We start from the raw sequence: 55,007 nt of genomic DNA on the forward strand, positions 1-55,007 counted from the left end.
CAGGCTGTTGTAGGCCTCCAGCGCGCCGGGCAGGCCCAGGTCCGGACCGACGCGCGGATAACGCGCGCTGGCCTGCAGCCGGTCGCGCTCGGACGCGTCGGCGCGGTTGAGCACCGCGTAGCGCCATTCCTCCACCGAGCTCATGATCACCACGCCCTGGTCGTCGGAGACCAGGATGCGCTCCCCCTGCGAGCGCAGGCCCAGGTCGACCCAGGTCGATTCCAGCGGCGCCAGGTTGAGCTTGACGACGATCACGCCCTGCAGCTGCTGGTGGCGGCGCAGCGGATGCAGCAGGAAGAAGTTGGTCGAGCCGCTCAGCCCCGCCTGGCCGGCGTCGGAGGCGAAGAAGTGATGGCGGTCCTGCTCGATGGCCTGCTGCAGGCGCAGCGGCGGGGTCAGCGGCTCGCTGGAGGCGAGCACGCGGCCCTCGGGGTCGGCGACGAAGATCTGCGTCGTGCCCGCGCGCACGTTGACCCGCGCCAGCGCCAGGCTGGCCGACTTGCGCAGGGCCTCGTCGTCGGGATGCTCGACCAGCCGGGTGACGTCGCCATCGATGGCCAGCAGGCTGGGCAGGTAGGCGTGGCGGCCCAGCTCGGTCTGCAGGTTGGAGGCGTAGAGCTCGAGCCGCTCGGTGGCCAGGGCGCTGAGCTGGTCGAGGCTGGCGCGCTCGCTGAGGCGGTGGCCCAGCAGCAGCCCCAGCAGCATCAGCACGCCGGTCAGGTAGAGGTAGAAGGTCGGCCGGCCCAGGAAGTACGCCAGCCGCTGGCGGGCGGAGGAGGTGGCGAAGGAGGAGGTGACGACCGGTTCCATGGGAGACGAAAAATCGCCGTCCAGTGTGCCCAAGTTGGCGCGCGCCTTGCACCCGGCGCACCGGCTTTTTTGCGACTGGCGAGGATTCGCCCGGCTGGCTAGGCGGTTTGTGCGGATTTCCGCACTTCGTTGCGTCGCCGAGACTGGGGAGACATGCCCGGCGGGTGCGCATGGTGGCGCCCGCGTCGGTGAATACCCTTGAAACGGACGGATTGGCACGCGGGTTGCACCCGCAAGCGCCGTCACGCGGCGCGAGCCGTGTCCAACAACATGCTGGGGCCTTATGGAGATACTTTTTCAGCAGATCATCAACGGGCTGGTGCTCGGGAGCATGTATGCCCTCGTCGCGCTGGGCTACACGATGGTTTACGGGATCATCAACCTCATCAACTTCGCGCACGGCGAGGTGCTGATGGCAGGCGCCCTGGTGAGCTGGACCGTCGTCACGGCGCTGGCTGGCCTGGGCCTGCCGGGCTGGCTGCTGATGATCATCGCGCTGGCCTGCGCGATCGTCGTCTGCACGCTGCTCAACTTCGCGATCGAGAAGATCGCCTACCGGCCGCTGCGCAACGCCCCCAGACTCGCGCCGCTGATCACCGCCATGGGCATGTCGCTGCTGCTGCAGACGCTGGCCATGATCATCTGGAAGCCGAACCCCAAGCCCTTCCCGCAACTGCTGCCCACCGATCCGATCCAGATCGGCGGCGCGGTCATCACGGTGACGCAGGTGCTGATCCTGGTCACCACGGTTGTGATCCTGGGCGGCCTGCTGTTCCTGGTGAACCACACCAAGATGGGCCGCGCGATGCGCGCCACCGCCGAGAATCCGCGCGTGGCCGCGCTGATGGGCGTCAAGCCTGACGCGGTCATCTCGCTGACCTTCATCATCGGCGCCGCGCTGGCCGCGGTGGCCGGCCTCATGTGGGCCGCCAACTACGGCACCGTGCAGCACTCGATGGGCTTCATGCCCGGTCTGAAGGCCTTCACCGCCGCGGTGCTGGGCGGCATCGGCAACCTCGCCGGCGCGATGGTCGGCGGCGTGCTGCTGGGCCTGATCGAAGCCATCGGCGCCGGTTACCTCGGCGACCTGACCGGCGGCGTGCTGGGCAGCCATTACGCCGACATCTTCGCCTTCATCGCGCTGATCCTGGTGCTGACGCTGCGTCCGTCGGGCCTGCTGGGCGAACGCGTCGCCGATCGCGCCTGAGGAGCCTCACATGCACAACAAATCCAAGCTGATCACCTTCCTGATCGCCGGCGTGCTGCTGCTGGTGCTGCCGCTGTTCGCGCAGTCCTTCGGCAACGGCCCGGTGCGCATCATCGACCTGGCGCTGCTGTACGTGCTGCTGGCGCTGGGCCTGAACATCGTCGTCGGCTACGCCGGCCTGCTGGACCTGGGCTACGTCGCGTTCTACGCGGTGGGCGCGTATCTCTTCGCGCTGCTCAACAGTCCGCACCTGGCGGAGAACTTCGAGCACATCGCCGCCGCCTTCCCCAACGGGCTGCACCTGCCGCTGCTGCTGGCCATCGCGCTGGCGGCGCTGCTGGCGGGGCTGTTCGGCGTGCTGCTGGGCGCGCCGACGCTGAAGCTGCGCGGCGACTACCTGGCCATCGTGACGCTGGGCTTCGGCGAGATCATCCGCGTGTTCCTGAACAACATGGAATACCCGCTGAACATCACCAACGGCCCGCGCGGCATCGGCCAGATCGACGGCGTCCACTTCCTGGGCTTCGAGTTCAGCCAGAACCACACCTTCTTCGGGATCGAGGTCAACTCGGTGTCGATGTACTACTACCTGTTCCTGGCGCTGGTGATCGCGTCGGTGGTGATCTGCTACCGGCTCGAGAACTCCCGCATCGGCCGCGCCTGGATGGCCATCCGCGAGGACGAGATCGCCGCCAAGGCCATGGGCATCAACACCCGCAACATGAAGCTGCTGGCCTTCGGCATGGGCGCGACCTTCGGCGGCGTGGCCGGCTCGATGTTCGGCGCCTTCCAGGGCTTCGTCTCGCCGGAGTCGTTCAGCCTGCAGGAGTCGGTGATGATCGTGGCCATGGTCGTGCTGGGCGGCATCGGCCACATCCCGGGCGTGATCCTGGGCGCGCTGCTGCTGGCCGCGCTGCCGGAAGTGCTGCGCTACGTCGCCGGTCCGCTGCAGGAGATGACCGACGGCCGCCTGGACGCGGCCATCCTGCGCCAGCTGCTGATCGCGCTGGCGATGATCGTGATCATGCTCATGCGTCCGCGTGGCCTGTGGCCGTCGCCCGAGCACGGCAAGTCGCGGCCGCTGCCCCCCGGGGCACAGCCGCCCGCGAACGCCGGCAGCGCCATCAACGCCTGATCCGTGCCAGGAGCCAGAAAGAATGACTGAAACCGTACTGAAAGTGGCCGGCGCGTCCAAGCGCTTCGGCGGCCTGCAGGCGCTGTCGGATGTGGGCATCGAGATCAAGAAGGGCCAGGTCTATGGCCTGATCGGTCCCAACGGCGCCGGCAAGACGACCTTCTTCAATGTGATCACCGGCCTGTACGTGCCCGATGGCGGCACCTTCGAGCTGGGCGGCCAGGCCTACAAGCCGCAGGCCGTGCACCAGGTGGCCAAGACCGGCATCGCGCGCACCTTCCAGAACATCCGGCTGTTCGCCGAGATGACCGCGCTGGAGAACGTGATGGTGGGCCGCCATGTGCGCACCCATTCGGGCCTGATGGGCGCGGTGTTCCGCACGCCCGGCTTCAAGAAGGAAGAGGCCGAGATCACCGCCCGCGCCCGCGAGCTGCTGGCCTATGTCGGCATCGAGCGGCATGCTGATTTCAAGGCCCGCACGCTGTCCTACGGCGACCAGCGCCGGCTCGAGATCGCGCGCGCGCTGGCGACCGATCCCAAGCTGATCGCGCTGGACGAGCCCGCCGCCGGCATGAACGCGACCGAGAAGGTGGTGCTGCGCGAGCTGATCGACCGCATCCGCAACGACGGCCGCACCATCCTGCTGATCGAGCACGACGTGAAGCTGGTGATGGGCCTGTGCGACCACGTGTCGGTGCTGGACTACGGCAAGCTCATCGCCTCCGGCACGCCGGCGGAGGTGCAGCGCAACCCCAAGGTGATCGAGGCCTACCTCGGCGCGCACGCGGCGCAAGAAGCGCACGCGGCTCCCTGATCCCGACCCATGGAAACTGAAAAGATGGCAGACAACATCCTCCTCCAGGTCGAGGGCCTCAAGGTCGCCTACGGCGGCATCCAGGCAGTCAAGGGCGTGGACTTCGACGTGCGCGAGGGCGAGCTCGTCTCGCTGATCGGCGCCAACGGCGCAGGCAAGACGACGACGCTCAAGGCGGTCACCGGGCTGCAGCCGGTGGCCGTGGGCGACATCAAGTTCCTGGGCCGCTCGATCAAGGGCCAGGGCGCCTGGAACCTGGCCAAGCAGGGCCTGGTGATGGTGCCGGAAGGCCGTGGCACGTTCACGCGCATGACCATCACCGAGAACCTGCAGATGGGCGCGTTCATCCGCAAGGACAACGAGATCGCCGACGACATCGAGAAAGTCTTCGGCCTGTTCCCTCGCTTGAAGGAGCGCCGCGCGCAGCTTGCCGGCACGATGTCCGGCGGCGAGCAGCAGATGCTGGCGATGGGCCGCGCGCTGATGGCGCGCCCCAAGCTGCTGCTGCTGGACGAGCCGTCGATGGGCCTGTCGCCGATCATGGTCGACAAGATCTTCGAGGTCGTGAACGACATCCACCAGCAGGGCGTGACGGTGCTGCTGGTCGAGCAGAACGCCAGCCGCGCGCTGGAGCTGGCCACGCGTGGCTACGTGATGGAGTCGGGCGCGATCACGATGAAGGGCGACGGCAAGGCGCTGCTGAACGATCCGAAGGTACGCGCGGCCTACCTCGGCGAGTGAGCGACCTCGCGACGGGACCTTCCCGTCGCCGCCAACGACACAGGGCCCCGCTGGGGCCCTGATTCATTGGTGGTCAGCGCGCGCAACTCAGGCCTCGCCCGGGCGGTCGCGCGGCACCATCTCGAGGTAGTCCGCGATGCGGCCGCCGTCCAGCGGCTTGACCATCACCCGCAGCGAGTTGACGCGCTGGCCCATGCTGATGCCATCGCGCCGGCGCACCTCGGCAAAGCCCTGGCGCTCCCAGAAGCGTTCCGCGCGGTCGTTGCCGACGACCACCCCCAGCCGCACCCACGCGGCGNGCCGCGGCGCCGCATCCAGCGTTCGAGTTCGGCGTAGATCTCGCGCGCGGCCGGCGAGCCATGCAATTCGGTGGCGACGATGAACAGCCCCACCAGCCAGACCCGCGGCGCCATCAGGTCGGACACCAGCGAGGCCATCGCGACCAGTTCGCCTTGGTCGTCCGCATAACCCAGCAAGCGCTTGGCGCTGAAGCTCCATCCTTCGGGGGGAAGGTCGCGGATCTCCTCGCGGGCCTCGTCCGGACGGGGTGGGGCGCCGTTGACCTGCTCGAAGTAGAGGGGGTTCCGTTCATAGAACCGCTGCAGCAGGTCCTCGTCGCTGGCCTGCAGTTCGAGCACGTGAACGCGGGGCAGCGACAAGGAGGGGGGAAGGGGGATCGGCATCGGCGAGGTCCACGAGCCGGCGCCTCGCGGCGCCGTCCATCGGAAAGATCACCGAGCGTACCAAACGTCACGCCAGCCGAAATCCCGCGTGGCCCTTCCCCCGAAGGTGGGGGAAGGGCAGCGGCGGGTCACGCCGCGTCGACGATCACTGGCGGATGAAGGCCAGCAGATCGGCGTTGACGCGCTCCTTGTGCGTGTCGGTCAGGCCATGCGGCGCGCCCGGGTAGACGATCAGCTTCGCGCCCTTGATCAGCTTGGCCGACGCGCGGCCGGAGATGTCGATCGGCACGATCTGGTCGTCGTCGCCATGGATGACCAGCGTGGGCTTGTCGAACTTCTTCAGGTCCTCGGTGAAGTCGGTCTCGGAGAACGCCTTGATCGAGTCATAGGTGTTCTTGTGGCCGCCTTGCATGCCCTGGAACCACCAGTTGTCGATCAGGCCCTGCGAGACCTTGGCGCCCGGGCGGTTGAAGCCGTAGAACGGGCCGCTGGGGATGTCCTTGTAGAGCTGCGAGCGGTTGCCCAGCTGCGCGGCGCGGATGCCGTCGAAGACCTCCTTGGGCACGCCGTTGGGGTTCTTGTCGGACTTGACCATGATCGGCGGCACGGCCGAGACCAGCACCGCCTTGGCCACGCGCGCGGTGCCGTGGCGGCCGATGTAGCGGGCGACCTCGCCGCCGCCGGTGGAGAAGCCGACCAGCACCGCGTTCTTCAGGTCCAGGGTCTCGATCACGGTGGCCAGGTCGTCGGCGTAGTGGTCCATGTCGTTGCCGTCCCAGGGCTGGCTGGAGCGGCCGTGGCCGCGACGGTCATGGGCGATCACGCGATAGCCCTGGTCGGCCAGGAAGATCATCTGCGACTCCCAGCTGTCCGAGTTCAGCGGCCAGCCGTGGCTGAAGACGACGGGCTGGCCGTTCTTCGGACCCCAGTCCTTGTAATAGAGCTGCACGCCGTCCTTGGTCGTGATGTAGCTGCCGGACGGCTGCGCGCTCGCCACTTGTGCGGGCGCGGCCTTGGCGCCGGCGGCCAGCGCGGGCGTGGCGACCGCGCCGGCGGCGGCGATGGCCAGGGTCGAGAGCGCCAGCAACTGGCGGCGCGATTGACGGGCGAGGGTGGAGAGGGCGTTCATGGTGGTGGCTCCTTCAGGGGGATCGCGACGAGGCGCGGTGGTGGGATGCGGGGGGCAAGCGGATGGATGTCTGATTGCTTGCTAATAGTTTGTGTGCGAATTAAATGGCGGGCATGCGGGCGGTTGTTGGCGGTGAGAGGAGGGTGAGGAGGGGGTGAGAGGAGGACGGCTTCAGCCGGATTTGCGGGCCATCCGCTCGCGCAGGGCGAGCAAGCGGTCGCGCAGGTCGATGAGCTCGGCCAGTTCGGTGTCCGAGGCATCGACGATGCATTGGGGTAGATGGCTCGCGCGCTGGCGCAGGCCGCGACCGGCAGGGGTCAGCGTGATCAGCACCTGGCGCTCGTCCTGCGGCGAACGATCGCGGCTGACCAGGCCGGCGGCCTCCAGGCGCTTGAGGAGCGGCGTCACCGTCGGGGAGTCGAGGAAGACCCGTTCCGCGATCTCGCCGACAGTCAGGCCGTCGCGTTCCCACAGCACCAGCATCACGAGGTATTGCGGGTAGGTGATCTCGAGGTCCTTCAGCAGCTCGCGGTAGACCTTGTTCAGTCCCAGCATCGTCGAGTAGATCGCGAAGCAGAGCTGTTCATCGATCTGCTGCGGGACACAGACGGCAGGCGTGCCGGTCGTGGTCTGCTGCTTGGAGGAGGTGGTGCGTGCCATGGGGATGAAATTTACTTCGCATGCGAATGAATGGCAAGCGAAAAGATTTGCCGGGGTTCGCGGCAGGGGCTTCGGCTGGGCAGAATGCGCCGCGGGAGGAAATGAACGACGCAAGACCAACAGAATGAGCCGGCGCCCGGCGCCGGCGCGACGGCACTGGATGCGATCACGCGTCATCCCCGTACCTGGGGGCGCCGCGGCTGGGTGGCGGTGCTGGTGGGGGCGCTGTACGGGCTGCTGATGCGCGTGATGTTCGGGAAGGTCCAGGTCTGGGCGCCATGGCTGGGGCTTTCCCGGGACGACGGCTACGTGATGAGCCTGGGCTTCGTGCACCTGACGCCGATGGTGGCGGGCGCGATCACGATCTATGGCATGCGCGCGTCGCGGCCCACCTGGACGCAGGCGGCCTTCGCGCCCTGGGCGGCCACGGCGCTGATGATGATCGGCGCGATGGTGACGCTGCTGGAAGGCGCGATCTGCGTGGTGCTGATGACGCCGCTCTTTCTCGCGATGGCGTCGATCGGCGGCGTGGTGATGAACCTGGTCCTGCGCCACACGCGCCTGGGGACGCTGCAACTGGGCGTGCTGGCGGTCCTGCCCTTGCTGGTCGCCGCGTTCGACAGCCCCTTGACAGCGGAGCGCTGGCAGCGCATCGACCGGTCGGTGATCGTCGAGGCGCCGCCGGAGCGCCTCTGGGCGGAGATCGTCGCGGCGCGGGACATCCGGCGCGATGAGTTTCCCCGCACCTGGATCCATCTGATCGGTGTGCCGCGGCCCGTCGAGGGCATCCAGCGGATGACCCCGCACGGCGAGGTCCGCGTGTCGCGCTGGGAGCGCGGCGTGCATTTCCTCGGCCACGTGACCGAGCGCGTCGAGGGACGGCGGCTGGCGTGGCGCTACGAGTTCTCGCCGGACTCGTTCCCGCCGGGCACGATGGACGAGCATGTCGTCATCGGCGGACGTTACTTCGACCTCGGCGAGACACGCTTCACCCTGACGCCGCTGCCGGCCGGCCGCACGCGGCTGGACATCGAGTCCCACTTCCGCGTCACCTCCAGCTTCAACGGTTATGCGGTGGCCGTGGCGGAGTTCCTCGGGCGGGACTTCGTGGACGGCTTGCTCGCGCTCTACAAGCGCCGCGCCGAGACCCCGGCCTGAGCGCGGTCAGAGGGGCGGCCCGAGGCCCGGTCCGGCGCGCGGTCCGGCGTGGCGGGCGGGCCTTGCTTGAACCGCGCTCGGCCCCCCTCGCTTGCCCGATGGCGCGACGGTCCCGACGGGAGCAAGATCGCGCCCCGAGGAGACCTATCGATGAACGTCCGCCGCCCTGCCGGGTTGCGCCGCCGCACCCTGTCGGTCGCGGTGGTGGCCGGTCTCGCACTGGCCGCCGCGGCGCAGGCCTCGTCCGGCCCGACCGCCTCGCCGGGGGCGAGCAAGGAAGCGCCGCGCCGGGTGACCTTCATCGCGCAGGATTTCCGCAACGGCGGCATCGCCGCCGTCTTCCGCGGTTTCGAGGAGGCCTGCCGGGAACTGGGCTGGACGCTCACCGTCAGCAACGGCAACGGTGAACGCGCCAAGGTGCGCGCGCATTTCGAGCGCGCGGTCGCCAGCAGCGCCGAGGGCATCGTGCTGGGCGGCTTCAACGAGACCGACATCGCCGACCTGATGCCGACCGAGGCCGGCGCCGCCAAGCCCATGCTGGTGGGCTGGCACGCAGCCGCCCGCCCGGGCGCCACGCCGCTGCTGCAGGCCAACGTGACGACGGAGCCGGCCGCCGTCGCGGAGAAGGCGGTGGAACTGGTGGTCCAGTCCGAGCGGGCGCGCGTGGGGGTGGTGATCTTCAGCGACAGCCGCTTCGAGATCGCCAACGTCAAGACGCGGCGCATGGTCGAGGTGCTGCAGCGCTGCGCGCGCTGCGAGGTGCTTGGCGTCGAGGACATGCCGATCTCCGACGCCTCGCGCGCGATGCCGGCGGCGCTGACGCGGCTGCAGCAGCGCCACGGCGCGCGCTGGACCCATGTGCTGGCGATCAACGACGTCTACATGGATTCGCTGAGTTTTCCGCTGCGCGCGATGGGGCGGTCGGACATCGTCGGCATCGCGGCCGGGGACGGCTCGCGCACCGCGCTCAGCCGCATCCGGTCGGGCCGCTCGATGCAGTTCGCCACGATCGCCGAACCGACCGGCTTGCAAGGCTGGCAGTTGGCGGACGAGCTGCGGCGGGGCTTCGCCGGTCAGCCGCCGAGCGGTCGCGTCGCGCAGCCGGTCGCGGTGACGACCGCGCTGCTGCAGGGGCTGTCGGCGACGGCCGGCATCGACGACGCGTTGTCGTACCGCGAAACCTATCGGCTGGAGTGGTTCGGCGCGCCGGGGGGCTCACCGCGTCCCTGAGCGGCCACGCGCTCACGCATCGAGCGCGGACGAGGGCAGCGCATCCATCTCGCCGTGATCACGCTTGCGGCGGCAGAAGAACTCCCACACCGACTTCGGCCTGCCGTAGCGGCTCAGCGTGCGCTTGTCCAGGTGCTCGATCTCGAAGCAGGCCGTGAGCACCTCCTCGAGCTTCGCGCGAGTGAAGAACTGCTTGGCGACACCATCGACCGGCGTCAGCACCCAGCTCGAGGCATCGTCCGGCGCGCCGTAGTGCCAGTCATCCTCCGCGTTCACGCAGCCAATGAGCTTGCCCTCCGGCGCCAGCACGCGCGCAATCTCGCACAGCGCGCGGCGGGTGTCCTCGCGGTCGAAGTAATGCAGCGACAGCTGTGCAACGGCCAGGTCAAACTCACCGTCACGCAGCATCGGCATCGCCCTCACATCCGCCAGCAGGTGGCGCGCCCGCGGCGAATGCCGCCGGCAACGCGCCAGCGCCTCGGCGGAAATGTCGATGCCAGTGACGTCGACGCCCAGCTCCAACAAGGCAGCCGTCTCCCAACCATCGCCACAGCCGATGTCCAGCGCGCGTCGCACGCCCGGCAATCGATGCTGCCAGCCAGTGAGCCACGCATCCTGATGGCTCAGCGGGTGCGAGGCGTATCGGCGGTCCCAGACGGCGGAGGGAGACTCGTCGCTCGGCGGCTCGTCGGCTTCGGTTGGGGGCGGCTCCAAGGCCTCCTGCGGCGACCGAGCACCAGCGGAAGGCGCCGGGGCCCCTTTCCGCTCAATCGCCTCCTCACGCTCGGCATTCGCTTCAAGGGGCCCCGGCGCCTCCCGCTTCGAGGCAGCCAGCGGTTCGTCGTGAGCGCGCGCGGAGGGCGCGGTGGCTGTCGCGCTGGCGGCGGTGCGGTCGGGCGGCGGTGCAGTCATGCACCGCAGCCTACCAAGACCACGACCGCTTCGCCGTGCGCCAAACCACCTTCGCCCGATCCAGGCGACAGGGGCCGCACCCGGCGGCGCAGCCGCCCCCCGTGGGCTCAGAACTCCTTCGTCAGGCTGACGTAGACGGTGCGGCGCTGGCCGTACTGCGGCGCGCCGACGCCGATGCCGGAGCCGTCACGCAACTGGTAGACCTTGTCGAACAGGTTCACCACCGACAGCCGCGCCTCCACCGGACCGCCGCCGCCCAGGTCCAGGCGCTTGCTGAGGTCGGCATTGACCGTGGTGTAGGACGGCAGGTGCGTGGTGTTGGCGAAACCGTTGCGCAAGCCCGACCCGAACAACGCGCTGGCGCCGACCGCATAACCGTCGCCGACCCGGACATTGACCCCGGCCGAAGCGCTCAGCTTCTGCTCGTGGTCCAGGTGCACCCAGTTGCTGGCGATGAAGTCGAGCTCGTCCTGCTCGAAGTTGAACTGCCCCGTCTCGACCTGCTTCGCCCGCGCGTGCGTGGTGCCCAGGTTGGCGTAGGCGGACCAGTCCTTCTCCTTGTAGTTCGCCGTCAGGTCCACGCCGTAGACGCGGCCATGCGCGTAGTTGAAGGCGGAATAGATCAGCGCGTTGCCGAACTGGCCCTCGTCCTGCAGGTGCTGCACGGCGCGGTAGTAGCCGTCCACGCCGAGGGTGAGCTTGGGCGTGACCTGCCAGACCGCGCCGGCATCGTAGTAGTTCGAGCGCTCGGAGCGCACCGCGGTGTTGGCGTCCGACGGCAGCGCGTTGGTCGTGCCGGCGAAGGCGCTGACCGAGGTGGTGTCGATCTTCTCCGTCGGCGGCGGCGTGAAGTAGCGCGCGTAGCCGGCATGCAGGCGCAGCGCGGGCGTGGCGTCCCAGACCAGGCCCACGCGCGGGCTCAGCTGGTGTTCCTTGGTGACGGTGTCGACCTGGTCGTAGCGCGCGCCGTAGTTCAGCGTCAGCGTGCGGTCCAGCTTCCATTCGTCCTGCAGGTAGGCGCCCCAGAGGTGGCCGCCCAGGCGGCCGCTGTCGGCGATGCTGATCGGCGTGGCGCTGGTGGCGTTGCCGTCGTCGTCGGCGGGGAAGACCAGCGCGTCGTTGCGCGTGCTGGCGTGCTCGCGCTGGGCGAAGAGGCCGCTGCGCAGCGTGTGCGCGCTGTCCAGACGCCAGCTCATGTCGGCCTGCACGCCGTTGGCCTCGTTGCGGCGCAGGATGTCCGCCGCGACGCCCAGGTACTGCAGGTCGCCGACGGCGTCGGGCGAGTAATGCACGTCGGTGTAGCGGTGGAAGAGCGAGACCTGGTAGTCGACCGTGTCGCCGATCGCGGCCTGGTAGCTCACGACGGCGAAGCGGTTGCGCTCGCGCTGGTGCGCGTCGAGCGTGCTCGAGTCCTTGTCCGGCGTGCCGTCCAGCGCGAACGCGGTCGACTGCCCTGGCGAGTTGGGGATCTGGAACCGGTTGTTGGTGATGCCGGCCATGGCGGTGATGCGGCTGTCGTCGCCCAGCAGGTAGGACACGAGGCCGAAGGCCTTGCCCTGGTGCGTGCGGTCGTGGAGCGCGTCGCGCGAGGCTGTCGGGTTCTCGATGCCCAGGTCGTTGCCGAGGAAGGAGCCGCTGAACTCGTAGCTGAGGCGGCCCTGCGTGCCGTGGACCGAGAGGTCGAGCTCGCGCGAGCGCTGCGTGCCCAGCGTGATGCCGGCGCTGCCGGCGAAGGGCTTGTCGTCGTCGCCGACGCCCTGGGTGGTGATGTCGACGATGCCGGCGGTCCGGTAGCCGTATTGCGCCGGCAAGGCGCCGGTGAGCAGGCTGATGCGGTCGGCGAAGCGGGTCTCCAGCGTCTGGCCGAAGCCGCTGATCGCCTCCGGAATGACGACGCCGTTGATGCGGTACTGCAGGTTGGCATGGTCGCCGCGCACGTGCAGGCCGCCATAGGAGTCCTGCACCACGCCCGGGGCCTGCAGCAGGACCTGGTTCAGCGGCGTGTCGTCGCCTTGCGGGAGGCGGCCGATGTCGGCCTTGCTGAACTTGTAGATCGTGCTGCCGGTGTCGGGCGACAGGCCGTTGCGCGCGGCATCCAGGCGACTGCGCGCGCCCTGGACCTGGACCGTGGGCAGCGCCTGGTCGGCGGTGGGCGTCGCGTCGGCGCTGGCGGACGAGGAGGAGGGCGAGGGCGAGGCGGGGGCAGCGTCGTCGGCGCGCGCGGGCAGGGCGAGCAGCAGCGGATAGGCGAGCGACAGGGACAGCGCGAGGACGCGCAGCGGAGGATGAGTCATGGTGTTTCTCTGGAAATTTGGAATCGGTCGAGCGCGCGCCAGGTGTCCCGCCTGCGCTTCAAGAAAGCGTTCAGGCGCGGGCGGCAGGCGTCGCGGTCAGGCGGGGATTCAGATCGCCAGGGGCGGGCCGCGGCTGCGCGGCGGCGGCGCGGGGAGCGCGCGCGGGGCGAGCTCGGCGGGCGCCGTCTGGACGTGGGCGGCCTCGGCGAGCGCGAACACGGGCGCTTCGGCGCGCGCCGAGGCGGCCAGGTCGTCGAAGGCCAGGCAGGTTTCGCACAGCGGGTCGACGGGCAGCGGATCCGCGTCGGCATGGGGCTGGCCGTCCTGCGCGTCGGTGCCATGCGCGACGGTGGCGCCGGCCGGCGCATGCCCCCGCGCATCGGTCAGGTGACCGATGCCGTGCCACACCGCGCCCTGCTGCGACAGCAGCATGAGCAGCGGGAGCAACCAGTGCAGGAGGTGCTTGCGCATGGGGCGCGATTATGGGGCCGCCGCGATCCGCGCAATTCGTCACGCGCGCTGTCGCCTTGTCCCGTCAACCCCCCGCGAGGGCGATGGGGCGTCGCCTGGCCGGTGGATAGTGTGGCGCGTCGCTCGCGGACCACCGCGCGCACGGCGGCATGGCCCGCACCGATTTCCCGCTTGTCTCATCCTCGATCCATGACCGCCTCTGCGTTCGTCCCCGACCTCGTCGGCATTGACCTCGGTACCACCCACTCGCTGGTCGCCTACTGGCGCGACGGCGCCTCCCACCTGATCCCCAACGCGCTGGGCCAGACGCTCACGCCGTCGGTGGTGAGCCTGGACGAGGACGGCAGCGTGCTGGTCGGCGTCGCGGCGCGCGAGCGGTTGCAATCGCATCCGGACCGCACGGTGGCGAGCTTCAAGCGCGGCATGGGCACCGCGACCAGCTATGCGCTGGGCGACCGGAAGTTCCGCGCCGAGGAGCTGTCGGCGATGGTGCTGCGCGCGCTGCGCGCCGACGTGCGGGCCTGCTTCGGACAGGACGTCGACCGCGCCGTGATCACCGTGCCGGCCTACTTCTCCGACGCGCAGCGGGCGGCGACGCGCAATGCCGGCCTGATCGCCGGCTTCGTCGAGGTCAGCCTGCTCAACGAACCGACCGCCGCCGCGCTGGCCTACGGCCTCAACGAGCAGGAAGACAGCCAGTTCCTCGTGTTCGACTTCGGCGGCGGCACCTTCGACGTGTCCATCCTCGAGCTGTTCTCCGGCGTGATGGAGGTGCGCGCCACGGCGGGCGACAACCAGCTCGGCGGCGACGACGTGGACGCCTGCCTCGAGCGCTGGGTGATGAGCGCGGCCGGCCTGCCCGATGCGCTGCTGCGCGATGAGCGCTTCGTCTCCAGGCTCAAGGCGCGCTGCGAAGCGGCCAAGCGCGCGCTGGGGCCGTCCGGCGCGGTGCCGATCGCGTTCCAGCACGAGTCGCACACCGTCGACCTGACGCTGCACGCCGAGGAGTTCGAGCGGCTTATCCAGCCCGTGCTGGAGCGCCTGCGCCAGCCGGTGGAGACCGCGATCCGCGACGCCCGCATCGGCACCGCCGACCTGTCGGCGATCGTGCTGGCCGGCGGCAGCTCGCGCCTCCACGCAGTGCGGCAACTGGTGACGCGGATGTTCGGCAAGTTCCCGAACGCCAGCATCAACCCGGACGAGGTCGTCGCGCTGGGCGCGGCGGTGCAAGCCGGGCTGAAGGCCAATGCGGCGGAACTGGCCGAGCGGGTGATGACCGACGTCTGCCCCTATTCCCTGGGCATCGAGAGCGCCAGGCAGGTGAGCGCCGACCGGCTGACGGCCGGCTTCATGTCGCCGATCCTGCCGCGCAACACCGTCGTGCCGGCCAGCCGCGTCGAGTCGTTCTCGCCCATCCATCCGCAGCAGAAGTCCATCCAGGTCCGGGTGTACCAGGGCGAGGCGCGGCTGGTGAAGGACAACATCCTGCTCGGCCAGTTCGACGTGGACCTGCCGCGCTTCAGCGCCGAGCACCGGCCCCACATCGACGTGCGCTTCACCTACGACATCGACGGCCTGCTCGAGGTCGAAGCCACGCCGATGCTGGCCGATCGCTCCGCGGGCGAGCCGCAGCGCCTGGTGATCCAGAACTCCGACGAGCGGCTGTCGCCGCAGGAGGTGGCGCAGCGGCTGAAGGCGCTGTCAGAGCTGAAGCTGCATCCGCGCGAGCGCATGGAGGTGCGCGCGCTCGTCGCCCGCGCCGAGCGCCTGTTCATGCAGGTCGGCCGCGAGGACCGTGAGCAGCTGGGCACGGCGATCACGCGCTTCGAGCTCGACCTCGACTCGCAGGAGCCGCGTCGCATCGAGCAGGGCGGCGAGATGCTGCAGCGCCTGGTGCGCGCGATCGAGGCCGACTCGCCGCTGGGGGTCTGATGCCGGTATTCCTGCCCAGCTACTTCGTCGCGCTCGGCCTGGACGAGCGGGCCACGGAGGCGGACGTCAAGGCCGCCTACGCCGCCCGGCTCAAGCGCCTGGACCGCGCGCGCGACCCCCAGGGGTTCCAGGCCTTGCGGGGTCACTACGAGGCGGCGATCGCGCACCTGCGCGAAGGGCGCGGGTTCCACGAGATCGAGATCCAGGACGGCGATCCCACCGACGACGACGCGCCGGAGGAAGCGCCAGACGAGGCTTCGGACGAAGCGCCGGGTCATGCGCCGAGCGACGTGCCCGACGAAGCGTCGGCCTCCGCGCCATCGCCGTCGCCTGCGCCTGCGGCCCCGGCGGATCCCCGGCCACGACCGCCACCCCAACCCGACCTGGAGGTGGATCCGGAGCGGGTCGCCGGGGTCGCCTATGAGGACTTCCTTGCGGCGTTCTGGCGCGTCGACGCCCGCGCACTGGCCGCCGCGGTCGGCTTGCTGCGGAATGCGCTGGCGTCGCCGGCGCTGGCCTCGCTGGCGGTGCGCGAGGCGTTTGAACGCCGTGTCGTCGGCGCGCTGTTGAGCCGCAGCCTGCGCCGCCGCTCCGGCCTGCTGCTCTTCGCCGCCATCGAGGCCTTCCGCTGGTCGGAGCGCCAGCCGCTGCTGCCGGCGGACGGTGATGAGGCCGGCCTGCATCGATGGATCGACGCGGCCTTGCTGCTCGACGAGCGCACCCGCACGATCTGGCTGTGGCTGGCGGAGGAGCCGCGCCCGGCGCTGATCGACGCGGTGCCGCTGCATCGCGAGTTCGACTGGAACAGCGCCGTGCGCGAGATCTGCTGCCAGCCGGGCGAGCTCGGACGCTGGCACGCGCTGGCGGTCGGCGAGCCGGCCGCGCCGGCGCCGCGGGAAGCGCCGCCGCCCCGGCTCGGCGATCCACCGCCGCCGTCGCGCACCACCTGGCGCGAGTGGCTGCAATGGCTGAGGTCGCCAGCCTTCCTGCTGCTGATCGCGCCGCTGCTGACGGCGGGCCTGGTCATGTCGCTGCTGTGGATGCGCGGCGAGGATCCCAACGCGCCCAAGCCGCTGAGCTGCGCCGACCGTTTCGCCGCCGCGTCGCAGGCGCACTGGAAGGCGCTGAGCATCGGGCAGGTCGAGCTGCTGAACCGCTGCGCCCACGAGGCGCCGCCACCCAAGTGCCAGGACCGCGAGCACCTGAAGCGCCTGACCCGACTGGCGGTGGTGATCGTCAGCTCGCGTGACGGCGGCTCCGCCGACATGACGTATTTCTTCGGCAAGGACGAGGTGGTGCTCGACCCGGAGGATGGGCTGCTGGTCGCGACGCGCGGGGAGCCCTGCGACCGGGCGGCCTGGGAGCTCTATCGACAGGGCAGCTGGCTGCGGATGGGGCATGGGCCGACGGCGGAGGCGATCGTGCGCCGGGCTGCCGTCTGCACGCAGATGGCCGGGCCGACGCGGGGCGATGCCGCGCCGTCGATGCTCAGCCTGGCGAGCGAGTGGTCGGCCGACGACTGGGCCTTCAAGCTGCTGAGCCGGACCGATGCCTGGCAGGTGGCCACGCACCCGAACGGCTTGGCGGGCCTCCCGCCGGCGCCGATCAAGCTGGATTCGCTGGTCACCACCGACCCCAAGCTCACCGAGGCGCGGGTCGAAAGCTGGGAAGAGAAGGCACCGGCCTGCGTGGCCGGCGGCCGCTGACGCTGGCGGTCGAGCGCGTGCTGTCGAGCGCGTGCTGTCGATCGCGCGCTCACCGCCATCCGCCCGCGATTTCCCGCCATCCACCGCAGCGCGGGCGATGGCGGCGATCGGCGCGACCCACACTGGGCGCTCATCCACCCAGACCCGGAGCGTGTCGCATGTCGTCCCCGAAGCATCCCCCGATCGCCCGTCTGCGCGAGCTGCTGCGCGAGAACCGCGGCTTCCTGCTGTTCCTGGTCGGCTTCCTGTTCTTCCGCACCGCGATCGCGGACTGGAACCCGGTGCCCAGCGGCTCGATGCGGCCGACCATCCTCGAAGGCGACGTCGTCTTCGTCGAGCGCGTGGCCTACGACTGGAAGCTGCCGCTGACCGACATCTCGCTGCGGCGCACCGGCGAGCCGCGCCGCGGCGACGTGGTCACCTTCGGCTCGCCGCGCGACGGCACCCGGCTGATCAAGCGCATCGTCGCCGTGCCAGGCGACACGGTGGAGCTGCGCGGCGACCGGTTGATCCTCAACGGTCAGCCCGCGACCTACGCGCCGGTCGAGGAAGTGGACGAGACGCTGGTGCCCGGCGTGGCGGTGCGCGGCCTGCGCGAGATCGAGCAATGGGGCGACCAGCGCCGCATCGTGCAGTTCCTGCCCGAGGTCCGCGCGCGACGCGACTTCGGCCCGGTGGTCGTGCCCGCCGACCAGTTCTTCATGATGGGCGACAACCGCGACAACAGCGAGGACTCGCGCTTCATCGGCTTCGTGCCACGCCGGCTCATCATCGGACAGGCGCACCGCGTGCTGGTCTCGGCCGACATCACCGGCCGCTGGGCGCCGCGCTGGGACCGGTTCGCCGCGCCGCTGCGCTGAGGCGCGTCAACCACGTCGGCCCTGCAGCACGGTCCGCATTGACCTGTGTCGCGCAGGGTCTCTGAGGCCGCGCCGAGAATCGCCCGTCCCCTTCATCCAACGATCGACGGAACCCTCATGACGGACCTCTCCCGCTTTCCCATCACGAAGAAGTGGCCCGCGCAGCATCCCGAGCGGCTGCAGCTCTACTCGCTGCCCACGCCCAATGGCGTGAAGGTCTCGATCGCGCTCGAGGAACTGGGCCTGCCGTACGAGCCGCACCTGGTCAGCTTCCAGACCGACGACCAGCTCACGCCCGAGTTCCTGTCGCTCAACCCGAACAACAAGATCCCCGCGATCATCGATCCGGACGGCCCCGGCGGCGCGCCGCTGCCGCTGTTCGAGTCGGGCGCGATCCTGGTCTACCTGGCCGAGAAGACCGGCCGGCTGATCCCGCAAGACCCGGCACGCCGCTACGAGACGCTGCAGTGGGTGATGTTCCAGATGGGCGGGATCGGGCCGATGTTCGGCCAGGTCGGCTTCTTCCATAAATTCGCCGGCAAGGACTACGAGGACAAGCGCCCGCGCGATCGCTACCTCAACGAATCGAAGCGCCTGCTGGGCGTGCTCGAGCAGCGCGTGACCGGCCGCGGCTGGATCATGGGCGACGAGTACACGATCGCCGACATCGCGATCTGGCCCTGGGTCAACAACCTGGTGGGCTTCTACGGCGCCGGCGACCTGGTGGGCTTCAGCGAGTTCAAGGCAGTCCAGCGCGTGCTCGCGGCCTTCCTGGCGCGCGACGCGGTCAAGCGCGGGCTCAACATCCCCGCGCGCCCGACCGCCTGAGCGCGCTCTTCGACTCCCTCTCCCGCTTGCGGGAGAGGGCAGGGGTGAGGGCCAGCGGCCGTCGAAGGACTTCAGTAGTGCGGCGGCAGCTCATCGCGCAGCGAGCCCGCGCCGTCGCCTCGTCCCTCGGGCACCTGCTTGCGCAGCTGCGCGATCTCGCGCACCAGCGCGTCGATCTGCTCCTGCTGCCGCGCGACCTGCGCGTTGAGGTGATCGACCAGGTCCTCGGCGAAGCTGGCCTTGATCTCGAGCTCGGTGACCCGCGCCTCCAGGACCCGGACCTCCGCGGCCGCGTCCGCGCCTGCTCCGCTCGCGCTCATGGCTGTGCCTTGGGCGCCGCGGCGGCCGGCTGAGACATCAGTTCCGCGATCACCGACACCGGCGCGCTGCCGTAGCTCAGGAACTGCTCGTTGAAGGCCTTGACGCTGAAGTCCTTGCCCAGCGCCTGCCGGCGCCGCTCGCGCAGTTCCATGATGTCGCTGTAGCCGCTGAAGTAGCTCGTCAGCTGCACCGAGGTCAGCTGCACGCGACGCCACTTCTCGCGCGCCTCGCGCTCGGTCTGGAAGGCCTGGCGCTGCAGCAGGTCCAGCGCCTGTGCCTCGCTCATGCCCAGCACATGGACGCTGTAGTCCAGGATCGTGTTGGTGACGCTGCGCAGGTTCCACTTGCCCCACATCAGCCACATCTCCGGCGCGTTCCCGCCGTAGCCGGACTCCAGCATCATCCGCTCGCCGAAGACGGCCCAGCCCTCGACCATCGCGCCGTTGCCGAACAGGGTCTTGACCAGCGACGGCGACTTGTTGGCGTAGACCAGCTGCGTGTAATGGCCGGGCACGGCCTCGTGGATGTTGAGGATCTGCAGGATCCAGTGGTTGTATTCCCGCAGCGAGCTCTCGGCCTGCTCGGGCGTGAGGTCGTCCAGCGGCGTGACGTTGTAGTAGGTGCGGTCCTGCGGGCGATAGGGCCCGGGCGCCTCGATGCCGGCGCCGGCGACGCCGCGCTGGTACACCGGCGTCTCGCGCACGATCAGCGGCTTGCTCGCGTCCTGCGTCAACAGGTCGTGGTCGTTGATCCAGCGCTCCAGCTGCGGGATCTGCGCACGGATCTCCTTGACGAAGTCCTCGCGCTTGACGTGCCGCTCGCTGAGCTTGCCGATCACCGCGCCGATGCGCGCGAAGCGGTCCTCGGGCTTGGGCGCGTCGCCCATCGTCTGCGTCCAGAGCTGGTCCGACAGCTGCGCCATCTGCGTCAGCAGCGCCTCGCGCGCCTGCAGCGCCCGCTGGTACATCTGCTCGGCCGAATGCGTGGACTGGATGTCGTAGCCGAACTTCTTCTCGTACAGCGCCTGGCCGAGCCGGAAGCTGCGCGCCTTGCCGCTGGCCTTGCCCTCGGCCAGCCATTGCTTCAGCCGCGCGGTGTAGCCATTGACGGCCGCCTTCGCCGCGGCGATGCGGGCGGTGAGCTGCTTGCGCTCGGCCACGGTCAGCGACGCGGCGTCCGCGCCCTGCGCGGCCTTGGCCACTTCGTCGAGCACGCCCAGCACGCCCGGCGCCTGGTCGATCGCCAGCTGCGTGTGCTCCAGCGTCGGCTGCTTCAGCAGCGCTGCGCCGGCCCGGTAGTAGGCCGGCACCTGCGCCAGTCGCGCCGAGATCGTCTTCAGGCGTGCCGGCAACGGCGCGTAGTCCGTCGCCAGCATGTAGTCGATCGGCCCGGCGATGTTGAGGAAGGCTGGATTCCACTCGTACTCGCGCAGCTCGGTCAGCTGGAAGCGGTCGTTGCGCAGCTTGTTGAGCAGCTGGCCCAGGTCGGTGCGCGAGGCCGCGCTCAGCGTCGCCGCGTCGACGGCCTCGAAACGCCGGAGCCAGTCCGATGCGAAGGCCAGCGTGCGCGCGCGCATCGCGCGGTCCGGCGCGGGCAGGCGGTCGGCGTATTCATAACGGCCCGCGGCGATGGCGGCGTCCGGATCCAGGCGCCATAGCGCCTCGATGTAGTCGTTGGCCAGGCGCTGGAAGCGCGCGTCGGCGGTGGCCGACGCGTCGGGTTCGGGGCGCAGGACGTTGCGGGTCGGCTGGGCGGCGGGATCGGCCGCGAGCGCGGGCAGGGCGGTCCAGGCGCCGACGGTGGTCAGCGCGGCCACGGCCAGCGCGCGAAGGGTGGGGCGGTGCGTCATGGGGCGCGAGCATAGCCGGCCCGGGCCGGCGGGGCGCGCGCCGGTCGCCCTCAGGCCAGCAGCCAGCGGCTGATGTGGAAGGTCAGCCAGGACGCCAGGTAGGCCAGGCCGAACAGGTAGGCCAGCATGACGGCCGGGATCTTGTAGCCGCCGGTCTCGCGCTTGACCGCGGCCAGCGTCGAGATGCACTGCGGCGCGAAGATGAACCAGGCCAGCAGCGAGAACGCGGTCGGCAGGCCCCAGGTCGACGAGATCAGCGGCGTCAGCGCCTGCGCGGTGGCGTCGTCGCCGGTGGCCGACAGCGCGTACACCGTGCCCAGCGCGCTGACCGCGATCTCGCGCGCGGCCATGCCCGGCACCAGCGCCAGGCTGATCTGCCAGTTGAAGCCGATGGGCTCGAAGATCGTCGCCAGGCCGCGGCCCAGGTAGCCGGCGAAGCTGTACTCGATCGCCGGGCCGGTGGCGCCCTCGGGCGCGCCAGGGAAGGTCGACAGCACCCACAGCAGCAGCGTCAGCGCCAGGATGATGCCGCCCACGCGCTTGATGAAGATCTCCGCGCGCTGCCACAGTCCGATCGCGACGTTGCGCGCATGCGGCCAGTGGTAGCTGGGCAGTTCCATCATCAGCGGACGCACCTGGCGGCCCGCGTCGGTGAAGCGCTTGAGCACCCAGGCCACCGCCATCGCCGCGAGGATGCCGGCGAAGTACAGGACGAACAGCACCAGCCCTTGCAGCTCGATGCCGCCCCACAGCTCGCGCTGCGGGATGAAGGCGCCGATCAGCAGCGCATACACCGGCAGCCGCGCCGAGCAGGTCATCAGCGGCGCGATCAGGATGGTCACCAGCCGGTCGCGCGGATTGGCGATCGAGCGGGTGGCCATGATCCCGGGGATCGCGCAGGCGAAGCTCGACAGCAGCGGGATGAAGCTGCGGCCCGACAGCCCCACCGACCCCATCAGCCGGTCCAGCAGGAAGGCCGCGCGCGGCAGGTAGCCGGACTCCTCCAGGATGAGGATGAAGAAGAACAGGATCAGGATCTGCGGCAGGAACACCAGCACGCCGCCCACGCCCGCGATCAGGCCGTCCACGACCAGGCTGCGCAGGTGGCCTTCGGGCAGCAGCGCGCCGGCCTGCTCGCCGAGCCAGCCGGTGGCGGCCTCGATCCAGCCCATCGGCGCTTCCGCCCACGCGAACACCGCCTGGAACAGGAAGAACAGCAGCACCGCCAGCAGGATCGGCCCGAGGACCGGATGCAGCACGATGCGGTCGACCTTGTCGCTGGGCAGCTCGCCCTGCAGCGTGTCCAGGCCGAGTTCCTTGAGGATGTGGCCGATGCGGGCGTTGTCCTCGCCCTCGGGCACCGGGCTGGCGGTCTTCCACAGCTCGGGCTGGTCCAGCACCGCGCGCAGGTCGTCCAGGCCGTGGCCGTCGGTGGCGACCGTGCGGATCACCGGCACGCCCAGCAGCGCGGACAGCCTGGCCGTGTCGATCTCGATGCCGCGGCGCTGGGCCAGGTCGGCCATGTTCAGCGCGACCACGCAGGGCAGGCCCTGGCGCTGCACCGACAGGAACAGGCGCAGGTTGCGGCGCAGGTTGGTCGCGTCCAGCACGCAGACGATCAGGTCGGGCCGCTTCTCGCCCTGCGCGCGGCCGGCGAGGACGTCGACGGTGACGCGCTCGTCCGGCGAGCGCGGGTACAGCGAGTAGGTGCCCGGCAGGTCCAGTACCCGCAGCAGCTTGCCGGCGGCCGTCTTGAGCCGGCCTTCCTTGCGCTCGACCGTCACGCCGGCGTAGTTGGCGACCTTCTGGCGGCTGCCCGTCAGGCGGTTGAAGAGGGCGGTCTTGCCGCAGTTCGGATTGCCCACCAGCGCCAGCAGCGGCCCGGCCGGGTGGATGTGGACGACGGCCTCACGCATGGGCGGCCCCCGTCTGGCCGGTCGCGGCATCGGTCGCGGCATCGGTCGGGACGGCGAGCCCGCCGCTCGTGCCGCCCTCGAGCAGCACGCAGTCCGCCTCGGCCCGGCGCAGCGCGAAGGTCGACTGGCCGATGCGCACCACCAGCGGGTCGGCGCCGGGCATCGCGCGGGCCAGGACGGCGACGTGCTCGCCGGCGACGAAGCCGAGCTCCTCCAGCATCTGCTTCCATTCCGGCGCATGGGCCGGCGCCTGCAGCGACTTGACGCGGTGCGCCTGGCCGAGGACGGCCTGCGCGAGGGTGGGGACGGGAAGGACAGCGCTCATGTCGTGGGGATCTCGGAAGGAGCCTGCGGGCTTGCGAAGCGAAACATTCTAAATGATAGTAATTCTCAACTTGCTCGACCGAGCCGGGGTGATGTTTCGGTCAATCCGAGGGCGTTTGTCGATCCGCGCGAGCCGGCACGGGAACTGCTAGCCACTAGCCCGCATTCCAGCTGTGTGCAATGGCCTGATTTAGTGAGGCGGCCCCTGATTTGATGAGCCCGCAAACGTTTAGCGTTTTCCTTGACGTGGCTTACACTCGCGCCTTCTTAGAATGCCCGGCTGCTCCTCACCCCTTCGCATCGAGATCGCAATGATGAAGCCCTTCCTGTCGTTCGCCCCGACCGTCACCTCGATCGCCGCCGGCCTGGTGCTGGCCCTGGCGACCGGCGCCGCGGCCGCGCAGACCACCCCGGCGGTGATCTTCGACATGGGCGGCAAGTTCGACAAGTCGTTCAACGAGGCCGCCTACCGCGGCGTCGAGCAGTGGAAGAAGGACACCGGCGGCAAGTACCTCGAGTTCGAGATCAGCAACGAGACCCAGCGCGTGCAGGCGATCCGCCGCATGGCCGAGCGGGGCGCGAGCCCCATCATCTCGGTGGGCTTCGCCCAGGCCTCGGCGCTGAACCAGGTGGCCAAGGACTTCCCCAAGACCAAGTTCGTCATCATCGACGAGAAGGTCAACCAGCCCAACGTGCAGTCGGTGCTGTTCAAGGAGCAGGAAGGCAGCTTCCTCGTCGGCGCGCTGGCCGCGCTGACCAGCAAGACTGGCAAGGTCGGCTTCGTCGGCGGCATGGACATCCCGCTGATCCGCAAGTTCGAGTGCGGTTATGAGCAGGGCGCCAAGGCCGCCAACGGCAAGGTCGAGGTCTTCAAGAACATGACCGGCACGACCGCCTCGGCCTGGAACGACCCGACCCGCGGCGGCGAGCTGGCCAAGGCGCAGTTCGCCAAGGGCGTGGACGTGGTCTTCGCCGCGGCCGGCGGCACCGGCGTCGGTGTCTATCAAGCGGCCAAGGACGCCGGCAAGTTCGCCATCGGCGTGGACAGCAACCAGAACCACCTGCAGCCTGGCACCATGCTGAGCTCCATGGTCAAGCGCGTGGACGTGGCCGTCTACAACGTGCTCAAGGAATGGAAGCCCGGCATCAGCGTGCTGGGCCTGAAGGAAGGCGGCGTGGAGTACGCCGTCGACGCCAACAACGCCAAGCTGATCGCGCCCGCGGTCAAGGCCAAGCTCGACGGCTACAAGGCCGACATCATCGCCGGCAAGATCAAGGTCGCCGACTACATGGCCGACAACGCCTGCAAGAACTGACCCCTCGCGAGCGAGCGTCCCTGACATGACACAGTCCCCACGCGGCGCCGCCGCGCCCGCGGTCCGTCTGTGCGAGATCTCCAAGCGCTTCGGCGCGGTGCAGGCCAACCGGGCGGTGAGCCTGGCCGTCGAGCGCGGCACGGTGCATGGCCTGGTCGGCGAGAACGGCGCCGGCAAGAGCACGCTGATGGCGATCCTCTACGGCTACTACCACGCCGACGAGGGCCACATCGAGGTCGACGGCCAGCGCGTCTCGATCGCCAATTCGCATCAGGCGATCGCGCTGGGCATCGGCATGGTGCACCAGCACTTCATGCTGGTGGACACGCTGTCCGCGCTGGACAACGTCATGCTGGGCGCCGAGCCGGCCTTCTTCCTGGCGCGCGCCAAGCGGCAGGTGCGCCGCGAGCTCGAGACGCTGATGCGCGACACCGGCCTGACGGTGCGGCTGGACGCGACGGTGGCCGACCTGCCGGTGGGCGAGATGCAGCGGCTGGAGATCCTCAAGGCGCTGTACCGCGGCGCCCGGATCCTGATCCTGGACGAACCCACCGCGGTGCTGACGCCGCAGGAGACGGACCAGCTCTTCGAGGTGCTGAGACGCCTGCGCGAGCGCGGCACGACCATCCTGCTGATCACGCACAAGCTGCGCGAGGTGATGGCGCTGTGCGACGCGGTGACCGTGATGCGCGCCGGCACCGTGGTCAAGACCACCGCGATCGGCGACACGAGTCCCGAGGACCTGGCCGAGAGCATGGTCGGCCGCAAGGTCAACCTGGGCCGTGACGGCGGCGCGGCCAAGCCGCAGTCGGAGCAGCCGGTGCTCAAGGCCGAGGGCCTGACCGTGGCGAGCGACACCGGCTCCGGCGTGCATCTGCTGAGCAACGCCACGCTGGCGCTGCGCCCGGGCGAGATCGTCGGCGTGGCCGGCGTGTCGGGCAACGGCCAGAGCGAGCTGCTCGAGGTGCTGGCCGGCATGCGCGCGCCCGACGCGGGCGCGCTGCATGTGGCGGGGCGCGATTTCCAGGCGGCCGCGTGGATGGACCCGCGCACCGCGCGCGACCTCAAGCTGGCGCACGTTCCCGAGGACCGCCACGCGCTCGGCATGGTGCTGAGCTTCCCGGCCTGGGAGACGGCCGCGCTCGGTTACCACGAGCAGGACCAGTACTGTGCCGGCCCGCTGGGCCTGGGCATGGACCAGCGCCACCTGCGCGCGCAGACCGCCGAGATGATGGAGCGCTTCGACGTGCGGCCGCGCAATCCGGAGCTGGGCTCGTCCAAGTTCTCCGGTGGCAACCAGCAGAAGCTGATCCTGGCGCGCGAGATCGGCCAGCAGCCGGCGGTGCTGCTGGTGGGCCAGCCCACGCGCGGCGTGGATATCGGCGCGATCGAATTCATCCACAACCAGCTGCGCCGCCTGCGCGACGCGGGCTGCGCGATCCTGGTGGTGTCCAGCGAGCTCGACGAGATCCTGGCGCTGGCCGACCGCGTCATCGTCATGAACGCCGGCCGCATCACCGGCGAGCTCGCGATCGATGCCTGCACCGAGAAGAACCTGGGCCTGCTGATGTCCGCTTCCCCCTCCCACGAGAACGCCGCGGCCGCGGCGACCGCCGCATGAGCGCCCAAGCCTTGCAGATGCCGCGCTGGATGGACCTCGTCCTGCTGCCGCTGTGGAACCTGCTGATCGCGCTGGCGGTGGCCGGCGGCGTGGTGCTGCTGATCGGCGCCAGCCCGGTGCAGGCGCTGTCGGTGCTGCTCGAGGGCGCGCTGGGCAGCGCGCGCGGCCTGGGCTACACGCTCTACTACACGACCACCTTCGTCTTCACCGGCCTGGCCGTGGCGGTCGCCTTCCACGGCGGGCTGTTCAACATCGGCGGGGAAGGGCAGGCGACGCTGGGCGGCATCGGCGTGGCGCTGCTGTCGCTGTGGCTGGCGCCCAAGCTGCCGGGCTTCGTGATGATCCCGCTGGCGATCCTGGCGGCGGCGCTGTTCGGCATGGTCTGGGCCGCGGTGCCCGGCTACCTGCAGGCCTGGCGCGGCAGCCATGTGGTCATCACGACCATCATGTTCAACTTCCTCGCCGCCGGCCTGAACGGCTACCTGCTGGTGAACTGGCTGCGTCCGGCGGGTTCGATGTCGGTGGAGAGCGATGCCTTCGCCGACTCGGCGCGCATGCCGGCGGTCCATGAACTGCTCGCGAAGTTCGGCGTCGAATGGCCGTCCTCGCCGCTGAACCTGTCCATCCTGCTGGCGCTGGCCGCCAGCGTCTTCGTCTGGTGGTTCCTGTGGAAGAGCCGCGCCGGCTACGTGTTGCGCGCGGTCGGCTCCAACCCGAGCGCCGCGCATTACGCCGGCATCCGGCCGCGCTGGCAGGTGCTGGCGGCGATGGGTCTGTCGGGCGCGCTGGCCGGGCTGGTCGGCGTCAACGAGATCGCCGGCGTGCAAGGCAAGCTGACGCTGGACTTCGTCGCGGGCGCCGGCTTCACCGGCATCGCCGTGGCGCTGATGGGCCGCAACCACCCGGTGGGCATCGTGCTGGCCTCGCTGCTGTTCGGCACGCTGTACCAGGGCGGCGTCGAGGTCTCCTTCGAGGTGCCCGGCTTCAGCCGCGAGATGGTGGTGACGGTGCAGGGCCTGATCGTGCTGTTCGCCGGCGCGATGGCGATGGTGAGCGCGCCGATGTTCGCGAAGCTCTACGCGGCATTCGCGCGCAAGCAGCGCGCGGCGGAGGGGAAGTCCCATGGATGAGGTGCTGATCGGCTCGGTGCTGGCGTCGACGCTGCGCGTCACCACGCCGCTGCTGTTCGCCGCGCTCGCGGGCCTGCTGTCGGAGCGCTCCGGCGTGGTCGACATCGGCCTGGAAGGCAAGATGCTCTCGGCCGCCTTCGCCGCGGCCGCGGTGGCCAGCGTGTCGCACTCGACGACGCTGGGCCTGCTGGCCGCGATCGGCGTGGCGATCGCGATGTCGATGGTCCACGGCTTCGCCACGGTGACGCACCGGGGCGACCAGGTCGTGTCCGGCGTCGCGCTGAACATGGTGGCCGCCGGTCTGACGGTGGTGCTGGGCATCGCCTGGTTCGCGCAGGGCGGCCAGACGCCGCCGATCGCCGCCGAGCAGCGCATCACCGGCCTGCTGCCGCAGTGGGCCGAGCCCACCCCGGGGAGCTGGGCCGCATCGGTCATCGGCCACGGCCTGCTGAGCCACAACGCGCTGGTCTACCTGGCCTTCGCGCTGGTCGTCGTGGTGTGGTTCTTCCTGGAGCGCACCCGCCCTGGGCTGCGCCTGCGCGCGGTCGGCGAGAACCCCGCGATGGTCGATGCCGCCGGCGTGTCCGTGCCGCGGCTGCGCTACACCGCGCTGGCGCTCAACGGCATCCTGTGCGGCCTGGGCGGCGCCTACCTGACGCTGGCGCAGAACGCCTCGTTCTCGCCCAACATGACGGCGGGCCGCGGCTTCATCGCGCTGGCCGCGATGATCTTCGGCAAGTGGAAGCCGGTGCCGACGCTGTGCGCCTGCCTGCTGTTCGGCTTCCTGGACGCCGTCGCGATCCGCCTGCAGGGCGTGTCGCTGCCGGGCATCGGCGAGGTGCCGGTGCAGCTGATCCAGGCGCTGCCCTACCTCCTGACGGTGGTGCTGCTGGCCGGCTTCATCGGCCAGGCGATCGCGCCCAAGGCGCTGAGCAAGCCCTACGTGAAGGAGCGCTGAACATGAGCGCGCAGAACCTCATCGCCTCGATCCCGCTGCCCGCCGACGTCATCGAGCGCCTGCTGAAGGCCGCGCTCGACGCGCGCCAGCATGCGCATGCGCCGTACTCGAAGTACTTCGTCGGCGCCGCGGTGCTGGACGAGCACGGCCGCATCCATGCCGGCTGCAACATCGAGAACGCCGCTTATCCGCAAGGCTGGTGCGCGGAGACCAATGCGCTGGGCCACATGATCATGGGCGGCGGGCGCATCGCCCGCGCGGTGATGGTGACCGGCGCCGGCTCGGAAATCATCACGCCCTGCGGCGGCTGCCGCCAGAAGCTGCGCGAATTCGCGCGGCCCGAAGAGTTGATCGTGATCGCGGGCGACGCCAGCGGCGTGCGCGCGCACTGGACCCTGGAGCAGCTGCTGCCGGCGAGCTTCGGTCCCGACCATCTGAAGAACTGACATCGACGCGGTCACGACGGCCGCGACAGGAGAGAACCATGTCCATGCCCCTGCAAGGCGCCGAGCTCGACGCCGCCATCACCACGTCCATCGCCACGCTGAAGGCCACCTTCGGCGAGCAAGGCCCCGAAGTGGCCGTGGTGCTGGGCTCCGGCTGGGCCGGCGCCGTCGACCAGCTCCAGGACGCGAAGCACCTGCCGTATGCGCAGCTGCCGGCCTTCCCGCAGCCCAAGGTCGAGGGCCACGTGGCCGAGATCGCCGTCGGCCGTGTCGGCCAGCAGCGCGTGGCGATGCTGCGCGGCCGCGCCCACACCTACGAGAGCGGCGACTGCACCGGCATGGCCGGCGCGATCCGCAGCCTGAAGGCCTGGGGCGTGAAGGTGCTGGTGCTGACGAATGCCTCGGGCAGCCTGCGCTCGCACCAGCCGCCGGGCAGCCTGATGCTGATCTCGGACCACATCAATGCGCCGCAGCGCTCGCCGCTGACCGGCCTGCCGGGCAGCGACCGCTTCTGCGACATGAGCGTCGCCTACGACGCCGAGCTGCGCCAGCAGGGCTTCAAGGTCGCGCGCGACGTCAACATGGTGCTGACCGAGGGCGTGTACGTGTGGGCCGTCGGCCCGCACTTCGAGACGCCGGCCGAGATCCGCATGTTCGCCGCCTGGGGCGCCGACGCGGTGGGCATGAGCACCGTGCCGGAGACCATCCTGGCGCGTCATGCCGGGCTGCGCGTCGCGGGCCTGGCGCTGATCACCAACATGGCCGCGGGCATGTCGGACGAGGCGCTGACGCACGCGCTGACGCTGCAGCAGGCCAAGGCCTCGGGCGAGCGCGCGGCGGCCTTCCTGGGCCAGTACTTGGCCTCGTTGGCGACGCTGGCATCGCTCAAGGGCTGATCCGCCCGGAAGGCGCAAGATCGGGCCGGCGGTCCGGCCTCGCGAGGCCGTGATCGCCCCTCCGTCCGGAGCACGGGGCGCGCGGCGCCGTGCGCCGGCCAGCCAACGCCGCGCGCTGCGTGACGCAGCCCTGGGAGCAGTAGATGAAGACCGAGATGAGTCTTGAACAAGCGGCGCGACTGGCGCTGCAATGCCTGGACCTGACCAGCCTGAACGACGGCGACACCGCGGCCGACATCGACGCGCTGTGCGCTCGCGCCATCGGCGCGCCGGAGCGCGGCCATGTCGCCGCGGTCTGCGTCTGGCCGCGCTTCGTCGCGCAGGCGCGTGCCGCTTTGCCCGCGGACATCCGGGTCGCGGCGGTCGCGAATTTCCCCGACGGCAGCCTCGACCTGCCGCGCGTGCTGGCCGAGGTCGACGCGATCGCGCAGGCCGGCGCGCAGGAGGTCGACGTGGTGCTGCCGTACAAGGCGCTGATGGCGGGGCAATCGACCGAGGTGGCGGAGTTCCTCGCGGAGGTCCGCCACGCGACGCGCCCGCTGACCTTGAAGGTGATCATCGAATCGGGCGAGCTGGGCTCGCCGGCGCGCATCGCCGAGGCCACGCGGCAGGCGCTGATGGCCGGGGCCGACTTCGTCAAGACCAGCACCGGCAAGAGCCCGGTGTCGGCCACGCCCGAGGCGGCCGCGACGATGCTGCGCGAGATCGCGGCGAGCGGCCTGGGCAACGCGGGCTTCAAGGCCTCGGGCGGGATCCGCTCGGTGGCGGATGCGCGCGGGTACCTGCAGCTGGCCGCCGATGCGCTGGGCGTGAGCGCGCTGACGGCCCACCGCATGCGCTTCGGCGCCAGCGGGCTGCTGGGCGACATCGAGGCGGTGCTGGCCGGGCAGGACAGCGCGGCCGTCAGCGCCGCCTACTGACGCGGCGACGCACGGGCGCAGAAGCGGCAAAGACGCGACAAAGAAGCGGCTCGGCGAGCGGCGCATCGCGACGAAGCCGCGACCTTGCCGCGATGGCCATCACGAAGCGACGCCCCGGCGGACAAGGGGCGCTGAGACAACCACACATCGAAGGGACGCGGCGATCATGCTGGCGCAGGAAATCATTCGGGCCAAGCGCGAGGGGCGCGCGCTGGACGAGGCCCAGATCCGGCACTTCGTGCGCGGGCTGGTGGACGGCAGCTGGAGCGAGGGCCAGGTGGCCGCGCTCGGCATGGCGGTGTTCCTGCGCGGCATGGGACGGGACGAGGCGGTCGCGCTGACGCGCGCGATGATGGACAGCGGCCGCGTGATGCGCTGGCCCGACATGCCGGGTCCGGTGCTGGACAAGCATTCGAGCGGCGGCGTCGGCGACAAGCTGAGCCTGATGATCGCGCCGATGGTGGCGGCCTGCGGCGGCTACGTGCCGATGATCGCGGGCCGCGGCCTGGGGCACACCGGCGGCACCGTCGACAAGCTCGAGGCCATCCCCGGGTACACGACGACGCCGGCGCCAGCGGACTTCGACCGCATCGTCCGCACGCTGGGCTGCGCCATCATCGGCCAGACCAGCGACCTGGCGCCCGCCGACAAGCGCTTCTACGCGGTGCGCGACATCACCGCCACCGTCGAGAGCGTGCCGCTGATCACCGCGAGCATCCTGTCGAAGAAGCTGGCGGCCGGTCTGCAAGGGCTGGCGATGGACATCAAGTGCGGCAACGGCGCCTTCGCGGCGACGCCCGAGTTCGGCCAGGAGCTGGCGCGCAGCATCGTCGAGGTGGCTGGTGGCGCGGGCCTGCGCACACGGGCGCTGATCACCGACATGAACCAGGTGCTGGGGCGGGAAGTGGGCAATGCGCTCGAGGTGCGCGGGGCCATCGACTACCTGAAGGGCGACGGGCCGCGCGAGGCCCGCACCCATGAGCTGACGCTGGCACTGTGCGCCGAGATGCTGGTGCTGGGTGGGCTGGCGCCTGACACGGTGGCCGCGCGCGTGAAGCTGCAGGCGGCGCTGGACAGCGGCGCAGCGGCGGAGCGCTTCGCGAAGATGGTCGCGGCGCTGGGCGGGCCGGCGGACCTGATGGAGAGGCCGGATGCGTATCTCGCGGCCGCGCCGGTCGTGNCGCCGCGCGCGGGGCGGATCGTCGGGATGAAGACGCGGGACATCGGGCTGGTGATCGTGGAGCTGGGCGGCGGCCGGCGTCTGCCAGGCGACGCGCTCGACATGCGGGTCGGGCTGGATCGCTTCGCGCAATCGGGCGACGTGGTGGCGGCGGGCGATCCGATCGCCTTCGTCCACGCGGCGGACGAGGCCTCCGCTGAACGCGCGATCGCGCAGGTGTTGGCGGCAGTCACCATCGAGGACGCGCCGCATTGGACGCCGGCACCGCTCGTCATGGCTGAGTTGGGCTGACTGCGGGGCGATGCCGATCGGTAGAATCCCGCCCCTCGTTCCCTGAATCCCGCCATGCCCGATTCCATCGACCCCAACGACGATCCCATCGACAGCGACGACGTCAGCGAATCGCCGGCGGGCGAGGGCGCCAATCACCCGCGCGCCCGCATCCGCAGCTTCGTCGTTCGCGCGGGCCGCATGGGCACCGGGCAGATCAAGGCGCTCGCGGAACTCGGTCCCAAGTTCGTGCTGCCGTTCAAGCCCGAAGCGCTCGACTACGAAGCCACCTTCGGCCGCCAGGCCCCCGTGGTCTTCGAGATCGGCTTCGGCATGGGCGGCCCGACCGCCCAGATCGCCCGGGCCTTGCCGGGGACCGACTTCATCGGCTGCGAGGTCCACGAGCCCGGCGTCGGTGCGCTGCTCAAGCTGATCGGCGAGCAGGACATCCCCAACATCCGCATCTTCCAGCACGACGCCGTCGAGGTGCTGGACCAGATGATCCCGCCGGGCTCGCTGGCCGGCGTGCACATCTACTTCCCCGATCCCTGGCACAAGAAGCGGCACAACAAGCGCCGCCTGGTGCAGCCGCCGTTCGTCGCCAAGCTGGTGAAGCACCTCGCGCCGGGCGGCTACCTGCACCTGGCCACCGACTGGGAGCCCTACGCCCAGCAGATGCTGGAAGTGCTGAGCGCCGATCCGGACCTGGTGAATGCCTCGTCCCGCGCCGACGGCTATGCCGACAAGCCGGACTACCGCCCGCTCACCAAGTTCGAGCACCGCGGCCTGAAGCTGGGTCACGGCGTCTGGGACCTGGTCTTCAAGCGCAAGGGCTGAATCGCGCCGCTGGCCCCGCGACCGCGCGGCCGCGGTGCATCGCTGCGTGACCAAGGTCAGGCACGGACCGGCCCGCAAGGCCATTCAAGGCCGTCAAAAGGGGCGCGCTGGTAGAGTTCCGCCCCATGTCCGAATCCAACTCCCTCGCCGGTCGGCACATCCTGCTGGGCCTGTCCGGCGGCATCGCCTGCTACAAGATCGCCGAGCTCACCCGGCTGCTGGTCAAGGCCGGCGCCACGGTGCAGGTCGTGATGACCGAGGCCGCCGAGGCCTTCATCACGCCGGTGACGATGCAGGCGCTGTCGAACCGGCCGGTCTTCACCAGCCAATGGGATGCGCGGCCCGAGAACAACATGGCGCACATCAACCTCACCCGCGAGGCCGATGTGATGCTGATCGCGCCGGCCAGCGCGGACATGATCGCCAAGCTGGCCCAGGGCCGCGCCGACGAACTGCTGTCGCTGACCGCGCTGGCGCGCCCGGCCCAGCGCTGCGCGCTGCTGCTGGCGCCGGCGATGAACCGCGAGATGTGGGCCCATCCCGCCACGCAGCGCAACCTGGCGCAGGTCCGGGCGGACGGCGCGCAGGTGCTGGGCGTCGGCAGCGGCGACCAGGCCTGCGGCGAGGTCGGCGATGGCCGGATGCTGGAGCCGCAGCAGTTGCTCGAGCACGTCGTCTCCCACTTCCAGCCCAAGGTGCTGGCCGGACGCAAGCTGCTGATCACCGCGGGCCCGACCTACGAGGCGATCGATCCGGTGCGCGGCATCACCAACCGCTCCAGCGGCAAGATGGGGTTCGCCATCGCGCGCGCTGCGGCGGAGGCCGGGGCCGAGGTGACGCTGGTGGCCGGCCCGGTGCACCTGCCCACGCCGCTGGGCGTGACCCGCATCGACGTGCAGAGCGCGCGCGAGATGCTGGACGCGGTGCTGCCGCGCGCGGCGACGCACCAGGTCTTCGTCGCCACGGCGGCGGTGGCGGACTGGCGGCCGGCGCAGGCGGCCGAGCACAAGATCAAGAAGAACGCCAAGGCCGGCGAGGCGGTCGCGCCCGCGCTGGCGCTGGCCGAGAACCCCGACATCCTGGCCACGGTGGCCGCGCTGCCGCAGCCGCCGCTGTGCGTCGGTTTCGCGGCGGAGAGCCAGGACCTGATCAAGCACGCGCGCGAGAAGCGCCAGCGCAAGAACGTGCCGCTGATCGTGGCCAATGTCGGACCGGCGACCTTCGGCCAGGACGACAACGCGCTGACGCTGGTCGACGCGCGCGGCGAGCGCGAGCTCTCCCGTGCCGACAAGCTGACGCTGGCCCGCGAGCTGGTGCGCGAGATCGCGCAGCGGCTCACCACCTACACTGCCTGACTTTCCGCCGCGCGCGGTGCGCCGTCCGGCGCGCGCGTCGCCCGAAGCGCTCACGCCGCCCCGGCCGTTCCGGGGGCGAGGGCGGCGATGGGCGATGGCGGCATCCCGACTCTCTTCCCGTTGACTCCATGACCACCATCGATCTCAAGGTGCTCGACCGCCGCATGGCCGAGCAGCTTCCCGCCTACGCGACGACCGGCAGCGCCGGCCTGGACCTGCGCGCCTGCCTGGACGAGGCGATCACGCTCGCGCCGGGCGACACGGTGCTGGTGCCGACGGGCCTGGCGATCCACATCGGCGACGCCGGCCTGGCGGCGATGATCCTGCCGCGCTCGGGTCTGGGCCACAAGCATGGCGTGGTGCTGGGCAACCTGGTGGTTATGCGCAGGAATCAAACAGTCTCAGGTTTGTCTCACTGAACCTCTGAACCAGGCAGCGCTGCTTACCTCGAGCACCGGCGAGCAGGTTGCCCTTCCTGAGGTTTTGTTTTTGCTCCCGGGGGGGCGCGCAGCGCCCCCCTCCCGGCCAACCAGGCTCGGTGCGATTCGACAGTTCCCTAGTGCCCGCCTGAGGCGGCAGGGGCGGCATTTACAGAACTAGCCTAGGCCGCTCTCTTCGCACTCTCTCAGCTGCACGCCGGCTCTGAACGGTTGCTCGGCAAATTCCACGCGCGAGGACCGAAGCAACTGTGCAGCCTTCGGGCCGTCCATTTCTTCAACTCACCAGGGCTTCAACGCAGCCCTTTGCGGCGACCTTGAGCTCGATGGCTGGGCGAGACGTTCAGACGCGCCAGCAGGGCCCTGGCAGCCCACAGCCGTATCACAAGGCCTTGGGAAGCCCGAGGCGAGGACGCCACACCATCCCGGCGGGCGCCCTTGCATGAAACCGCCTTACGCGCGCCCGGTACTTCCGAAGCCGCCTTCGCCTCGCGAGGTCTCGGTCGAGAACGTGTCCACGAACTGGAACGCGACCTGGACCACAGGCTGGAACATCAACTGGGCAATACGCTCGCCGGGCTCAATCTTGAAGGCGGTGTCGCTGTCATTGGCAAGGATGACGCCAATCTCGCCGTGGTAGTCCGAATCCACTACGCCGATTCCTTGCGCAACACGGACTCCGTGCTTCAAGGACAAACCGGACCGAGACGCAACGATTGCGACCAGACCCGGGTCCATCATATTGATTGCAAGGCCAGTCTTCACCAATAGGCGGGCGCCTGGAGCAAGCTCAATTGCATCTGCGATGCAGGCGCGCAAGTCGATTGCCGCCGAGCCGTCCGTCGCGTAAGTAGGCGCAGGCACGGAAGTACCGAGCAGGGGATTCACAACTTTCGCTTCAATTCTTCGGAACATGGCACACTCCATAAAATCGTTACAGCCCAGTCTATTCTCGCTTCTTGGGCATCGGCACGACATTGTCGCCGGAATTTTCGCCGGGATCGTTGATTTGTTCGCGCAGCCGCTTGCACTCATTCCACAAAAGAATAATTTGCGCATTCTTCGTCTGAGAAATTTGGTCTCGCTCCTGTTTTAAGGCGGAAACTTCTTTTTTCAGATTTTCAATTGTTTTGAGCGCGTCGTCGGAGTTCGCGACTTTAAGGCTGTCGCCTCGCGACACTCTCAGCGTGGGCCCCTTGAGCGAGTCATAAGATGTTTGCAAATCAGGATATTTTGCAAGATGCCTATAGAGGGTGGCGCGCGACACCTTTGCCTTCTTTGCGACCATTTCCGCAACATCGCCAGTCGGAGGCGTTGAATTCTGCGCCGAAGTCGTGAGAGCAGTAATTGCGCGGGAAATCTTCTTGTAGTTCTCGGACATCAACGATCCTTGGCCATCGTCATAATGTCTCGGATGCGTTCAGCCTCTCGATTCAACACTTCTCGCTGAATCCTGTTGCGCTTAGTCAGCGCTACGAACTCAATGGTCTGTTCGAGCTGCCCCTGCCAAATGGGGAGGTGCTCCTTGCGAACACAAGAGTTAGAACAACTCCCAGGATCACAAGCGTTAAGTACCGGCACATCCGCGTCTAGGCGCTTCCCCGTGCATAGAGCTTTTTCTGGACGAAATAGGCAAAGATTGAATTTGCCGACATGAATATTTTGCGGGCCGCGTTCGAGCCACTTCGCGATCTGCGATGCGCTTGCATCCACGGCATGGCCCTCAAATTCCATCTCAAATTCTGCCGCCAACTCTTTGCCGAGACCGCCGCCGATTTCGCCGGCCGCGATGTCAAGCGCGATTTCGCCCAGGATGTCCAGATCGAATAGCTCTTGCTCTTCGTCCAATAGTTTATTCCATTCGGGGTCATTTCCGGCATAGCCCTCAAACGTAGCCACGCTGATATGCTTATATTGCAGCATGCCGGCAATTATGCCAAAGGGTCTCCGAGCGATGTGTCGAGCGAGTGTTCGCCTAAATTGGCGTGCATTGAATCGCCACTTGATTAATTTTCCAGCGCGCGTCTCATGCAATGGAATTTCGCGCCCTAAAAATATGGAGCAATGGTCTACGAAAGCGTGTATCTGATAAATGATTGACGCCGAGGTATATGGCTTCCACTCAAAACTCCCTGAGTCGGAATTGACAGAAAAAGGAGCGTGGCCGTTAGTAAGCAACAAGCCATCCTTTTTTGTGGCTGCACGAATAAATTGAGTTAACTGCTCAAGAATCTTGATGGCTTCAACCACTTCTTGAACAATAACCCAGGTATCACGTTTTCCACCTGCACGGTGCTTGTGCAGAACAGTGTTCAAATACCAGACCTTCTCGCCGGAAGGAAGTTGATCCTCTACGCAGCAATGGGCAAAGATTGAGAGAAGCTCGGACACTCTCACCCCGGAAAATGCCAGGGTCACCAACATGGCAGCGTTGCGAAGGTTATAGACTTCTGCAAGCAACTCTTCCAAGGCAGTCCATTGCATGAGCCTCCAAAAAGAAGGCGTATCTCGAAGGATTTTGCGAACAGCCGATGCGAGCGCCTTGTCCTTTGTGGAATTTGAGACATTCCTTTTGGAAATCCTCTCCCAATTGGCCATCACGGCAAGCCAAGCTTGAATAATGTGAGGCGCCCACTCTTGCGTATAGCAGAATGCGCTGGCCATGAGCGGTGCGAAAATTTCGTCAGGAATGCATGGCGTTTTATTCTCCCCTCGTTTAGCCGCGCCCGTCGGGAGTAGCGTTTCCATCGACATGCCGAACGGGATCGCCGGCAGCGGGAATGTGAGTCGCTCCCCATAACGCCAAAGCCGATAGGCGGCTCCAACGATAGTGGCAATCCGCTCGGAGCTACGCTTCTTCTCCTTTCCGAGCCGCATGTGCTTCAGAAATTTGACCCAGTCGCTCTTTGTGATTCGCGTGAAGTTCTTCCTCCCCAGCGAATCGAAGAACTTGACGAATGTCATTATTGAGTTGACTTCATTCTGGACTGTCAACCACTCAACCTCGTGGTCCTCGTCAATTAGAGGTACGTGCATCCTCGCGTAGGCGTACTCTGCGACTGCCAACGCAAAACCGCCTGGAAACCCGGGAATTCTGTGTAGATGTAGCTCCTGGCTCCCGGCCACTCCCGGGGTAGTGACCAGCTTCTTCATCTTCCAGATGCCGTGAGAGAAAACCGAGTCTGGCGATACAGCCTCCTCCGGTCCAACCTTTGAGCTTGGGTCTAGCCTGCCGTCGGCGGACGGTGCATTGGCTCGCGCGCGTCGACTCATGAGTTGCCTTTCAGTTCGATGGGGATGTAGAAGCGCTGAGCGGCCGCTCGGCGCTTGGCAGTTTCAAGCGCGCTCTCGGAGAAGCGTGGCAGGACATCTGCGCGGATCAAATCAACGGCCCGCGAAAACATGCTCTTCCACTCGGCCGCGCCAAGCTCAGCTTTCATGCTTTCCGCGTGGTTTAAGAATGCGAAGACGCGGGGGAGTACATGGCGGGTAATTACTGTGTTGCCGCAGCCAAAGCACTCCCACGGTTTGCCGCAGAAGGTGTTTGGGGGGCCTCCCGGTCGATTAAGAACGTCCTTACAGGCATTGAATAGGACATCCATTTCTCCGTTTAGCATGGCGCGTATCTTTTCAGCTGAGACACTCAGCTCGCTGGAGCCTGCAGCCGGATCATTGGTCGGCAAGACGGTTGGCTTTTTCACAGTAGCTATCGCGTCGTTAATGCCATCCCGGACAGTTTGGTCGTGAATGTGCTTTGTCGACGCATTCGCAACATACCCAACAGTAGTGTCCGCAAGCGAGTGGACGGCGTCGTTGGATACTTTCGACAGCTGCCCGTGCTCGATGTATTTTCGACTGAGGTAGGTGACTCGTAGCCTCACCGATGAGATTTGAAATGTCCTTCCTGAAGCGTCTTCTAAGTTATTTCTCTCACACCACCCGCCTTTTCGGTTCATTTGGTATTTGAAATAGCTGGGGTCTATGGCTTTTACCATGGGGGCCGGGCTTCTTGTAAAAATTGTCATTCCCAAAAAAAGAAAATCACGGTCCGGGTCCGGCGCATGTTTAACAAGCGGCGCAGTCAACTCAAGCAACTGCCGGATCAGGTTTGGTGCGGAGTACGGGCCGTTGTCCTTAATCGGCTTTCTAAATTCTCTGTCAGCAGACCGCAGTTTCCTATAGACCAAATAGAATTTACCGTCGATTTCACGGAGGCAATCTCGCCTCAATGTTAGGATTGACGATTCATTCCGACCGGTTCGCTTTGCCAGCAGAATGAAGAATGGGATAAGGTCCTCCGCTAGAGCGTAGCGGTGCGCATGCACGTCCCAGAGGCGATAGCGTCCTTTGTAGACCCCACGTACCGCGTTTAGATACGAATAGTCTTTTAGCGCGTTCAATGCGGGCACTTGGAGTGGGAGCTCCCCATGAATATGGGTTGCATACCAAATGAGATTTTCTAATTTGTTCCAGGCAAGCTCATCCGGTGCGCGGCCGCGTCCATTCCGAACGCCTCTCGGGTTGGAACCGTTGGCAAGCAGTTCTTTGCCGCGCTGTAGGCGCGCATGCAGTTCATCAATACAACGCCGACACGCTTCCTCTAAATCCAGTTGCTCGGAAAACGTGTAGGGCTGACTAACCGTCCCATCATCGACGTGCCTAAAATTTCGGGGAACTCTCGTTGTTCGCTCAAAACGACCAATAGCCTTAGCCGCCTGAAGCAGTCGATCAAAGTTCCCGTAAAGCCGTCTGGAGGTTTCGTTTTTCTGCGATTCCAAGCGTTGCTTTATGTGCTTTCTAAACTGCAGAATGAGTTCTGTATCAAAATCGGCGAGCTTAATATTTTCTGCCAGACCCTCTTGCTCTGCGAATTCAAATGCCCTCGTGATTGTGGAAAAGTAGCTTCTAAACGTGAAGCCGCTTTTTACGTTGAAGAGTGCATGACGCCCAAGTGAAGCAATTAGGTCGCAGGCCAGATCGCGAAACGGCGTCCGACCAGTTAGGTCCAGGAAGGCCCATTTCCCTAGGCGTTCTCTCATGTCGAGAACAAGCCTCCCAATGAGATGCGGTTGACCAATTTCTTCGGGGAGTGGAGCGAATACTATCTTCGGGTCGGCCATTTCAAGATTTCCAAGTTACCCAGCTCTCAAGCGATTCCTCAACCAGCTCCTCGGCTTCTTCAAGACAGTCCAGATAGATATATGTGCTCAGGATGCTTGAATGTCCCATTTGCTTTTGAAGTTGGCGCAGTGGATCGGTAAGCAGTAATTTGTAGGCGCTGACTCCTTCCTCCTTGATCTGTTTTAAGTGAATGGCAAGCTTGCGAATAAGGCCTGCAAGCTGGTATACAGCGAATGTGTGTCGACACCCGTGCGGAACAAGCTTGATACCAGTCGCGTCGGAAATCCGCTGAAACAGTAATTGAACCGAACGTGGGCTTAGTCGATTGCCATGCGTAGACAGAAAGACCGGGGAATCATTATTGGATTCCTCTTGGGGTCGATATTCGCTTGACTCGATGTAGAACCAAATCGCACGAACGATGTGCTTTGGTACGCGGACGGTTCTTGTTTTCTTGCCTTTGCCGGTGACCGTGAGTGGAACCGTCTTTCGATTTTTCCACTTGGGAAGGCGAATATCAGGCAGATCGCCTTTATTAAGGTTGAGCGCCTCAGTGATGCGCAGTCCTGCCGCAACCAGCAAATCAATGAGCGAGATATTCCGAAGAGAATTCCTGCCTGCTAATATTGTTGGGCGCCAAATGTTCTTGTAGTTATCAATGGGAATGAAGCGGACGGCGTTCTCGGGGTTCTTAGCGAAGATGTCGGCGACGTCCTTTGGCGGCGCACCAAATCCGCCCCAACCAGCGCGATAGCTGAACGGCACGGTGTGGATGAGCCGGTCATCCTTCGCCCACTCGTAGAGGTGCACGATGGCCGTCGCGGTTACGTTCCATGAGCTCTCCGCAATGGCTGGCACGTTCTGGTGTTTTCCGGACGTGCGGACCCAGAAGAAGCGGTTGAGGTGCGCCTGTGAGGCGTGCTTCCAGTCGATACCTTGCGACTCCAGGTGTCGGAGCATGATCGACAGACCGTGTGCGTACGAACTCCAGGTTCGCGGGCTTGCGCGACGTGGGGTGATGAGCCGCTCTGAGACGAACCTGTTGAGCTCCTCGTCAGGCGCTGAGGTCGCAGCGTCGAGGAAGCACGGTCTGTCCTCTTCAGGCATCTCGCTCTCAGCCGATTTAAGGAAGCTGTGCCACTCTTCGGCGTCGATGCCTTCGGGCACGGGCGCTCGGTCAAGCACCTTGCGCTTGAAGAAAAAGAGTTCTCGCATCGTTTTAGGTCACTCGCATGTGAGCCGCGGACTGAGCAGCGCGTGGGCTTCAGCCACCCGCGGTGCGGCGGCCAGATGACCCAGCCAGCCCCTGGACGCCGCGCTGAATGGCCTCAAGCTGGCCGTGCAGGGCTTCCGTGGTCTTAGTCGATGCTCGTAGACCCGCCAGCTCCTCAAGGCTCTCTTCGTGCTTTGCCTGGAGTTCCGCGAGCCGTGACTCCGTCCGCGCAAGCGCCTCGGTTTTCTCGCGAAGGGTCGCCTGCTGCGCCGCGGCGTTCAGCTCAAGTTCGCGGACCTGCATCTCCAGGCGATCAATGTGCCCCGCTTGGGATTGCTCCGCGTCTTCGAGTCGTGCGACCTCCGCCTCGGCCGTAGCAACTAGCCCTTCAGCCTTCTTCAGCGCAGTCACCGCTCGGTCGAGAGGCTGCGCGACCGTCGCTTCCGCCATGCGCAGCGCGTGCCCATATAGTTCTCGCGCAAGGACGCTCCCCCGCGCCAGCACGTCAGCTGGCACATCAACGGCGGCAGCCTCGTCATCGCGCTTGGCCTTCCAGGCCTCGAGGTGGCGCTTCACTGTTGTGTATGAGCCCCCGGTGCGTTCCTGGACGAGTGTCAAGGAGGGCTCGACTCCGCTGGCCGCGAGCGCGTCTGCCGCAGCGGATACGGATTCAAGGGTCGCGACAGGCTTGGCCATCACACGCCCCATCGGACCAGCCAGCTACGGTAACTACCGTAGCTACCGTAATCGTTCGTTCCTGCTTTGGTTGCTCGGCGCAACCCGGCCGACATGCCCGAAGAGTGACCTGACTTCATCATTGTTTTAGCCTCACCACCGAGACGCTTCACAGTCCGCTCGAGGCAGCGTCCACACCGTCGAGAGGGCGGTGCTGACCCCCTGTCAGACCCTGCCGTCGGTCACCCTAAGGGGGCTCGCGAAGCGCGCGTCAACGGTTTTTTGAGCTTCAGCGCACGACTCAAAATTTGGTGGTATTCGGATCGTGGTGGCGTTGCGACGTTAAGCATTTACACAAGCAAAAGCAGGTCATCAGGCCAAGTTCTCTGGCGGCTGCCGAACTCTGTGAACGTACTTGCACATCGGGCGTTGGTTGCTATACCTAACGCCATAACTTGGACTCATCGAGCGGTCCGACGCGGCGCGCAGTGTTGCGTCCGGCCGCTGCATTTCGTCGTGGACCCAGTTCCAGTCCGGCGCCGGCTTGCGCACAGCAATCGAACGGTCATGGGTGCCTAGCGCCTCGGTCCAGGCGTCGTCATCCAAGTCTTGAAGGGCTGAGGCCTCAACCTCGCATTTCGACAGCAACTGTCGGAGGGACGTTACGGTATTGGTGGAGATGCCAAGGGCGTTCGAAATCGAGCGGCTCGAACGCGATGGATCGTGGAAATGCAGACGCACGATCTCGCGCTGCAAGCGTATGGAAAGTCGCATCAGATTGAGGGGTCGAGCCCGCAGCGCGGGCCGTAGAGGCAAGCTTCCCCATCGCGCCCGAACACTTGACGCGTCGGGTGCTGCAACCGATACTCAGGCCACAGATGGTTCGTCTGGCTGGCTTCGGCTGGCCGCTCAAAACCCGGGTTCCCGCCCGGGTTTTGGCGTTTCTGGGGCCTAACTATTCATGTGTTCTCGTCAGCCATCTCCTTCTTGATGTTCATGTTGTCGAATTAATGGCGCCTGTCAGAACGCCGAACTTCCAGTATGAGTCGCAGTTTCGGCAACGTGGTCAACTGCTTCAGCGCATGACAACGCTTGCTTAAACTTGATGAGATTCGAGTGCGAGGCCAACGCTGAATACGATGTCGGACCGTTTGACGAGGACACGAACGATCCATCCTCGGGTGAGCCAAGTTGGCTTCGTTGGACTGACTGTGCTCTTGCGAGGCCCGGTGAAGTAGAGCGCACCGCAACGTCCAACTGTCCTCTGCCGCAAGTTGTCGGAGGAAGTGAAAGCTATAACTGCGGTGCGAGCACTACGTCCCTAACCCGTCCTGGATAAGCATCGGCCCACGGGGAGCAGGCGAGACCGGCTCAGCCGGTCATTCTTGTGTGCCGTCCCCCCCAACCTACTCGCTGTCGTCTCGTCCGCTATGAGCGAGCGCCTCGTGCTGATACGCAGGTTCCACGCGCTTTAGCCCTAGGGCGACTGCAATGCGGTGCGCTTCACCTCGTTGACCTTTTGTTCGCCCAGCAAGGACACCATAGACGAGGTCCCGGTTGAATCCATGTGCTTGCGCCCAATCGGAAATCTGCTGTCCGTCGGTAAAGAAGCGCTGTTTCCGTTTGAGGCGCGCGTTGAGGTCGACAACGAATTGATCCAATTTGATCGCTCACTTTGCTCTGCGATGGACCCAAGTGGAGTAGAGAGGCGATCTTCCGTCAATACCCTCTGAACAATTTACAGGCAGTCAGAAGTCCCAGCGTTTCATAATAAGTGTTATGGAATCACAATAAGTGTTATGGGCCCGAGCCGGTCCCTTCTCCGAGGGATGGCAATTTTTTCCGTCGTAGCATTGGCGCAATACTCAAAGAATCTGCACGTAGCCTCGCGTGCTGACTTCGATTGTTGTTGCTTTGCCACGCGATGCCGTCTCGCCGTGAGAAGTTGGTTGTGGAGCTCGCCAGTTGTTGCGCTCCGCGGGTGGAGTCGCGCACGAGGTTCGGCGAGCCGGTCCAGCGGCACGATGTCGGGGCCGGCCAATCTATATTGGCGTGCCATCCCCTTTGTCCTACTGCCAGTTGAGAAGCAAGTAGCGTTGCCGACGTTGGTAGCCCAGTTGCGAAGAGCGGCGTACGCCCGCGTGGGGCTCGTCCACCCGGCCGGTACAGAGCAAGACCGACGGACCTTCTACCTGGAATGCTCGAGACCTGTCGGTCATTTTGTGTACGCTGGCGTAGAGACCTTCGCGTCGCACTTGAGCTGGCCACCGGAGATCTTGTCCGCCCAGCGTGGATTCAATGCCGCGATCACCATGCCGCCCATGTGGAAGTCGCAACTGAACATACAAGTCGCAACCTGCCTCAGTCGTCTCTCATTTGGCCCCAGGACCAATCACTCACGTCAGTAGATCCAAGGAGACCGAGCCGTGCCGCCCCCGCCCACAACACCTGCCGCTCGAATGTCCCGGGCTCGGGCGGTACGATGAGGACGTACTGGCGGCCCGATGAGGTGATCACGGTCCTCTCAGCGAGGTCGATGGACACGATGGCGGATGTCAGCCGGATGACGCCGTGATCACCATCGCAGTCTCTGAACGTCACCAGGTGCAGCTGACCGGACATCGACTTCAGCATTCGCCATGAGCGCACGTCCATCAACGGTTGCTGCTGCGGGGGCGGGGCATCGCGCTCGTTGTCGAACAAGACGTGCGGCTCGCCGAGTTCGGCGGCACTCACGCCTTGGCAACTCGACGTCGGGACGAATGTCGCCTGAAGCGAGGTTTGGGGTGGGCCCGCTGGGTCGGCGCCGGCAACGGGAGACGAAACAGTAACTCGCGCTCGACCGGTTCCATGTGCTCGAGAACCAAGCCGCAGTCGAACGGCTTGCCGGCTGAGTCGCACACCGAGATGCTCTGACCAGCGTCCGATTGGCACATCCACACCTCCCGGACTATGCGCGACGTCCATTGACCATGCCGCGACCGCCAGGCCGGCATCATGCACACGATGCCTTTGACGCGATCAACTTCGAGGGACTTGAGGACGTCTGCTAAATCGGTGTCCCATGCGATGCACAGCGTGCGTGTCATGCTTAGGTCTGGATCTTCGACGTCCGGGACCTCCACCGAAACTAAGAACCAGGGCGAGTGAAGCATCAGTTCAACCACGCGCCAGTGTTGTGCGCCCGGTTGCGTCAGCTCAGGAGGGAACGGAAACTCATAGTGCGGCAGAGAGACGAACATGGGTAGCAGATCCGCGAACGCAGGTGATTCGGCGGCCAAAGGGTTGAACTTCGAACAATTGTTCCCTCGCGCAAGCCATATCCAAATTCTTGATATTGCGATGATTCGGATACGGTGTGAGGCTGGAGAAGCGTCGAGTCCATGTCCAAAGCCCTGCATAGCCGCCATAGCAAGATCTTCCTTAACAAGCTCCGCAAGCAGCGGGAGGTGCGTCGGCTAAGGCAAGCGGACCTCGGTGAGTTGCTCGGCCGCAGTCAGGGCTGGGTCAGCTACGTCGAGCGAGGCCAAACAGCCTTGAACATCATTGAACTGCGAGAGTGGCTTGACGCCCTTGGCGTTGAGTTCTTGGATTTCCTACGCGAGCTGGACGCGGAGTTGAGGCTGCTTGAAGCGTTGCGCCCACGTGCCAAACCGCGCCTTCGGCTAGCGAGAGGCGCTGTGGTTCGGTCCCCCCAAGCCAGTCCGATCGTGGACCAGTCCATCGCGGGAGCGATCCCGGCGCCGAAGCCAACCAAGCGTTAGGTCCTGCGATGGCCGGACCAACCGCTATCAGATCTCGGGCCAGCAACAGCGTGAACTGGTGACTGACAATGAATCGCAGCTCAGCGCGCTCGATCAAGCGTCTTTGGCGATAACCATCACCGGTCCGATTCCGCAGCAGCGCGACGCCAATCTTGGGATCGCTTCAAGTCCAGAAGATCTACCCGCTCGGATCTCCGGGACGTTCATCATGCGCACTGCTAGGTATCCCTTGTCGGGGATCCTTCAGACCTTCTACTGGAGGTCTCGCGCGAGCAACCGTCGTCCGAACTCCTCCAGAGTAAGTCCGCACGCGAGCGCCCAGAGCTGCAACTCCACCACACCCACACATCGTGAGCCGGCTTCGCCTCGGGCCACAGCACTCTCCTCGACACCTAGGCGCGCAGCGAGTTCACCTTGGCTCAACCCTGCATGCTCGCGCAGCCAAATCAGTTCCCTCAGAAATGTCGCCTGAGCAATCATGTCGAAAGCCGACCCCGCCTACAGCGGTGCAAGTCCGCAAAGCGCGCGATCTTCCTTCGCCCCAATGCCTAGGCTGTCGATCATGAGCTGTGCTTGTCTGCTGCAGCAGACCGCCAACGTAACCAAGGTTGGTGGATGTGTGGCTGGGACGCCGGCCAACTGCATCTGAGTAGGTTCGCCGGTTGCTGCGGATCATGCCGACGTAGGCACCGCTGGTTGCTGCCCTTAGTCACGGCTGATGTACTGGATGGCCGCTGAGCACAGCGCTCGCTCCCAGCCCGCCCGCCCGCGACGTTCGCCACGAGTCCAACTTCAGCGCGCCTCTGCCATGAGCGACTCAGCTTCCGCAACCAAATCAGCCGCCGTGCATTTGAGTGCGCCCGAGAGCTTGAGCATTGTTTGAAAGCTGGGCTGCTGACGCCCCGTCTCAAGCCACGAAATGAAGACGCGCTCAAGCCCAGCTTCCAGCGCCAGTTGTTCCTGGGACAGTGAAGCCTCGCGTCGCCTATGGCGCAGTGCGCGCCCAAATGCCTCCGCTGGCTCCACAACACCCCTCAATCAGAAAGGGGCTGAAGTTATGAAGAATTCACGCTCAGGTCTTTATACGTTCGTATACATTTTGCCGAGGCTTTGGCGAAGGGCGACGTCTGCTCGCAGCATGCTCGCATTGACCGCTCAGCCGTACGCCGCACCGCACCCCACGGCCCGAACATTTCTGCTTTTCTGAAGAGAAGTAGTCGATAGCGGCGTTTTCAGACTAGAAGAACGTGACAGGGAACTATGAAAAACCGAACCCATACCATTTTCGCGCTCTCTCTTACTGTACTGACGGGTTGTGCGGTTACACCGCAGCCAATTTCAGAGAGCGGTGTTCGAGACGGCATCGAGATGAAAACGGGCTACCTGGGCTGTCTAACGTGCTCCAAAGTAAAGACGTATTCTTCTCCGCTGATCGCACGCATCTCGGCAAAGTTTTCAGATCCGGAGGCAACCGGTTGGATCAATGTCAAACTCAGCCTTGCGTTGACGAATAGAACCGAGAATTTTATTTCGCAATACCAATTGATCGCGGAGTTCACGAACAATGGTTTCTTTTCCGATGGTGCGGATGTCTATATTGACGGCGTGAGGCTGAACGCGGCGGGTGACAGGCAGGGTGTGAAGTGCTTCAGCAACATTGGCAGCGGATGTTCATGGACTCAAGCCTATGTACTAGACCACAAAGGTGTCGAAGACGCCTTGAAGTCGGCTTCCGGCATAAACTTGTTCATCGGTAAGCCGGTTCTTACCATGGCGCTTACTAATGACGGATACGTGCAGCGCCCCATTGCGAAACGAACTATCGTTGGGGTACGCGAGACGATTCCATCCTGGGCATTGGTCGGCTTCATTAAGTGCGTATTCCGGTGCAATAGCGCCACCTGTTCCAGTCCAAACCCGCCAGTCGTTCCAGTCCAAACCCGCCACTGATTCCAACTCGTTGCCGCCACCTCGATGTGGTTGAGTGCATATTTCAGCGGCGGCCGACCATGAGGTTCAGTGTGACCTGACCAACCGCTTCGGCAACGTGTGCACTGCAGCGGCGATGGTTAAGATCACTGCCCGCTACAGGCTGATCTCGGTCATTCGATGATCGGCGCCTAGCGACGGCTATTGCGAGAAGCGGTCGCATGAGCTGGAGGAGCTTGGCCGGATGCTCGCCCCCGGGAACGGGGCCGCTGGGGCCGGGGTGACTCTTGAACTGAGCCCCATGGCGCTCTCCTCAACCCTTCAGTCAGCATCACCGGGCCTGCAGCGAGAGGCGTTCTTGAGGCGGTCGCGCAAGCCGTTCCCCCCCGGGGAGTGGAGCTTTAACTGACCCGACGGGCATGCAGGCGCGCGCGTTGCCCTGTGAGCTTCACCGGTTCCCCCGGCATATGAAAGTTCCCATGAGCAGCAATCAATCCCAAGGCCAAAGCCAGCAGCAGTCTGGATCGGGCAGCGACACATCTCCCGGCCAGCACCGGGCCGACCATGCGCCCGACTTGCGACCGCCTGCCGCCGAGCCCGGCAGCGATGGCGCAGCGCCGGGAAAGGGTGACAGCGACCGAACCCCGTGGCAGGGCGAGCAGCCTGTGGGCCAGCCGCGGCAGCAGCAAGGCGATGCCGTGAGACGCGAGCAGCAGCAGCAAGGTTCACCGAGCGAGGACACCGATGACGCGGGTGATACGCGCCCCAGCGACGACGTCCGCCAGGCCACCGGCAACAACTGACCCAATGGCGCGGCCGACGCCCACCGCCGCCCCCACACCGCGAGACGCCTCGCAATGGCCGGCAAGTGCCGGCCGAAGGAACACCATGGCTACCCAGAAGACCCCTGCATCGACCGATGCCATCGAACTGCTCACTGCAGACCATAAGGAAGTCAAGGCGCTGTTCAAGGCCTACAGGCAACTCGTCGAGGCCGCCGGCGACGATGAAGAGAAGGAGCAGCTCGCGCTCGAGATCTGCACCAAGCTGACCGTTCACGCCACGGTCGAGGAGGAAATCTTCTACCCGGCTGCACGCGAGGTGCTGGAAGACGACGAAGGCCTCGCCGACGAGGCAGAAGTGGAGCACGCCAGCGCCAAGGACCTGATCGCGCAGATCGAGGAATCGGTGCCTGCCAATGCCCTGTACGACGCCAAGGTCAAGGTGCTTGGCGAGTACATCGACCATCACGTCAAGGAAGAAGAGGGCGAGATGTTCCCGAAGGTCAGGCAGAGCGATCTCGATCTCGACGCGCTGGGCGAGGAGATGGCCCAACGCAAGGAAGAGCTGCTGGCCGAGATGGAAGAGGTGGAGTGAGCTGCGGCGCGGTCGAATGGCTTCGGCTACGGACGAGGCGCTCATGAAGCGCGCACCCCACTGAGGACGCTGGCATGTCTTTCGCGGGTTGGTCGGCAGTCATCGGCGCGGTGCTGCTGTCACTGGTGCTGCTCGGCACGCTGATCGGGCGGCTGCCGCTGAGCAGCGCGATGCTCTATCTTGGCATCGGGTGGCTGCTCGGCCCCACGGTGCTCGGCGTGCTCACGCCGGATCCGGTCCGGCACGCGGCGCTGCTGGAGACGGTGGCCGAGATCGCGTTGCTGATCTCGTTGTTCGCGGTCGGCTTGCAGCTGGGCGTGCCGCTGGGGGACCGGCGCTGGTGGCTGCCGCTGCGACTGGCGGTCATCTCGATGGCCTGCATGGTGGCGCTGGTCGCCTGTGTCGGCGTCGTCGCTCTGGGGCTTCCGCTGGGCGCCGCCATCCTGCTGGGCGGCATCCTCGCGCCGACCGACCCCGTGCTGGCTTCCGGTGTGCAGTCGGAATCCGGTGTGCGGCCGGACCGCCTGGGATTCAGCCTCGCCGGGGAAGGCGGCTTGAACGATGGAGCGGCTTTCCCGTTCGTGCTGCTCGGGTTGGCTTTGCTCGCGCGCCCCTCGGCGGGCCCACCGCTGCACTGGTGGACCGTCGAGCTGCTGTGGTCGCCACTCCTCGGCACGGTGCTGGGTGGCGCCCTCGGCGCGGCGATGGGGCGGCTCGTCGTCTACCTGCGCGCACGGCACCGGGAAGCGGTGGGGCTGGACGTCTTCCTCGGCCTGGGATTGATCGCCCTGTCATATGGCCTGGCCCAGCTCTGCAACGCGTCGGGCTTCCTCGCCGTCTTCGCCAGCGGACTGGCGCTGCAGCGTGTCAGCGAGAAGCCCATCGCGCACAGTCCTCCGCTCGGGGCAGCCGAGGAGGTCGAGGGGCACTCCTACGAAACGCTGGCCACGCACTCCCACCATGCCAGCGCCACGATGCGCGATTCGGTACAGCTGTTCAATGGCCAGCTGGAAAAGCTCGCCGAGCTGGCCCTGGTGGTGGGCGTGGGCGCGATGCTGGCTTACGCCGCGCCCTTGCCGGCGGTCTGGTGGTTCGTGCCGCTGCTGATTGTGGTGCTCAGGCCGGTGTCGGTGCTGCCTGCCATCGTGGGCGAGCGGTTGTCGCTTCGCCAGGCCGCCTTGCTCGGCTGGTTCGGCATCCGCGGCATCGGCTCCATCTACTACCTCGTGTTCGCCCTGCACCACGGATTGGAGTCCCGCATCGCGGACGTCCTGGTCACACTGACCTTGTGGACGGTCGCCATCTCCATCGTCGTGCACGGGCTGAGCGCGCAGCCGCTGATGCGGCGCTATCTCGTCCGCCGCGATTGAGGGCTTCAGCCTCCCGGCTCTGCCCCGGGCGCCACCGCTGCGCCATAGCAGCGCGGCAGGCAGATGCGGAAGGTGGTGCCTTCTCCTATGCGCGATTCAAGTTCGGTGGTGGCATCCAGGAGGTCGCACAGGCGCTTCACGATGGACAGCCCGACCCCTTCACCGACCTGCTGGTGCACGGGGCGCGGGTCGTCGGCCGAAGGATGGCTCTCAGCCAGGTCGACGCGCATGTGCGTGATCTCGCCGGTGCTGTGGTCATTCGCGACCTGGCGGGCCTGGTCGGTCGCCTCCTCGAGCGCGCCCGCCAGCTGCGACCCCGGGCCGGCATGAAAGCCCGGTCCGGTGTCGCGCACCTGGAAGAACCAGCGCTCGACATCGTTGGACGCGCCGTCGTCACAGCTCACGGTGACGCCGCCGCTGCGGGTGTACTTGATCGCGTTGATGACGAGGTTCTGCGCAATGCGCCGCACCTTGACCGCATCGCCCTCAACGTCGAGCACCGCGGGGCCTTCGTAGCGAAGGTAGAGGCTGCGTTCCTCGGCGTGGGGCTGCAAGTCATCGCACAGTGTGGCCAGCAGCGCGGCCGCGTCCAGGGCCTGCAGGTTGCGGCGCTCCAGTCCGCCCTGCAGCCGCGCCAGGCTGGTGACGTCGTTGAGCAGGTGGCCTAGGGAGCTGACATTGCGATCCAGCAGCCGCAAGAAGCCACTGCGCATCAGCTCGGTGGCCTTCGGCGAGGCGAGGCCGGCGGTGGCAGTCGCCACCACACCGAGGTTGCCGCGCAGGTCATGTGCCGCCTGCTGCCACAGCCGGGCGCGCTCCTGCTCCAGTTCGCGCACGGCCTGCAGGGCACGCTCCAGGTCCCGGATGTGGCTGCTCGCCTCGATCTGCTGCAGCGTGAAGTACTGCGACACGCTGGCACTGACGGCGTCGCTGCATTGCTTGGCCCAGATGCGCCGCGCGCCCGCCATGATGGCCGGGTCCAGGTCTGGATGGCCGACGGCGTACTCCTCCAGCTCCACGACGACGCATTCGTTGAGCCGTCCGAGCTCGCGCGTCACCTCCGCCAGGTCGAAGCCCTGTTGCCAGCGGTGCAGCCCATGGGCCGCGGCGTCCCCCTGGTGACGATCGTGCGCGTCCTCATCGCTCGCACTGCCGCCGCCGCCGCTTAGCTTGCGCTCGAAGTCGACGAGCAGGGCCGGGATGTGGTCGTGGAGCTGGGCGCGGGGCAGCGCTGCGCCGGAGGTCAGTGTGGGGTCGGAGGCCACGGCCGCACGCCAGGCCTGCAGGATGGCGCCACGCCGCCGCTTCAAGTGCGCGCTCAATGCCAGGTGCTCTGCGGCTTGCATCGGCGCGTCCTTTGTCCAGCGGAAGGGAAGTAGGCCGATTCTGGGCTCAAAAGGCTGCTCGCGCTCGCCGTGCGTCGGAACCGGGGACATGGGCGCCAACCCTCGGATGACGGCGCGGTGGCGGCTCATGAGCTCCTTGCTTGCAAGAATGTCTGCCCCACCGCTTCAAGGCCCTGCCATGAAGCACAGGGTCGGCCGGTGCTCATGACGCCTGCGCAGGCGGCTCAGCGCGCCAGCGGCAGGGGGCCGTTCAGCAGCCGGTCGTACTCTTGCTTGACAACGCCGTAGCACTCGCAGCTGCGCTTCTCCAGACCGGGGCGATCGACGACGGTGATGTGGCCGCGGGCATACTCGATCAGGCCCAGCTTCTGCAACTTCAACGCGGCCTCCGTGACGCCCTCGCGACGCACGCCGAGCATGTTGGCAATCAGTTCCTGCGTCATCACCAGTTCATCGCCGCAGATGCGGTCCAGGCTCAACAGCAACCAGCGGCACAGCTGCTGCTCGAGCAGATGGTGGCGGTTGCAGACGGCCGTCTGCGACATTTGCGTCAGCAGCGCCTGCGTATAGCGCAGCAAGAGGTGCATGCCCACGCCGTAGCGGTTGAACTCGGTCTTGATGGCTGCGGCGCTGAGCCGGAAGCAGCCGCCCGCGCTCTGCACCACCGCTCGGCTGGGAGTCGTTTCACCCCCCATGAAGAGGGACACGCCGACCACGCCCTCGAATCCCACCACCGCGATCTCCGCCGATCCGCCGTCCTCCAGCACGTAGAGCAGCGACACGATCGCTGTCGTCGGGAAGTACACATGGCTCTGCGTTCGGCCCGATTCATACAGCACCTGCGAGCTGCAGTTGCACAGGCTCGAGCTGGCCTGCCCAACGAGCCCACTCGTCCGGCGGCAAGGCCGCCAGCAGGCGGTTGCTGCGCGGCGAGAGGGCATCCAGCGGCGGTGCGGGCATCAATCCCTCGGGAACGTGCAGAGGTGAGCCCACTCTAGCCAAGGCCGCGGCGTTGGTGTGCAGGTTCTCACCCCTAGGACGTTCCGAGGTGCAAGCCCCAGCGTGTTGGGGCACCGCGAGCCGCCGGTCCGCCAGCGCGGATCGGCTCAACGTGTGCATCGCCTATCTCTGGACAAGATCCGCCGCCGGGCTGGCGAACACCACCTCGACGCGCCGGTTCATCTGCCGTCCACTCGCCGTGTCGTTCCCAGCCACGGGGCGCTCTTCGCCGAAGCCCTGGATGCTCAGCTGGTTGCCCGGCACGCCCCGTTGCATCAGCGCAGACCTCACCGCCTGCGCTCGGCGGTCGGACAACGCCTGGTTGGCCGCCGTGCTGCCCGTGCTGTCGGTGTAGCCCTCGATCGAGGCGAGCCGTTCCGGGTTGCGCCTCATGAAGTCCGCCAGCTGCGCCATGCTGCGCTGCCCTGCCGGGCGCAAATTGGCGGCGCCGGTGTCGAACAGCAGGTCGCCGAGCGTGACGACCGTGCCGCGGTCGGTCCGGCGGGCGTTCATGTCACGCAGCTGCGATTCGAGATCGCTGACCTTGGCATCGCGGCGCGCCACGCGGTCGCGCTCGGCCTGTGTGTTGGCCTGGGACTGTGCCAATTGGGCAGTGCTCGTTGCGGCGGCCCGTTCGGCCGTCGCCGTCTGGGCCTGGGCCACGTCGACTTCGCGGGTGCGCAGCTCGAGCCGCATGCGGTCGCGCTCGGCGCCGGCGCCGGCCACCACGGCCTGTGCGTTGCGGCTTGCGGCCGTCTCCTCGGCGATCACCACTTGCTGCAACGCCATGTAGCCCAGGTGAGTCACCTGCGCCGTGTCGTCGCCATTGGCCAGGGCCCGGTCGCCGCGGCGCAGCGTTTCACGGGCGCGTGCGAGCTCCTCGGCGGCCATGGCGACCGTCTGCGGTTGGGCCTGCGCGGCCTGCAGCCGGCTGCGGGCCTGGTCGAGCATGCCGTTCTGGATCGGCACCGATGTGCAGGCTGCCAGCAAGGCGAAGCCGGCTCCCGCCAGGGCGGTTCTCAAGGGGGTGATGTGGAGTCGCGTATTCATGGATGTCTTTCGAGAAGGGAATCGGTTCGCGGCGCTCAACGTGCCGGCTTGCGCTGGATCTCTTCGGACAGCGCGCGTGCGGCGTCCTGGGATTCCTTGGCCGCCTTGCCTGAGCGCATGCTGTCGGCATGCAACTCGGCAACGCGGGCGTCGACTTCGGCCTGCTCGGAGAGCATCTGCGCGCGTCGTGTGTCGCCGGCCGTCACCGCTGCGTGGGCCGCGGCAAGCTTGTCGGTGGCCACGCGCAGCTGCAGCGGGGCGTCGGCCATCGTTGTGGGCGTGTTGGCACGCTGCACGGCGGCCTCGGCCACGGCAAGCTGCGGCGGCGCGTCGGGTGTTGAGGCGCAGGCGCCGAGCAGGGAGGCGGTCACCACCATGGTGAGCATGGCCAGCACGCGGGCCGGGAGGGGGGAGACGGGGGAGAGCGTCGCGGTCATGAAAGGTTCCTCGGGTCAAGCCGCAGTGGCGGCACACGCCGGACAGGCCGGCGACCCAGGGCGCCGCAAGGTGGATGGTCCGGAGGCGCTCTGTGTCGCTGACTCTGCGGGCATCCGGGCGCGGCGTCTGTCCTCCAACGCACACTGGCGCATTGCGCGTGACGAACAAGTTAGAAGTTAGCGAGGCTGGCGGCGCAAGGTCATCGTGTGCGCCTACAGGCCAACGTCGCGCAACCCCACGCGAACGAGACGTCCGAACCGCCAGCATCGTGAAGTCGCTGCGATGAGGCACTCGGCGACCGGCCCCGGCCGCTGATCGCGCTTCGCGAGGCTCTTTCTCCTTCAAGGATCTCCATGAACATCTCGACGAAACTCATCGCCGGCCTCGCGGTCGGCATCACCTGTGCGGCCGCTTCTGCGCAGGCGCAGCAAGCCGCGTCGAACGCTGCCTCCCAACCCTCCACGATCGGCGTGACGCCTGAGACGGCCAAGGCCGCCAATGTGCAAGCCGTCCCGCGCTCTGACACCGCCACCGTCGTGCGCACCGGCCCGACCGTGACCGACAAGGCCAGCCAGATGAAGTCGAGTGCCAACGATGCGCTCGCCACCGACGGCACAACGGTGGCGGCCAACGGCACGAACGGCCCCGCGATGCGGGCACCCCGCGCCGATCGCAACTGATCTCCCTACCCAACAGGACACCCCATGAACACCTCCAATGACAACCGCCTCGTGACGGGTCTTTTCCCCGACCGCGCCAGTGCCGAAGCCGCCTACAACTCCGCCAGCCAACGTGGCTATGGCACCGATGACGTGAACGTCGTCATGTCCGATGAGACCCGCCAGCGCCACTTCATGCAGCCAGGCGCCGAAACCGAGCTGGGCAACAAGGCGGCCGAAGGCGCCGGTATCGGCGGGGCCATCGGCGGCACGCTGGGCGCGGTGGCGGCGGCCATCGCCGCGATCGGGACGAGCATTGCCATTCCGGGCCTGGGCCTCGTGGTGGCGGGGCCGCTCGCGGCGGCCTTGGCGGGCGCCGGCGCGGGTGCGGCCAGCGGTGGCCTGATCGGCGCCTTGGTCGGCTGGAACATGCCGGAGGAACGCGTCAAGCAGTACGAAGAAGGCATCAAGCAGGGCGGCATCCTGATGGGCGTTCGCGCCAAGACGGATGAGGACGCGGAGCACTTCCATCGCCATTGGTCGGATGCCAACGGCCAACACGTCTACCGCTGATCCTTTCCCCGCAAACAGGAGCCCTCCGCCTGCCTTGCGGGGCTGGGACCGCGGGTCGTCTCATGCCGCTCGGCAGCGCTGCGAGCTGTGCCGTCGTCCGTGCTGAGAAGAGGCCACCCATCGCCCCAGATTGTTGACACTGCGTTG

51 protein-coding genes and 2 pseudogenes are annotated in these 55,007 nt (G+C 66.9%); 28 read left to right on the plus strand and 25 right to left on the minus strand.

The window, feature by feature from the left end; all coding sequences use genetic code 11:
* Positions 1 to 1,093: 1,093 nt before the first annotated feature.
* The 4 genes from ACTJKJ_RS24390 to ACTJKJ_RS24405 are packed head-to-tail and all read left to right on the plus strand — an operon-like array spanning position 1,094 to position 4,707.
* Entirely contained in the window at positions 1,094 to 2,017 is a 924-nt protein-coding gene (locus ACTJKJ_RS24390) for a branched-chain amino acid ABC transporter permease (protein ID WP_091723702.1), read from the plus strand.
* A 10-nt stretch (positions 2,018 to 2,027) separates the two neighbouring features.
* The gene (locus ACTJKJ_RS24395; RefSeq protein ID WP_440822641.1) at positions 2,028 to 3,152 is read left to right on the plus strand and encodes an ABC transporter permease subunit; all 1,125 of its coding nucleotides are present in this window, start codon (positions 2,028 to 2,030) and stop codon (positions 3,150 to 3,152) included.
* Positions 3,153 to 3,174: 22 nt separating this feature from the next.
* Positions 3,175 to 3,966 carry an ABC transporter ATP-binding protein gene (locus tag ACTJKJ_RS24400; RefSeq protein WP_091723707.1) on the plus strand — a complete coding sequence of 264 codons (792 nt, stop codon included), beginning with the start codon at positions 3,175 to 3,177 and terminating at the stop codon, positions 3,964 to 3,966.
* 24 nt (positions 3,967 to 3,990) lie between these two features.
* Positions 3,991 to 4,707: an ABC transporter ATP-binding protein gene (locus tag ACTJKJ_RS24405; RefSeq protein ID WP_091723709.1), complete on the plus strand. Its 717-nt coding sequence runs from the start codon at positions 3,991 to 3,993 to the stop codon at positions 4,705 to 4,707.
* A gap of 164 nt (positions 4,708 to 4,871) precedes the next feature.
* On the opposite strand, the gene ACTJKJ_RS24410 is transcribed toward ACTJKJ_RS24405, so the two are convergent.
* The 3 genes from ACTJKJ_RS24410 to ACTJKJ_RS24420 form a co-directional block, all read right to left on the minus strand.
* On the minus strand, positions 4,872 to 5,390 hold the full coding sequence (locus ACTJKJ_RS24410) for a GNAT family N-acetyltransferase (RefSeq protein ID WP_440822642.1): 519 nt from the start codon (positions 5,388 to 5,390) through the stop codon (positions 4,872 to 4,874).
* A gap of 145 nt (positions 5,391 to 5,535) precedes the next feature.
* Complete coding sequence (locus tag ACTJKJ_RS24415; RefSeq protein ID WP_440822644.1) at positions 5,536 to 6,519, minus strand: alpha/beta fold hydrolase; 984 nt, start codon at positions 6,517 to 6,519, stop codon at positions 5,536 to 5,538.
* A gap of 171 nt (positions 6,520 to 6,690) precedes the next feature.
* A complete protein-coding gene (locus ACTJKJ_RS24420; RefSeq protein WP_297385615.1) occupies positions 6,691 to 7,179 on the minus strand; it encodes a MarR family winged helix-turn-helix transcriptional regulator in 489 nt (162 codons plus the stop codon).
* A 204-nt stretch (positions 7,180 to 7,383) separates the two neighbouring features.
* Here ACTJKJ_RS24420 and ACTJKJ_RS24425 point away from each other — a divergent pair, with 204 nt between their 5' ends.
* Both ACTJKJ_RS24425 and ACTJKJ_RS24430 read left to right on the plus strand, forming a co-directional pair.
* Positions 7,384 to 8,337: an SRPBCC domain-containing protein gene (locus ACTJKJ_RS24425; RefSeq protein WP_440822647.1), complete on the plus strand. Its 954-nt coding sequence runs from the start codon at positions 7,384 to 7,386 to the stop codon at positions 8,335 to 8,337.
* Between the two features lie 150 nt (positions 8,338 to 8,487).
* A complete protein-coding gene (locus tag ACTJKJ_RS24430; protein ID WP_440822649.1) occupies positions 8,488 to 9,567 on the plus strand; it encodes a substrate-binding domain-containing protein in 1,080 nt (359 codons plus the stop codon).
* Between the two features lie 12 nt (positions 9,568 to 9,579).
* On the opposite strand, the gene ACTJKJ_RS24435 is transcribed toward ACTJKJ_RS24430, so the two are convergent.
* The 3 genes from ACTJKJ_RS24435 to ACTJKJ_RS24445 all read right to left on the minus strand — a co-directional run bounded on the left by ACTJKJ_RS24435 (position 9,580) and on the right by ACTJKJ_RS24445 (position 13,244).
* The gene (locus ACTJKJ_RS24435; RefSeq protein WP_440822650.1) at positions 9,580 to 10,479 is read right to left on the minus strand and encodes a class I SAM-dependent methyltransferase; all 900 of its coding nucleotides are present in this window, start codon (positions 10,477 to 10,479) and stop codon (positions 9,580 to 9,582) included.
* A gap of 107 nt (positions 10,480 to 10,586) precedes the next feature.
* A complete protein-coding gene (locus ACTJKJ_RS24440; RefSeq protein ID WP_440822652.1) occupies positions 10,587 to 12,773 on the minus strand; it encodes a TonB-dependent receptor in 2,187 nt (728 codons plus the stop codon).
* 108 nt (positions 12,774 to 12,881) lie between these two features.
* A complete protein-coding gene (locus ACTJKJ_RS24445) occupies positions 12,882 to 13,244 on the minus strand; it encodes a hypothetical protein (protein ID WP_297385625.1) in 363 nt (120 codons plus the stop codon).
* A 189-nt stretch (positions 13,245 to 13,433) separates the two neighbouring features.
* Here ACTJKJ_RS24445 and ACTJKJ_RS24450 point away from each other — a divergent pair, with 189 nt between their 5' ends.
* From ACTJKJ_RS24450 to ACTJKJ_RS24465, 4 genes are all read left to right on the plus strand, one after another.
* A complete protein-coding gene (locus ACTJKJ_RS24450) occupies positions 13,434 to 15,176 on the plus strand; it encodes an Hsp70 family protein (RefSeq protein WP_183490794.1) in 1,743 nt (580 codons plus the stop codon).
* Entirely contained in the window at positions 15,176 to 16,882 is a 1,707-nt protein-coding gene (locus tag ACTJKJ_RS24455) for a hypothetical protein (protein ID WP_440822655.1), read from the plus strand. The genes ACTJKJ_RS24450 and ACTJKJ_RS24455 overlap by 1 nt, the downstream gene beginning before the upstream one ends.
* Positions 16,883 to 17,040: 158 nt before the next feature.
* The gene (lepB, locus tag ACTJKJ_RS24460) at positions 17,041 to 17,742 is read left to right on the plus strand and encodes a signal peptidase I (RefSeq protein ID WP_440822657.1); all 702 of its coding nucleotides are present in this window, start codon (positions 17,041 to 17,043) and stop codon (positions 17,740 to 17,742) included.
* Between the two features lie 117 nt (positions 17,743 to 17,859).
* A complete protein-coding gene (locus ACTJKJ_RS24465; RefSeq protein ID WP_440822659.1) occupies positions 17,860 to 18,570 on the plus strand; it encodes a glutathione S-transferase N-terminal domain-containing protein in 711 nt (236 codons plus the stop codon).
* Positions 18,571 to 18,641: 71 nt separating this feature from the next.
* On the opposite strand, the gene ACTJKJ_RS24470 is transcribed toward ACTJKJ_RS24465, so the two are convergent.
* From ACTJKJ_RS24470 to ACTJKJ_RS24485, 4 genes are read right to left on the minus strand one after another with little or no spacing between them, the layout of a single operon-like run.
* Positions 18,642 to 18,890 carry a SlyX family protein gene (locus tag ACTJKJ_RS24470; protein WP_440822661.1) on the minus strand — a complete coding sequence of 83 codons (249 nt, stop codon included), beginning with the start codon at positions 18,888 to 18,890 and terminating at the stop codon, positions 18,642 to 18,644.
* Positions 18,887 to 20,740 (minus strand): DUF885 domain-containing protein, encoded by a 1,854-nt coding sequence (locus tag ACTJKJ_RS24475; protein ID WP_440822663.1) that lies wholly within the window; start codon positions 20,738 to 20,740, stop codon positions 18,887 to 18,889. The genes ACTJKJ_RS24470 and ACTJKJ_RS24475 overlap by 4 nt, the downstream gene beginning before the upstream one ends.
* A 50-nt stretch (positions 20,741 to 20,790) precedes the next feature.
* Entirely contained in the window at positions 20,791 to 22,656 is a 1,866-nt protein-coding gene (feoB, locus tag ACTJKJ_RS24480) for a ferrous iron transporter B (protein ID WP_297385639.1), read from the minus strand.
* Entirely contained in the window at positions 22,649 to 22,981 is a 333-nt protein-coding gene (locus tag ACTJKJ_RS24485; RefSeq protein WP_440822665.1) for a FeoA family protein, read from the minus strand. Before ACTJKJ_RS24485 ends, feoB begins: the two co-directional genes overlap by 8 nt.
* A gap of 310 nt (positions 22,982 to 23,291) precedes the next feature.
* On the opposite strand from ACTJKJ_RS24485, the gene ACTJKJ_RS24490 reads away from it, so the two are divergent.
* The 11 genes and pseudogenes from ACTJKJ_RS24490 to ACTJKJ_RS24540 form a co-directional block, all read left to right on the plus strand.
* On the plus strand, positions 23,292 to 24,296 hold the full coding sequence (locus tag ACTJKJ_RS24490) for a BMP family lipoprotein (protein ID WP_254783229.1): 1,005 nt from the start codon (positions 23,292 to 23,294) through the stop codon (positions 24,294 to 24,296).
* A 25-nt stretch (positions 24,297 to 24,321) separates the two neighbouring features.
* Complete coding sequence (locus ACTJKJ_RS24495) at positions 24,322 to 25,917, plus strand: ABC transporter ATP-binding protein (RefSeq protein ID WP_440822667.1); 1,596 nt, start codon at positions 24,322 to 24,324, stop codon at positions 25,915 to 25,917.
* The gene (locus ACTJKJ_RS24500; protein ID WP_297385646.1) at positions 25,914 to 27,047 is read left to right on the plus strand and encodes an ABC transporter permease; all 1,134 of its coding nucleotides are present in this window, start codon (positions 25,914 to 25,916) and stop codon (positions 27,045 to 27,047) included. Before ACTJKJ_RS24495 ends, ACTJKJ_RS24500 begins: the two co-directional genes overlap by 4 nt.
* Positions 27,040 to 28,005 carry an ABC transporter permease gene (locus ACTJKJ_RS24505; RefSeq protein ID WP_440822669.1) on the plus strand — a complete coding sequence of 322 codons (966 nt, stop codon included), beginning with the start codon at positions 27,040 to 27,042 and terminating at the stop codon, positions 28,003 to 28,005. Before ACTJKJ_RS24500 ends, ACTJKJ_RS24505 begins: the two co-directional genes overlap by 8 nt.
* A gap of 2 nt (positions 28,006 to 28,007) precedes the next feature.
* Positions 28,008 to 28,451, plus strand: coding sequence for a cytidine deaminase (locus ACTJKJ_RS24510; protein ID WP_183490809.1), 444 nt, complete (start codon positions 28,008 to 28,010; stop codon positions 28,449 to 28,451).
* Between the two features lie 38 nt (positions 28,452 to 28,489).
* Positions 28,490 to 29,347 carry a purine-nucleoside phosphorylase gene (locus tag ACTJKJ_RS24515; protein ID WP_255488619.1) on the plus strand — a complete coding sequence of 286 codons (858 nt, stop codon included), beginning with the start codon at positions 28,490 to 28,492 and terminating at the stop codon, positions 29,345 to 29,347.
* Between the two features lie 155 nt (positions 29,348 to 29,502).
* Positions 29,503 to 30,267 (plus strand): deoxyribose-phosphate aldolase, encoded by a 765-nt coding sequence (deoC, locus tag ACTJKJ_RS24520; RefSeq protein WP_147242228.1) that lies wholly within the window; start codon positions 29,503 to 29,505, stop codon positions 30,265 to 30,267.
* Positions 30,268 to 30,430: 163 nt separating this feature from the next.
* The gene (deoA, locus tag ACTJKJ_RS24525; protein WP_440822767.1) at positions 30,431 to 31,738 is read left to right on the plus strand and encodes a thymidine phosphorylase; all 1,308 of its coding nucleotides are present in this window, start codon (positions 30,431 to 30,433) and stop codon (positions 31,736 to 31,738) included.
* 54 nt (positions 31,739 to 31,792) lie between these two features.
* The gene (gene trmB, locus ACTJKJ_RS24530) at positions 31,793 to 32,554 is read left to right on the plus strand and encodes a tRNA (guanosine(46)-N7)-methyltransferase TrmB (protein ID WP_440822672.1); all 762 of its coding nucleotides are present in this window, start codon (positions 31,793 to 31,795) and stop codon (positions 32,552 to 32,554) included.
* Positions 32,555 to 32,679: 125 nt separating this feature from the next.
* Entirely contained in the window at positions 32,680 to 33,909 is a 1,230-nt protein-coding gene (coaBC, locus tag ACTJKJ_RS24535; RefSeq protein ID WP_091723770.1) for a bifunctional phosphopantothenoylcysteine decarboxylase/phosphopantothenate--cysteine ligase CoaBC, read from the plus strand.
* A 128-nt stretch (positions 33,910 to 34,037) separates the two neighbouring features.
* A pseudogene (locus ACTJKJ_RS24540) lies at positions 34,038 to 34,286 on the plus strand (dUTP diphosphatase); the annotation flags it as partial.
* A gap of 513 nt (positions 34,287 to 34,799) precedes the next feature.
* Here the strand turns inward: ACTJKJ_RS24540 and dut are convergent.
* The 9 genes from dut to ACTJKJ_RS24585 form a co-directional block, all read right to left on the minus strand.
* Positions 34,800 to 35,261 (minus strand): dUTP diphosphatase, encoded by a 462-nt coding sequence (dut, locus tag ACTJKJ_RS24545; protein WP_440822674.1) that lies wholly within the window; start codon positions 35,259 to 35,261, stop codon positions 34,800 to 34,802.
* A 31-nt stretch (positions 35,262 to 35,292) separates the two neighbouring features.
* Complete coding sequence (locus tag ACTJKJ_RS24550; RefSeq protein WP_440822676.1) at positions 35,293 to 35,727, minus strand: hypothetical protein; 435 nt, start codon at positions 35,725 to 35,727, stop codon at positions 35,293 to 35,295.
* Complete coding sequence (locus tag ACTJKJ_RS24555) at positions 35,727 to 37,499, minus strand: hypothetical protein (protein WP_440822678.1); 1,773 nt, start codon at positions 37,497 to 37,499, stop codon at positions 35,727 to 35,729. The genes ACTJKJ_RS24550 and ACTJKJ_RS24555 overlap by 1 nt, the downstream gene beginning before the upstream one ends.
* Before the next feature lie 116 nt (positions 37,500 to 37,615).
* A complete protein-coding gene (locus ACTJKJ_RS24560) occupies positions 37,616 to 39,466 on the minus strand; it encodes a hypothetical protein (RefSeq protein WP_440822680.1) in 1,851 nt (616 codons plus the stop codon).
* 1 nt (position 39,467) lies between these two features.
* The gene (locus tag ACTJKJ_RS24565; protein WP_440822681.1) at positions 39,468 to 40,682 is read right to left on the minus strand and encodes a tyrosine-type recombinase/integrase; all 1,215 of its coding nucleotides are present in this window, start codon (positions 40,680 to 40,682) and stop codon (positions 39,468 to 39,470) included.
* A 49-nt stretch (positions 40,683 to 40,731) separates the two neighbouring features.
* Entirely contained in the window at positions 40,732 to 41,376 is a 645-nt protein-coding gene (locus ACTJKJ_RS24570) for a DNA-binding protein (RefSeq protein ID WP_440822683.1), read from the minus strand.
* 1,385 nt (positions 41,377 to 42,761) lie between these two features.
* Positions 42,762 to 43,016 carry a DNA-binding protein gene (locus ACTJKJ_RS24575; RefSeq protein ID WP_440822685.1) on the minus strand — a complete coding sequence of 85 codons (255 nt, stop codon included), beginning with the start codon at positions 43,014 to 43,016 and terminating at the stop codon, positions 42,762 to 42,764.
* A gap of 700 nt (positions 43,017 to 43,716) precedes the next feature.
* Entirely contained in the window at positions 43,717 to 44,091 is a 375-nt protein-coding gene (locus ACTJKJ_RS24580; protein WP_440822687.1) for a hypothetical protein, read from the minus strand.
* Entirely contained in the window at positions 44,088 to 44,597 is a 510-nt protein-coding gene (locus ACTJKJ_RS24585; protein WP_440822689.1) for a hypothetical protein, read from the minus strand. Before ACTJKJ_RS24585 ends, ACTJKJ_RS24580 begins: the two co-directional genes overlap by 4 nt.
* Positions 44,598 to 44,738: 141 nt before the next feature.
* Between ACTJKJ_RS24585 and ACTJKJ_RS24590 the strand changes: the two genes are divergently transcribed.
* Positions 44,739 to 45,119 (plus strand): helix-turn-helix domain-containing protein, encoded by a 381-nt coding sequence (locus ACTJKJ_RS24590; protein WP_440822691.1) that lies wholly within the window; start codon positions 44,739 to 44,741, stop codon positions 45,117 to 45,119.
* 252 nt (positions 45,120 to 45,371) lie between these two features.
* Here ACTJKJ_RS24590 and ACTJKJ_RS24595 read toward each other — a convergent pair whose 3' ends face one another.
* Complete coding sequence (locus ACTJKJ_RS24595; RefSeq protein WP_440822692.1) at positions 45,372 to 45,599, minus strand: helix-turn-helix domain-containing protein; 228 nt, start codon at positions 45,597 to 45,599, stop codon at positions 45,372 to 45,374.
* 312 nt (positions 45,600 to 45,911) lie between these two features.
* Positions 45,912 to 46,145 (minus strand): helix-turn-helix domain-containing protein, encoded by a 234-nt coding sequence (locus ACTJKJ_RS24600; RefSeq protein ID WP_440822694.1) that lies wholly within the window; start codon positions 46,143 to 46,145, stop codon positions 45,912 to 45,914.
* Positions 46,146 to 46,379: 234 nt separating this feature from the next.
* Here ACTJKJ_RS24600 and ACTJKJ_RS24605 point away from each other — a divergent pair, with 234 nt between their 5' ends.
* From ACTJKJ_RS24605 to ACTJKJ_RS24620, 4 genes are all read left to right on the plus strand, one after another.
* Positions 46,380 to 47,069 (plus strand): hypothetical protein, encoded by a 690-nt coding sequence (locus ACTJKJ_RS24605; protein WP_440822696.1) that lies wholly within the window; start codon positions 46,380 to 46,382, stop codon positions 47,067 to 47,069.
* Positions 47,070 to 47,527: 458 nt separating this feature from the next.
* On the plus strand, positions 47,528 to 47,851 hold the full coding sequence (locus ACTJKJ_RS24610; RefSeq protein WP_440822698.1) for a hypothetical protein: 324 nt from the start codon (positions 47,528 to 47,530) through the stop codon (positions 47,849 to 47,851).
* Positions 47,852 to 47,936: 85 nt separating this feature from the next.
* Complete coding sequence (locus tag ACTJKJ_RS24615) at positions 47,937 to 48,425, plus strand: hemerythrin domain-containing protein (RefSeq protein ID WP_440822700.1); 489 nt, start codon at positions 47,937 to 47,939, stop codon at positions 48,423 to 48,425.
* A 74-nt stretch (positions 48,426 to 48,499) separates the two neighbouring features.
* Positions 48,500 to 49,795, plus strand: a complete 1,296-nt coding sequence (locus ACTJKJ_RS24620; protein WP_440822703.1) for a cation:proton antiporter — start codon at positions 48,500 to 48,502, stop codon at positions 49,793 to 49,795.
* A gap of 5 nt (positions 49,796 to 49,800) precedes the next feature.
* Here the strand turns inward: ACTJKJ_RS24620 and ACTJKJ_RS24625 are convergent, their stop codons facing one another.
* The 4 genes and pseudogenes from ACTJKJ_RS24625 to ACTJKJ_RS24640 form a co-directional block, all read right to left on the minus strand.
* Positions 49,801 to 51,141: an ATP-binding protein gene (locus tag ACTJKJ_RS24625; RefSeq protein WP_440822705.1), complete on the minus strand. Its 1,341-nt coding sequence runs from the start codon at positions 51,139 to 51,141 to the stop codon at positions 49,801 to 49,803.
* A gap of 224 nt (positions 51,142 to 51,365) precedes the next feature.
* Positions 51,366 to 52,101: pseudogene (locus ACTJKJ_RS24630) on the minus strand (Crp/Fnr family transcriptional regulator).
* Positions 52,102 to 52,263: 162 nt separating this feature from the next.
* Positions 52,264 to 53,190, minus strand: coding sequence for an OmpA family protein (locus ACTJKJ_RS24635; RefSeq protein ID WP_440822707.1), 927 nt, complete (start codon positions 53,188 to 53,190; stop codon positions 52,264 to 52,266).
* A gap of 35 nt (positions 53,191 to 53,225) precedes the next feature.
* On the minus strand, positions 53,226 to 53,627 hold the full coding sequence (locus ACTJKJ_RS24640; RefSeq protein WP_440822709.1) for a DUF4398 domain-containing protein: 402 nt from the start codon (positions 53,625 to 53,627) through the stop codon (positions 53,226 to 53,228).
* Positions 53,628 to 53,981: 354 nt separating this feature from the next.
* Between ACTJKJ_RS24640 and ACTJKJ_RS24645 the strand changes: the two genes are divergently transcribed.
* Together ACTJKJ_RS24645 and ACTJKJ_RS24650 are read left to right on the plus strand one after the other, a co-directional pair.
* Positions 53,982 to 54,308 carry a hypothetical protein gene (locus tag ACTJKJ_RS24645; RefSeq protein ID WP_440822711.1) on the plus strand — a complete coding sequence of 109 codons (327 nt, stop codon included), beginning with the start codon at positions 53,982 to 53,984 and terminating at the stop codon, positions 54,306 to 54,308.
* Positions 54,309 to 54,332: 24 nt separating this feature from the next.
* Positions 54,333 to 54,860: a hypothetical protein gene (locus ACTJKJ_RS24650; RefSeq protein ID WP_440822713.1), complete on the plus strand. Its 528-nt coding sequence runs from the start codon at positions 54,333 to 54,335 to the stop codon at positions 54,858 to 54,860.
* Positions 54,861 to 55,007 lie beyond the last annotated feature (147 nt).

Origin of the sequence: Roseateles sp. 22389, from assembly GCF_052044995.1 — a bacterium.
Taxonomy (GTDB): Bacteria; Pseudomonadota; Gammaproteobacteria; order Burkholderiales; family Burkholderiaceae_C; genus Roseateles.

Bases quoted from the DNA above. Each gene is read 5' to 3' on its own strand.
- ACTJKJ_RS24390 (WP_091723702.1), top strand. From the start codon at position 1,094: ATGGAGATACTTTTTCAGCAGATCATCAACGGGCTGGTGCTCGGGAGC.
- ACTJKJ_RS24395 (WP_440822641.1), top strand. From the start codon at position 2,028: ATGCACAACAAATCCAAGCTGATCACCTTCCTGATCGCCGGCGTGCTG.
- ACTJKJ_RS24400 (WP_091723707.1), top strand. From the start codon at position 3,175: ATGACTGAAACCGTACTGAAAGTGGCCGGCGCGTCCAAGCGCTTCGGC.
- ACTJKJ_RS24405 (WP_091723709.1), top strand. From the start codon at position 3,991: ATGGCAGACAACATCCTCCTCCAGGTCGAGGGCCTCAAGGTCGCCTAC.
- ACTJKJ_RS24415 (WP_440822644.1), bottom strand. From the start codon at position 6,519: ATGAACGCCCTCTCCACCCTCGCCCGTCAATCGCGCCGCCAGTTGCTG.
- ACTJKJ_RS24420 (WP_297385615.1), bottom strand. From the start codon at position 7,179: ATGGCACGCACCACCTCCTCCAAGCAGCAGACCACGACCGGCACGCCT.
- ACTJKJ_RS24430 (WP_440822649.1), top strand. From the start codon at position 8,488: ATGAACGTCCGCCGCCCTGCCGGGTTGCGCCGCCGCACCCTGTCGGTC.
- ACTJKJ_RS24435 (WP_440822650.1), bottom strand. From the start codon at position 10,479: ATGACTGCACCGCCGCCCGACCGCACCGCCGCCAGCGCGACAGCCACC.
- ACTJKJ_RS24440 (WP_440822652.1), bottom strand. From the start codon at position 12,773: ATGACTCATCCTCCGCTGCGCGTCCTCGCGCTGTCCCTGTCGCTCGCC.
- ACTJKJ_RS24445 (WP_297385625.1), bottom strand. From the start codon at position 13,244: ATGCGCAAGCACCTCCTGCACTGGTTGCTCCCGCTGCTCATGCTGCTG.
- ACTJKJ_RS24450 (WP_183490794.1), top strand. From the start codon at position 13,434: ATGACCGCCTCTGCGTTCGTCCCCGACCTCGTCGGCATTGACCTCGGT.
- ACTJKJ_RS24455 (WP_440822655.1), top strand. From the start codon at position 15,176: ATGCCGGTATTCCTGCCCAGCTACTTCGTCGCGCTCGGCCTGGACGAG.
- lepB (WP_440822657.1), top strand. From the start codon at position 17,041: ATGTCGTCCCCGAAGCATCCCCCGATCGCCCGTCTGCGCGAGCTGCTG.
- ACTJKJ_RS24465 (WP_440822659.1), top strand. From the start codon at position 17,860: ATGACGGACCTCTCCCGCTTTCCCATCACGAAGAAGTGGCCCGCGCAG.
- ACTJKJ_RS24470 (WP_440822661.1), bottom strand. From the start codon at position 18,890: ATGAGCGCGAGCGGAGCAGGCGCGGACGCGGCCGCGGAGGTCCGGGTC.
- ACTJKJ_RS24475 (WP_440822663.1), bottom strand. From the start codon at position 20,740: ATGACGCACCGCCCCACCCTTCGCGCGCTGGCCGTGGCCGCGCTGACC.
- feoB (WP_297385639.1), bottom strand. From the start codon at position 22,656: ATGCGTGAGGCCGTCGTCCACATCCACCCGGCCGGGCCGCTGCTGGCG.
- ACTJKJ_RS24485 (WP_440822665.1), bottom strand. From the start codon at position 22,981: ATGAGCGCTGTCCTTCCCGTCCCCACCCTCGCGCAGGCCGTCCTCGGC.
- ACTJKJ_RS24490 (WP_254783229.1), top strand. From the start codon at position 23,292: ATGATGAAGCCCTTCCTGTCGTTCGCCCCGACCGTCACCTCGATCGCC.
- ACTJKJ_RS24495 (WP_440822667.1), top strand. From the start codon at position 24,322: ATGACACAGTCCCCACGCGGCGCCGCCGCGCCCGCGGTCCGTCTGTGC.
- ACTJKJ_RS24500 (WP_297385646.1), top strand. From the start codon at position 25,914: ATGAGCGCCCAAGCCTTGCAGATGCCGCGCTGGATGGACCTCGTCCTG.
- ACTJKJ_RS24505 (WP_440822669.1), top strand. From the start codon at position 27,040: ATGGATGAGGTGCTGATCGGCTCGGTGCTGGCGTCGACGCTGCGCGTC.
- ACTJKJ_RS24510 (WP_183490809.1), top strand. From the start codon at position 28,008: ATGAGCGCGCAGAACCTCATCGCCTCGATCCCGCTGCCCGCCGACGTC.
- ACTJKJ_RS24515 (WP_255488619.1), top strand. From the start codon at position 28,490: ATGTCCATGCCCCTGCAAGGCGCCGAGCTCGACGCCGCCATCACCACG.
- deoC (WP_147242228.1), top strand. From the start codon at position 29,503: ATGAGTCTTGAACAAGCGGCGCGACTGGCGCTGCAATGCCTGGACCTG.
- trmB (WP_440822672.1), top strand. From the start codon at position 31,793: ATGCCCGATTCCATCGACCCCAACGACGATCCCATCGACAGCGACGAC.
- coaBC (WP_091723770.1), top strand. From the start codon at position 32,680: ATGTCCGAATCCAACTCCCTCGCCGGTCGGCACATCCTGCTGGGCCTG.
- dut (WP_440822674.1), bottom strand. From the start codon at position 35,261: ATGTTCCGAAGAATTGAAGCGAAAGTTGTGAATCCCCTGCTCGGTACT.
- ACTJKJ_RS24550 (WP_440822676.1), bottom strand. From the start codon at position 35,727: ATGTCCGAGAACTACAAGAAGATTTCCCGCGCAATTACTGCTCTCACG.
- ACTJKJ_RS24555 (WP_440822678.1), bottom strand. From the start codon at position 37,499: ATGAAGAAGCTGGTCACTACCCCGGGAGTGGCCGGGAGCCAGGAGCTA.
- ACTJKJ_RS24560 (WP_440822680.1), bottom strand. From the start codon at position 39,466: ATGGCCGACCCGAAGATAGTATTCGCTCCACTCCCCGAAGAAATTGGT.
- ACTJKJ_RS24565 (WP_440822681.1), bottom strand. From the start codon at position 40,682: ATGCGAGAACTCTTTTTCTTCAAGCGCAAGGTGCTTGACCGAGCGCCC.
- ACTJKJ_RS24570 (WP_440822683.1), bottom strand. From the start codon at position 41,376: ATGGCCAAGCCTGTCGCGACCCTTGAATCCGTATCCGCTGCGGCAGAC.
- ACTJKJ_RS24585 (WP_440822689.1), bottom strand. From the start codon at position 44,597: ATGTTCGTCTCTCTGCCGCACTATGAGTTTCCGTTCCCTCCTGAGCTG.
- ACTJKJ_RS24590 (WP_440822691.1), top strand. From the start codon at position 44,739: ATGTCCAAAGCCCTGCATAGCCGCCATAGCAAGATCTTCCTTAACAAG.
- ACTJKJ_RS24595 (WP_440822692.1), bottom strand. From the start codon at position 45,599: ATGATTGCTCAGGCGACATTTCTGAGGGAACTGATTTGGCTGCGCGAG.
- ACTJKJ_RS24605 (WP_440822696.1), top strand. From the start codon at position 46,380: ATGAAAAACCGAACCCATACCATTTTCGCGCTCTCTCTTACTGTACTG.
- ACTJKJ_RS24610 (WP_440822698.1), top strand. From the start codon at position 47,528: ATGAGCAGCAATCAATCCCAAGGCCAAAGCCAGCAGCAGTCTGGATCG.
- ACTJKJ_RS24615 (WP_440822700.1), top strand. From the start codon at position 47,937: ATGGCTACCCAGAAGACCCCTGCATCGACCGATGCCATCGAACTGCTC.
- ACTJKJ_RS24620 (WP_440822703.1), top strand. From the start codon at position 48,500: ATGTCTTTCGCGGGTTGGTCGGCAGTCATCGGCGCGGTGCTGCTGTCA.
- ACTJKJ_RS24625 (WP_440822705.1), bottom strand. From the start codon at position 51,141: ATGCAAGCCGCAGAGCACCTGGCATTGAGCGCGCACTTGAAGCGGCGG.
- ACTJKJ_RS24635 (WP_440822707.1), bottom strand. From the start codon at position 53,190: ATGAATACGCGACTCCACATCACCCCCTTGAGAACCGCCCTGGCGGGA.
- ACTJKJ_RS24640 (WP_440822709.1), bottom strand. From the start codon at position 53,627: ATGACCGCGACGCTCTCCCCCGTCTCCCCCCTCCCGGCCCGCGTGCTG.
- ACTJKJ_RS24645 (WP_440822711.1), top strand. From the start codon at position 53,982: ATGAACATCTCGACGAAACTCATCGCCGGCCTCGCGGTCGGCATCACC.
- ACTJKJ_RS24650 (WP_440822713.1), top strand. From the start codon at position 54,333: ATGAACACCTCCAATGACAACCGCCTCGTGACGGGTCTTTTCCCCGAC.